Below are 57,671 nucleotides of genomic sequence, written 5' to 3'. Positions count from 1 at the left end.
CAGCACGTGCTCCAGGCGGGCGTCGTCGAACAGTCCCAGCTCGACGGGTTCGGCCGGCGGACAGGAGCGGCGGCCGAGGAACGGCAGGTACACCGGGGACTTCAGCGCGGCGTGCAGCTCGGCGAGCAGCGTGTGCTCGCCTTCGACGGCGGCGACGAAGACGGCGTCCGCGAGGTAGTAACGCTCCGAGAGCGGCATGGACTTGCCGGTGACGGCGTGGTGGGCGGTGTGGAAGTCGCGGATGCGGGTGCCGGGTTGGTCGATGCGGACGCCGAACCGCAGGGCTGCGAGGGGCGCGAGCGCGCGGTCGTCGCCGCGTTCGACGCCTGCCGCGGCCGCGAGCAGGCCGATGACGCCGCTCTTGGTGGGGGCGGATTCGGTGGTGCGGCGGGTGAAGCGGGACGAGGCCCCCCAGGACTGCAGGGGGCCGGCCAGGCGCAGGGCGAGAACGCCGCTCATGCGGGCGTCTCCAGGCGTTCGGCGACGGCGTGGCCGACGGCGGCGACGAGGTCGCCGAGGGTCTCGGACTCGGTTCCCAGGTCGGCGAGTTTGAGGGTGTTGGGGCCGACGCGCAGGACCCAGCTGAGGGTGGATGCGTCGTCGCCGTAGGCGCGTTCGATGTCCGGGACGTAGGCGGCGAGGCGGTCGGACGCCTCCCGGACGTGGCCGCCCTGGTCGCCGCGGACGGGCTCTTCGAAGGCGGCGACGAAGCTGACCGGGCGGGTGGCGCGCAGCTTGACGACGACGGCGTCGGGCAGGGTGTGGTGCCCGAAGGTGTTGATCTTCCCCGTCGGCAGGGAGGCGACGAAGCTGTGCACGAACGCCTCGACAGCACGCCGCACGGGTTCGGTCCTCGGTTCGTCGTCGCGCAGGCCCTGGCCGAGGTTGTCGGCGAGCTTGTGGACGCTCAGGGCGGCGTAGCGGTAGAGGGTGGCGGAGTTGAAGTCGACGGTGCCGATCATCCCGGCGCCGGTCTCCTCCTCGGTGTTCTCGTCGTCGACCGCCGTGTAGTAGTCGGACTCATTCTCCACCCGGTGCACGCTGATGGCGTGGGCGACCTGGACGGCGGCGTCCACGTTGTAGTCGGCTGCGTCGGCGACCATCCGGCCGAAGAGGGCGATGTCGACGGAGTGGCGGCTGTCCGCGATCTCCTTGGCCTTGTCCTTGTTCGCCTTCTCCTTGAGGTACGCGGTGATGTCTGCGGCCCCGTCGACGGCGAGGCGGGCCAGGCCGTCGAGCTGGCGGGAGCTGAGGAAGACCAGGTACTTCGCCTCCGGGGCCGGGGTGTCCCCGGACTCCTTGGCGGCGTCGGCCTTCCGCTTGGGCACTTCGGTCTTCAGCCCCGTTGCCTTGACCGTCTCGTCGGCCAGAGCGAGGGCAGCGGCGCCGTCGATGGACTCGTCCAGCGCGGTGATGCGCTTGGCGAGCAGTTCCACGACCTTCTTGGTCCGTACGCCGAGTTCGCTCGGATCGAGCAGGCGCTCGTCGTCGAAGTAGGTGCGGGTGGCCCGCTTCCAGGCCTGGCTGGAGACGCGGGCGCGCGGCACGCCGCCGTATACGGCCGACTTCGGCGCGTCCGTGTCGTCACGGTTGAGGTTGCTGGGCGGGACGGTCTGCAGGGCGTGCACGTCCAGGAAGATGCGGTTCACGAGGCGTCCTTGTCGCGGTCGTCGGAGCGGGCGGCGGCGCCGTCGGCGCCCTGGGCGGAAGCTGGAGCGGTCGGGTCCTGCCAGGAGTGGAACGAGCGGCCCCACTCGCGGCGGACGGCGTCGGCGCCGCCGGGCCACTGCCAGGCGTAGAGCTGGCCGGCGAGCAGGCCGTAGTCGAGGGGGATGTCGGCACGGCGCAGCAGGACGATCAGGTCGCGCAGCCGCTGGGACAGGGTGGTCAGGCCGGGTGCGGTCCCGGCGCGCACCAGGCGCTTGCGGACGGGCTCGTCGATGCCGTCCGGCGGCATCAGACGCCGCACGGCCGCCCCCAACCCTCCCGGTCCTCCTGGCCGGCCGCGGGTGTGGGGGCGGTGCATGCGGGCGCCGCGGGACTGCTGGTGCACGGCCCACAGCGTGAGAGCCGCGTGCAGGGCGTTCTCCGCCCGCACGAGTTCCTCCTCGCTGAGTGGGCGCACGCCGTCGAGGCGCGCGTGCAGAGGCGAGGTGTCGACGAGCGTCCACAGGTCGGGCAGGTCGGCGGCGTCCCGGCCCGCGCCGCGGCGCAGGCGGGCCAGCGCGGCGACGTCCTTCGGGCTGTCGCGCAGGTAGCCCTCCTGCCACCCGTCGATCTGCACGGCGGCGAGCTCGGCGACCCGGGAGCGGACGCTCGGCGGGGCTGTTGCGGTGGTCATGCGGGCACCTTCGGGTCGGTCGTGAAAGAGCCGGGGTGGGGCTGGCCGGAGTCGTCCGGGGAGTCTGCGGCGGACCGTTGCAGCCCGATCTGCGGCTGTGGGTCCGATCCGGACAGCTCTCCCAGCGCCTTGGCCAGACGGCTGCGGAACCACCGGTCGGCCAGGCCGGCGTTGAGCCACTGCGTGCCGCCTCTGGCGGCGGAGACGGTCCTGCCCTGCCAGGCCGCCTCCCCGGCGTCCTGGATGAGGCGGTCACCGAGGCGGCCGATCAGGCCGTGTGCCTCGCGCTGCCACAGGCGTCGCCGCTCGAACGCCTCTTCGGCGTCCGTGAGGGCTGCGAGCCAGGTGCGGTAGGGATGCTCCAGCGCGGTGAAGCCGAGCTCACGCGCCGCCGATCGCCGCTGCTCCCCTTCCGAGCCGGCCGCGCGGGCCAGGTCGGTGGCCAGATCACCGAGCGCCTGCACCGCCTGATCGGCGTCCTCGGCCGCACCGATCGCCTGCTGGGCGCACGTGCGGTCCTGCCGGTGCAGCAGCACGACCGGCATGACGAGACGGTCGTCGACGACCTCGTCGATCACGGACTGCTGCGTCCCGTACGCGGCGCCGACGAGCCGGGCCCGGATCAAGAAGTGCCGTGGCAGCTCCCTGTCGGTGACCAACCGGGCTACCCACTCCAGGATCCCCGGTCGCAGGTAGGCAGCAGGCTCCGCGCCTTGGGCCGTCACCGGTCGGTCGGCGACCAGCGAGGCGACACCCCGCCAGGCGGCGCGTGCCGGGTCATGGTCTCTGGGCAGGTAGATCAGCGGCTGCCGCAGCTTCTTCTCCTGGAAGGTGCTGCGCCGCCACGCGGTCATCGGCTCCCTGCGCTGCATGTTGCGCGCGGAGAGCGGATCGCCGTAGCCGAGGACGACGCCCGTGACGCCGTCGGCGTCGTGGTGCAGGCGCAGCCGGCGCGACTGCCACGTGTACAGATCGCGCAGCCCCGTCGGGGTGCGCTCGGCGCCGCCAGGCGGGCACGGCTCCCGCCGCCAGGCGGGCCGGTCGTCTGCGGTGAAGTCCAGAGCGTCGGTGTCGGCCGCCACCAGGTTCAGCAGCAGCGTCTCGCGCAGGCTGTCGCCTTCCGCGAAGACCCCGCCGAGGCCGCCCGCCCACCCCGTGCCGAGCGGGTACACCTTGCCGCCTTTGACCCGCTCGTCGCCCACCATGCCGGACTTGATGCCGGAGGTGTCGTAGGCGTGGGCGTGCACAACCCAGCGGGCCGCCTCCGCGAACGACAACCGGTCCACGGTAGGCATCCGCACGGTGAAGAACGCCTCCCCGTTGGGCACGTCGGCCACGATCCGGTTGAGTGAGAAGACCTCGTCCTTCGCCGTCCGCAGCCCAGCGGTCTGGAAGAACGGAGCGGCCGGGTGGAGAAGGTCGAACCGTTCGCGGTGTGTGTCCAGATAGGCGGCGACCGGCGCGAAGCACTGCGGGTCGGCCCACAGCTCGCCCCAGGACTCGACGTCGCCGGGGCCGTCGAGAGCGTCGTGGGCGACGGCCAGCAGCAGGCGCACGAGGGCGAACTCCTGGGTGGGCAGGTCTCCCGTGATGCGGCGTATGCCGCCGGCCTGGGCGAAGACCTGGCGCAGCGACAGCTGCTCCTGCGAGCCGTCCCGCTTCAGGACCTCGATCCATGGCTGGGTGGTCAGGTCGAAGGAGGGGACTGCCGCTGCGATGTGAGGCGGCTCCGTCATGCATCGTCTCCAAACCTACAAGAATTCACGAACGGGATGCCCTCTGCCCTTGGTCGCTCGGCTCGCAACGCCCGCGGGTGCCGCAACGTCAACTGTGTTGCTGACATGAGGGTTTGACAGACCGCAACGCGTCACTCCACAGTGTCTGCGTACGAGGGAAACGATTTAAGGGGAGAGTAGTCAGGCTGTGTCGGGATGGATGCGGTGGGGAACCGTGATCATCGGAGTCGTCGCCATTTTCTGGCTGACTCTCATGCTGGGCAGTTGGCTGCCCTTCGGGGGCCCAGACGACGACGGGGTCAGATGGGGGATCGCGACTGCGCTCGCAGGTGTCGTTTCTGCGGTGGCCGGTTCGCCGATGGCGCGCTGGGCAGAGGCGAAGCCGGCTTTGTCGAAGGATGTGTGACCCTCCAGGTCACGCGAGCTGGCATAGGCCGAGTCGGTTAAGCTCCCACAGCTGATCGCTGCAGCAGCAGGTGGCCGTAGCGACACGCACATCTTGCTCCCCATCAGCGTGGGGATGGTCCCGATTTGAGGGGCGCAGCTCATTGCTCCCCGCGTCAGCGGGGATCTTTGGAACGACGTATGTGCCGAGCTACTCCTGTCGCGTTCAACCACGGGTCACCTCCAAGCCGTCGGATGGGCTGTAGTGGAGCGCATAGCCTGCCAGCAGGGTCTGACAATCCTCATCGAGCGCGAGAATCAGCTGGTCAGCAAGCCACGGGCTGTCCTTGCCCTGCCAAGCGGGCACGTACAGCTGCTCCAGCTCTGCGATGGCTTTGTCGAGGGTCTCGGCGTAGGAGAACTGGATGGGCAGCCGTAGTCCGCAGCTGGCCGCTGTCCGGGCGGCGAACGACGTGGGCGCCTGGTCCTGCGGCAGCTCGAGCCCTGCGCGCGGGCGGCCCTTGTTGTCGGGTTCCAGCCACGGCAGGGTGGCGAGGGTGCCGTCGGCACGCCGCTGCACGACGACGACTTCCAGGCTCTCGCGGCTGTCGCGTACCTGGGCTCGTCCCGCGCGGGTGTCATCGGCATCGCCGACGCCGGCTGCCACCCAGCCGAACAACGGCCTGCCGGCGCGGCCGACTTCGCCGAGACGGAACACCGTCGCCCTCTCGGCCTGGTCGGCCCGGTGCCGCTCGAACCGCCCCCGTGCTTCCTCCAGCACCGGAGCCCAGTGCTCCGGCCCGACGGGAGCCTCGGCGTAGGCGTCCTGGACGAGCGGACTGATGTCAGCGGGCAGCTGCACGGGCCGCTGCGGCCCGCCGTCGAGATGGGGAAGCAGCACCGCCGCCGACCGCAGCAGCGCATACGCCCCGTACACCGCGACCGACCCGCGCACCGGGACCGGCACCTCTCCGGCCCAGTCGGCACCGGTCAGCAGACACCGCGCCCTACGCAGCGGCGCGGGCCGCTCGCTCTGGCCCTCCCCGCGCCGGTGACGGTGCAGCCGGCCCATGCGCTGCAGCAGCAGGTCCACCGGGCACAGGTCGCTGACCAACAGGTCGAAGTCCACGTCCAGGGACTGCTCGGCCACCTGGCTGGCCACCACGACGTGCTGCCCGGAAGGCCGTCCCGTCGCCTTACCGGGCGGACCGAACCGCCGCAGCAGGTCACCGTCCTTGGCCGCCCGGTCGACGTCAACGAAACACGAGTGCGCCACGGTGACGGCCCCGTCGCCGAACCTGGCCCGCAGCACCCGGGCCGTCTCCAGCACCCGCTTGACCGTGTTGCGAACGACGAGCACACACCCGCCGTCCACCAGCTCCCTCTCCAGACGGTCGGCCAGCACATCCAGACCGTCGGCAAGCCGCTCCACCCGGACGTCTGTGCACCGGGCCGAAGCAGCCGGACGGCGAACGACGGGCCTGCCGCCCGGTGCGACGGCGGTGAGCAACGGATACACCCCGTCTGCCGGAGCACTCTCGACGTGTGCGACAGCCACCCCGGAGTACGCCTCGACCAGCTGACGCCGACGCGCAGCAGGCAGAGTCGCCGAGAGCACCACCACCGGAACCCGGTACGCGCCCAGCCAGGCCAGCACCCGGTCCAGATAGACGCTCATGTAGGTGTCGTAGGCGTGCGCCTCGTCGATGACGACGACTTTGCCCGCCACCGCCAGGTGACGAAGGGCCAGGTGCCGGCTCTTCAGCCCAGCGAACAGCAATTGGTCGACAGTGCCCGCCACGAACGACGCCAGCATCGCCCTCTTACGGCCCCGCAGCCAGGTGTGCGCGACCAGCTCGGCTCCCGCCGACCGTGCCGGTTCCCCCAGCCGCCGCGGCAAAGGTGCGGCTGCATCCGTGTCAACCGCCGTCACCCGCCCGCCACGGGCCAGCAGACCGGCGAAGTCCTGGTTCAACGCCGCCTTGGAGTGCGCGAGGTGCACGGAGTGCCGGTAACTCCCGTCATGCGGAAGCCGTTTCAGCCACTCCAGCAGCCGCGGGAACATCGCGTTGCCCGTCGCCATCGTCGGCAACGCGAAGAACACACCGCCCGCACCCGAACGCGCCGCGAAGACCTCCGCCACAGCCAGCGCAGCCTCCGTCTTCCCTTCCCCCATCGGAGCCTCGATGACCATCAGCCCGGGCGTCTCCATCTCCCGAGCCAGCTGCAACGCCGCTTCCTGGACTGGCCGGACCTTTGCCTCCGCCGGAAGCCCGAACCGAGACACGAACAACTCCTGCGCATCCCCGACAGGCATTTCCGCCCGCCACGGCGCCGGGAGGTCCAGCCCCCGCCACGCCGCCGCCAGCCGTTCCTCACTGCTACGGGTGGCGGCCTCCGGGAAGTACGGGAAGAGATCGGGATTACTGGCGATCCAGTCAGAGACGATGACAAGCGCGGTCAGCAGCACCTGCACGGGCTGCGGCAGTTTCACCTCCCGCCACGCCTCCAGCCGATCCGCCACAGTGAAGTGCTCCGCGCACGCGTCGAGCAGTTCCGTCTGCACCCGGTGCCACATCCCGCTGCTGCGGCCAGGAGTACGCAGCAACTCGTCATGGTCGTACAGGGCCTTGATCTGGCCGTTCTCCGGTGGCACCCCGTGATGCCCACCCACCGCGACGGTGAATTGCCCTGTGTGCTTGGGCGGCCATCCGTGCCGCTCCTCCAGCCACTCGCTCAGCAGTAGCTGACCGGCCAACCCGTGCGGCGCCAGGCGCCGATCCGGCCCCATCGCCTGACGGGACCGCATCTCCAGGCCCTTGCCCCGCATGACATCAGCCAGTTGATCGACCTGACAGGCGAACGCCGGCGTCGCCTTACCAATGTCATGCACACCCGCCAGCCACACGACAAGCCTGCGACCATCTGCCTCGCCGTCGGGCAACTCCTCAGCGATCAACCGCCGCACACCGAAAGGCAGCCACTCGTCCCACAGAAGGCCGGCGACGGCGCCGCTGTCTTCCATGTGCCGCCACAACGGCTGCCAACCGTCCGCATCACGATCATGCTTCGCCCACACCGACCGCGCCGCGGTCTCAAGTCGCGACAGCAGGCCAGAGAGGGAATCTTCCGCACTCCTCATGCAATATGCCTACACGCAAACCGGTGCCCAGCAGGCCAAATCGAAGAAACGGGTCTGATCTGTGGTTCAGCCAGCCGTACGACTTCCACCCAGGTGCGCTCGCGTCATATGGTGTCTAGTTCGCTGTCACCGCCCCAAGGATACAAGTCCCTTATGTTCCACTTGTCGGAATTCGTGAAAGTGGGTGAAACCCTGCGCCCCAAGTGAGAGATGCGCAGGTCAGGCAGTCTGCTCCCTGCGCCCGCGGGGATGGTCCCGGACCCTGCGCGACATACGGTCCGGCCGCACCCTGCTCCCTGCGCCCGCGGGGATGGTCCCTCGATGACCAGCTGGCGGCGCAACTCGCCGCCCTGCTCCCTGCGCCCGCGGGGATGGTCCCGACAGACACCCTCGATCCCCTCAGCAGCATGGCTGCTCCCTGCGCCCGCGGGGATGGTCCCCCGCCCACCCTCGGCGAACTCGGCGGCGACTGCTGCTCCCTGCGCCCGCGGGGATGGTCCCCGCCCATCGCGCGGTGAAATCAACGGAAGGCCCTGCTCCCTGCGCCCGCGGGGATGGTCCCGTGACCGAGACCGGCAACGGCCCGGACGTCGACTGCTCCCTGCGCCCGCGGGGATGGTCCCCCCCTGGCCGGCTGCGGCATTCACACCCCGCACTGCTCCCTGCGCCCGCGGGGATGGTCCCGTTCCACCTCCAACTACCTGCCGCTTCGCCCGCTGCTCCCTGCGCCCGCGGGGATGGTCCCTACCTGCCCCATGTACTCCCGTCCGGGAGTCACTGCTCCCTGCGCCCGCGGGGATGGTCCCCCACACCCGCACCAGCCGCGAGGAGCAGTCCACTGCTCCCCGCGCCCGCGGGGATGGTCCCTTGCCCAGTTCCTCCTTGGACTCCGGGCTGGGCTGCTCCCCGCGCCCGCGGGGATGGTCCCCCTGCGGGCAGTTCGAGGGCTTCAGCGATGTACTGCTCCCCGCGCCCGCGGGGATGGTCCCCGCTACACGATCACCGTCACCCCGGACGGACGCTGCTCCCCGCGCCCGCGGGGATGGTCCCTGGGACACGATCCGGTCGGGGCTGTCGACGGCCTGCTCCCCGCGCCCGCGGGGATGGTCCCACGCTGGAGCTGAAGATCTACAAGTTCGTGACCTGCTCCCCGCGCCCGCGGGGATGGTCCCGCACCGCACTGGCCTTCGCCCGCAACGGGTAGCCTGCTCCCCGCGCCCGCGGGGATGGTCCCGCCATATGGGCCGGGGGCGGACCCACCCCAACCTGCTCCCCGCGCCCGCGGGGATGGTCCCCAGCCCGGCATCAAGACCGCTCAGACTTCTTTCTGCTCCCCGCGCCCGCGGGGATGGTCCCGCACGGGTTACGCGCGGACGAGGCCCCTCCCCCTGCTCCCCGCGCCTGCGGGTATGGACCCGAGAAGCGCCTCCCCTCCTCGATGACGGGCAGCTGCTCCCCGCGCTCGCGGGGAGGGTCCCGAGTTCCCGGTCAGCTGGCGCGGCCTGGCCTCCTGCTCCCCGCGTCCGCGGGGATGGTCCCGGCTCGTACATGGCCGCCCTCGGAAGCGTCGACCTGCTCCCCGCGCCCGCGGGGATGGTCCCAAGCAGGCACTGAAGACCGCGCTCCGCGGACTCTGTCACTTCCAGACCACATCGGTGGATCAAGGCCTAAGCTGGCTGTGGGCGCGGGGCCCGGTCGCCTGGAGGGGCACCTGTGAGGCACCCGCGTGAACTGCTCATCGACGCCTGGTCGTGGCTCAACTACAAGCAGACGATGGCCCACCCCAGCCGGCGGGGCCACCACGCGTTCCCAGAGCTGAATACCTCGTGGGTGCCTGCCGAGGATTTGCGCCGCCTGGCCGCCTACAAGTTCTTGGCCGCGTACGACTCCAACCAGGCCGGGCAGCTAGCCTCCGTCACCGGTGACGACCACCGCGGCGTGGAGCGCCGCGAGTTGGGCGACCCGGCCAAGCTGATCGACACCACGCTCAGCTACCTCCTGGGCGCGAAGCAGACCATCGTGGTGCCCGGCGCCGAGCACCACGACCAAGGCGACGAAGGGCTCACCCCGGAAGCCGGGGCTGCGGCCGACCTGCAGGACAAGCTGCGCTCGTGGGCGGACAAGGAGCTGCTGCCGCTGCGCATCCAGCAGGCCGAACGGTGCGCGGTGCGCTGCGGGGACGGCGTCTACACGCTGGCGTGGGAGCCGTCCAAGCGTCGTGTGCTGCTGCGTACCTACGACCCCGGCTGGTACTTCCCCGAGTGGGACGAGGGTGAGCAAGACGCTCAGGAGTACCCGCAGCGTGTGCACTTCGCATGGGAGCTGCCCGCCGACCCAGTGCGCGGCCTCAAGGACCGCGTGCGGCGCATCACCTACGAGCTGGGCCCGATCGGGCCCGCCACAGCGTCCGGCCGGACCAGCGACGGCCGCGCGATCCGTGAGCAGGTGGCCAGAGCGGACGGAGACCCGGTGCTGACCGTCGGCGACACCCTCGATCCGCTCACGGGCACACTGACCCGCACCTACCCGTGGGCGCCGGGCAAGCCGTCGTGGACGACGTGCTACCTGACGGACGCCGAGTGGCTGCTGGAAGACCTCGGCTCCGCACACGACGTGTTCAGCCTGCCCGCCGACAAGGCTGCTTACCGGGTACGTTCCGACGGCCAGGTCCTCGACCGGCTCGACCTCATGGTGGACTTCATCCCGGTCGTGCACGTCCCCAACTCGATCCCGGATGCAGGCGAGCACTGGGGGAAGCCGACGCTGGCGACGGTGCTGCAGCTGCTGGACGAGCTGGCCGCCACCGACACCGACAGCGCCTCCGCCTCGTCGACCACCGGCACGCCCATTGTGGCCCTCGCCGGGGCGCGGCTGCCCATCGACCGCTCAACTGGGCAGCCGCTGCCGGTGCGTGTGGAGGCGGGAACCGTGTGGCAGCTGTCCGACTCGGGCCGCATGGACACCCTCGACACGTCGGCGCAGCTCGCTGAACTGCGCCAGCGCATCGACCACTTACTGGACCGGCTCGCCTCGAACACTCGCCTGACCACGGCCGGGCTCGGCACCCTGGACGTGGCCAAGGTGCCATCCGGGTACGCGCTGCAGCTTGCTCTTGGCCCGCTGGACTCCCTGGTCGGGGCGATGCGCCTGGCCCGCGACCACAAGTACCAGCTGCTGCTGCGCCTGGTGCAGCGCCTGCACCAGGCCGGGCAGGTGTGGCCCGCCGGCGAGTCGCTGCCCGCACGCCTGGTGTGGGGCGCGCACACCCCCACCGACCGCACCACCGTCCTCAACGACGTCACCTCCGGCTACGCGGCTGGCGTGTTCTCCCTGGAGACCGCCGTGCGGATGCTGAAGGAGGCGGGCTACCCCGTCGAGGACGTCGCCGAGGAGATCGAACGCATCCAGAAACGGGCCTTCGACCAGGCCGCCCGACTAGCCGACGCGACCGGCGACAACGCGGCCGTGCGCGAATACCTGGGCCTGCCGGAAGCCGACCCTGTGCCTGCCGTGCCCCTCGTGCAGCCTGGCCGGACCGGTTCCCAGGACGGGCCGCCGACCAGCCCGCCTGCGGCCCAGCCGTTGCCGTCGGGACAACTGCAGCCGCCCGGCGCAACCGGGACCATCGGCGAGGCGGCCGGGCCCGGCCCCCGCTGACTCCGGCCCCTGCACAGGGCCGTGTGCCGCGTGGGGGGAGTGGCTACACTGATCGACGGCGCGGGGGCGCTGGAGACCTGTGGACGGTTCACGCATGACGCGCCCCTCACTCCCCAATCCGCTCGAACCGGTCGGGCACCGCCGTGACGGGCGGCCGATCTATCCGATCCTCCGAGCCTCGCCCGAGGACGACTCCAACAAGCCGGGTGACGAGGGTGATGCCCCGAGCAGCGGTGTCACAAAGGAAGACCTGTCGCGGCTGCTGGCCCGGGAGAAGACTCAGGGTGGCCGGGCGGCCGTGAAGAAGCTGCTCGGTGACCTCGGGTTCGACAGCTCCGAGGCGCTGACCGAGTTCATCACCACCAAGCGCGACGCCGACCAGGCCGCGCTGACCGAGATGGAACGCCGCGAGCGGGCCGCCGAGGAGAAACTGAGGTCAGCCGAGTCGCGCGAGGCGCAGGCCCTGGCCAGGGAGCGTGCTGCCATCCGGCGCGCCACCCTCGGAGGACTCGGCGCGACGGGGGACGACCTTGATGACGCAGTGCTCCTCATCGACCGTGCTCTGCACGACCAGCCCGACGCTGATGAGGCGGCCGTCGAAACTGCAGCTGAGCAACTGAAAGAGCGCCGCCCCGAGTTGTTCGGTCCTGCCCGGGAAACGGTGCCGCCCGCTCCGGGCGGATCTCCCGCCGGCGGCACGCCGAAGCGCGGAGGCATTCCACCCCGGCGCGGAGCGGCCGGGCTCGAAATGGCCCGGCGGCGAGGGCTCATCAGCGACTGACCACGTCAACGACGCATAGCCCTGGGACCACGCCCCTCCAATCGTGGACGCCCTTCCGGAAGCCGGTCGGGCTGATCAGGGACCACGCCCTGGCGCGGCTCGGCCGTGTCATTCCGTTTCGTGGACACCGCCCCTTGCCGCTCGCGCGGGTGCGGGAGGAATCCGATCCGCACCCACGAGGGAGACATCGTGAGCGACTACCAGGTCCTCACCACTGCCACGACGGTCACCGACGACCGGACATGGCTCGCTTCGCTGGACGGCGTCCACGAAGCCCAGACGATCACCGTCGACACCAGCAAGCTGACGGCAGGCACCCACTACACGGCGGGCACGCAGAACCAGCCCCGCCACATCATCAAGTCCGGCATCCCACTGAGCCGGGTCACCGCATCGGGCCTGTACGCGCCCTACAACGCCGCAGCCAGTGACGGCACTCAGATCCTCGCTGGATTCCTCGTTGCCGAGACCGCGTTCACTCCCGGCTCTCCGAGGACCGCGGGCGCACTGTTGTGGCGCGGAGAAGTGTACGCGTCGAAGCTGCCCGTCGCCTTCGCGCCCCCCGCCGCCGCGAACACGACGGCGTTCGTCCACTACCGGTAAGGAGGCAGCCCCATGGCACTTGAGAAGCTTCTTGAGGCGATCGTCCCCGAAGACATCCAGGCGTTCATCAAAGCGATCGACACGCCGGAGGACTACCTCCTCACCCGCGAGGTGTTCGCCGAGCGGAACATCGACAACGTCAAGTTCCGTACCAAGAGCAGCAAGCGGCGCGTCAACGCGGCGAAGTTCCGCGCGTGGGAAGCCGCGCCGATGCTTGCCAGGCGGCGTGCCGAGCAGGTCATCAACGAAGGCATGCTGCCCTGGGTCGGCCAGGAACTGCCCTTCTCCGAACTCCAGATCATCCTGGCCGCCGTCGACCGCGGCCAGGACACCAGCGAGTTCCTCGACCTGCTCTACGACGACCTCGAACAGCACGTGGAGGCCACGCAGGCAGCCATGGAGATCGCCGCCGGCCAGATGCTGTCCACCGGGATCGTGTCCCTGCCTGGAGTCGCCCTCGACGTGGACTGGAAGGTGCCGGCCGCCAACCGGCCGACGGTGGCGGTGCCGTGGTCCCAATCGGCTGCGGCCACCCCAATCACCGACGAGCTGGCGTGGATCCACTACCTGAAGAGCATCGGCGCGCCGCGCCCCGAGCGGGTCATCACCTCGGAGAAGGCGCTGTCGCTGCTCGGGTCCGCGGCGGAGTACCGGGCCGCGTTCCACAACTCGCCTTCCACCGAGCAGATCCCGAGCGGAATGCTCGCTCCGGAGGAGGTCAACCGGGTCCGCGCCAAGTACAACCTGCCGCCCGTCACCGCCTACGACGTGCAGGCGTACGACAGCAGCGACAACCTGGTGCGCACGACCCCGGAGTCGCTGTGGGCGATGATCCCGCCGCGCCGCGAACAGTGGGGCGAGACCCAGTACGGACTGACCGCCGAGGCGATCGAGCTCCGCGGTAAGGGCGTCATCACTGCCGAGGAGGCCCCCGGCATCGTGATCACCACCCATGTGCAGACGCGCACCCCAGTCCAGCTGTCCACGATCTCTGCCGCCGCTGCGATGCCCGTGCTGTACGTGCCGGACATCCACATCGCCGCGACGGTCTTCTAAGAGGGCGGTATGTGAGTGCATCGGTGATTTGTCATCACCTGGACGTGTGGCAGGACGGTATCCCGGCCGGTCGGCGGCCACGGGCGTGCTGGGCTGGACACCGTGAGCGAGCGCAAGCCCTACAAGACCGACTTGTCCGACGAGCAGTGGGCGCTGGTGGAGCCGGTGATCACCGCGTGGAAGGCCGCGCATCCCTCGGTCAGCGGCCATCAGGGCCGGTACGCGATGCGGGAGATCGTCAACGCGCTGCTTTACCAGGGCCGCACCGGATGTCAGTGGGACCTGCTGCCGCACGACTTCCCGCCGCCCGGCGCGGTGAAGTACTACTTCTACACCTGGCGCGACGACGGCACCGACCAGACCATCCACGACCTGCTGCGCTGGCAGGTGCGGGAGAAGGCGGGCCGGAAGGCGGACCCGAGCCTGGTGGTGCTCGACACCCAGAGCGTGCACGTCGCGGCCGGAGTGCCCGCGCAGTCGACGGGACGTGATGCGGCAAAAAAAGTACCGGGCCGCAAGCGCGGCCTGGCCGTTGACGTCCTGGGGCTGGTGATCGCGGTGGTCGTGGCGGCCGCGTCGGTGCACGAGAACGCCGTCGGCATTACGCTGCTGGACAAGGTCGTTGCCGACACCGACACCGTCGAGAAGGCCCTGGTCGACCAGGGCTTCAAGAACGCCGTCGTCGCGCGCGGGCAGAAGGTGGGCATCGAGGTAGAGGTCGTGGAGCGCAACCCCGCCCAGACCGGGTTCGTGCCGATCCCCAAGCGGTGGATCGTGGAGCGCGCCTACGGGATCTTGATACTGCACCGCAGGCTGGTGCGCGACTACGAGCACCTGCCCCGCACCTCCGAGTCGCGGGTGTACTGGGCGATGACCGCGGTGATACTGCGCCGGCTGACCGGGGCGACCGCGCCGGCCTGGCGCACCGTGACCGGCGATCAACTCACCCTCGGCGCGGTGCTGGCACGGCTGGAGGAGCGGGAACGGGAGATCGCCGCGCAGGCCGAGGCGGCCAGGGAGCGGATCGCGGAGCTTTCCGCGCAGCTCGAGGAGTTTCACCGGGCCGCCGAGGAGATCCGCATCACCCGCAAGACGCTGCTGGAGCTGCCCGATCCGCAACCGTCCGCGCCGCCGGCCCCGAAGCTGCCGGACCATCCGGCCTACCAGCAGATCATGGCGGTGTTCGCCGCGGCCGAGGCCCCGCTGCGGGCGCGGCAGGTGTGCGAGGCGATGGACCTGGAGATCGCGCCCAACACCATCAACAACACCCGCCTGAAACTCAAGCGGCTCGCCGAACGCGGGATCCTGGCCGAGACCGAGCAGGGCTTGTTCACCCAGCCGCGGCCGTAAGCCACCCCGCGTCACCGCGACCAGCCCGCTCACCGGATTGACGTCGGCTGAGCATGATGCCGTCGGGGGCGACAGAATCAACATCACGTTGATAAAACTCGACGTTGTGTAGAATCTCTGGGTGAGGGGGCAGTCCAGCTCCTCGCGAGACCTTTCTGGAGGAGCAGTGCAGCAGCAGAAGTGGCTCATCACCGGCGTCAGCACGGGCCTTGGACGTGCCTTCGCCCAAGCCGCCCTGGCCGCCGGGCACACCGTCGTCGGCACGGTCCGCTCCGAGGAGGACCTGCGGGCCTTCGAAGGGCTCAAACCCGGGTACGCTCACGGCCGCATCCTGGATGTGACCGACGACGCCGCCGTCTCGAGTGTGATCACGGAGGTGGAGCAGAGCGTCGGCCCCCTGGATGTCGTCGTCGCCAACGCGGGCTACGGCCTGGAGGGCACCTTCGAGGAGACGCCGCTGGCCGACGTGCGACGGCAGTTCGAGGTCAACGTATTCGGGACAGTGGCCACGCTGCAGGCGGCCCTGCCCCACATGCGCCGGCGCCGCCGCGGACACCTGATGGCCGTCACCTCCATGGGCGGGCTGATGGCCGTGCCCGGCATGTCCGCCTACTGCGGCAGCAAGTTCGCCCTGGAAGGCATCCTTGAGGCACTGGGCAAGGAGGTCGCACAATTCGGGATCCACGTGACGGCGATCGAGCCCGGGTCCTTCCGCACCGACTGGGCCGGACGGTCCATGACACGCACCGCGCGGTCCATCGACGACTACGACGAGCTGTTCACCCCGATCCGTGAAGCGCGGCAGAAGGCCAGCGGGAACCAGCTGGGCAATCCGGCCAAGGCCGGGGACGCCGTCGTGCACATCGCGTCGGTCGACCAGCCGCCGGCCCACCTCGTCCTGGGCTCGGACGCTCTGCGACTGGTCACCGCCGCGCGCACGGCCGTGGACGAGGACATCCGCGGTTGGGAGACGCTCTCCCGTACCACCGACTTCGCCGAGGGCGCTCAGCTCTGATGCCCGGCCACCACCCCGCGCGGAGCCGACGCACCACCGAACGCAAGGGTGACGTCCGGGAGCGGGCCATCCTCGACACCTGCGAAGCTCTGCTGGCGCAACAGGGCTATGACGCAATGACCGTTGGCGACATCGCGCAGGGCGCAGGCATCACACGTGGCGCCCTGTACTTCTACTTCGGCTCCAAGCAAGAAGTGGTCACGGCGCTCGTGGCCCGCACCGTTGAGCACCTGTGGGAGCGGTCCCGGGCCACCGCGCAGACCGACGAGCCACGCCAGGCCATCGCGGCAGCGATGCGGCGCACGGTCGAGCTGTGGAACGAGCACGGTCTGGTCATGCGCACGGCGATCGACCTGTCGTTGACCGTGTCGGAGATCGGCGAGCTGTGGAGCCACACAGCTGACTTGTTCATCACGGCCATCGCCGCCGTCCTCGAACGAGCCGGCGTTGAGGCCGGCACCGAACCAGAGCAAGCGTCGGCGATGGCACGCGCCCTGTGCTGGATGATCGAGCGGACGTTCTACCACGCCTCGCAAGAGTCCCGCGAGGAGTTGCAAAAGGCATCTTCGACCTGCGAACACATCTGGCTGATCAGCGCCGGCCTCATCACCTGATGCATCTGGTGTGGACGGTGAGGCGCGAAACCGAGCCCCGTGTCCGAGGCCCACCGTCCAGGCACTCCGCCAGCGGAAATCCCGCGAGGCACAAATCACCTATGCACTCACATACCACCCTCTAAAAGGAGCTGGTCATGGCGAAGTTGGCGCGCACGGTGTTCGTACGAGACCCCGAGCAGGGCCCCATCCGGCTGGAAGCGGGGGAGGAGGTTCCCGAGCGGCTCGTCCTGCTCATCCCGAACCCGGCCGCCTGGTCAAAGGAGGCTCCTTCTTCGGAGGAGGACACCCCGGATCCGATCGGCGCGGACGGGGAGGCGGGAGCCACGCCCACCGTGTCGGATCCTGCCCCGGAGCCGGCTCCGGCTCCTGCCCCGGAGCCCGCCCGGCGCCGGAGCCGCACGCCGGCCGACGAGCAGTGACCGAGGCTGGTCCGGGCCCGACATCCCTATGCGGTGGGGGTGCCGGGACCGGGCCGCAATACCGAAGGACTTCGCCCATGGATCCCGCTGTCCTCGCCTGGCTCTTGGCGCAGCTCGGCCCCGACACCGACCAGGCCGACCTGCAGACCCGCTACGCGCGGCTCGGCTCGGCCCGGGCTGTGGCCCTGGAAGTGCTGAGCGAGCGGCGTGCCAAGCTGCTCGCCGAGCCCCTGCAGTTGACCGTCAACGGTGTGGCCACCCTCGACCAGTCCAACAACCTCACCGGCCTGGAACGGCAGATCGCCTCTGTGGAGGATGCGACCGCCCCCGACGAGCCGAACGGTGGGGACACCCTCGTCATCGCCCCACTGCAGTCCGCTCGTCGCCGACGCCACCACCGGTGGCGGTAATGGCGTACGAGTTCCCACCGCTGACGCCCGGAGACGCCGAGATCGTGGCTGCGCGCGTCGCCGCGGTGCTGGAGGACGCCTGGCAGCGCCTGGCGGACCAGCAGGCTGCCGTGCTCGCCGCGATCGGCGACAACGCCGGCTCCCGGATGGTCGCCGACCGGCTCGCACAGTTCCAGGCCGCCATCGTCGAGTTCCAGCAGCGCGTCGACGCCGAGGCCCGTGCCTTCGTGGCACGCCAGCTGCCTCACCTGTACGAGGAAGGGGCGCGGGCCGCAGCCGCGACGGTCGGCGGGCACTTCTCCTGGACGCTCATCCACACCGAGGCCCTGCAGTCGCTGGCCTCCGACTCCTACGTCGACTTCCTGCGCCGCTCCGAGGAAGAGCAGCGCATGGCCGCCGTGTTCTATCGGGCCGTACGGGATGCCGCTCGCCGCGAAGTGCCGCTACTGGCCGCCGGCCACACCACCGCCTTGCAGGCAGCGAAAGGCCTCGCTGACCGGCTTGCCGCCGAACATCAACTCGCGTACGTGATCTACCGCAACGGTGCGCGCATGCCGGTGCGCGTGTGGGCTGAGGCCGCGACGCTCGCCAAGTCGGCCGTCGCCTACAACGCTGGCACTCTCAACCGGACCCGCCAGGCCGGGGTGTCCATGGTCGAGGTCTTCGACGGATCAGACTGCGGCTGGACTACACACCAGGACCCTGACAAGGCCAACCACACCATCCGCACGGTCGAGGAAGCTGCGGAGTGGCCGATCTCCCATCCACGCTGTCGGCGGGGGTTCGGGCCGCGACCAGATGCCGTGGACGCTGCCTGAAGGCCGTCAAGATCATCCCGTCGCCTTTCTGCGCTTACTCGGCGATCCGCCTCCATTCGTCTTCGAGCATCGAGTGCACAACCGAGTCACGCCATCTGCCGGCCTTCTCGATGTGGCCGCGGATAGTGCCTTCCTCAACCATGCCCGCTGCCGTCATCGTCTTCGCGGAGGCCTCGTTGAGTGGGGAGCGCGCGCCCCATATGCGGTGTAGGCCGAGGTACTCGAACCCGAGGCCCAGCAGGAGCCGTACGGTCTCAACGCCGTAGCCGACACCCCAGGTGTCTGGGCGCAGCGCGAAGCCGAACGTTGCCGCGCGCTGCTGGTGTGGATCCATGGCAAGTCGGCCGAACCCGATCACTTCGTTCGTGTCCCGCTCCACGACAGCGAGTGCATACTCGCTGCGCGGTTCCGTCACGGCTAGGGCAATGGACCGGGCGACGATCTGGGTGACCTGATCATGGTTGCGCGGCTCGAACGACAGGTGCTCCGTCGCCTCGGGACTGCCATAGACGGCGAGCACCGCGTCGACGTCCTCCATGGAGAGTTCACGGAGACCAAGCCGCGGGCTGGAGCGCGTGACCGGATGCATGCCTCGGACTCTACCCGCGAGGAAGCGCCGGCCGACTGGCTGGGAAGGCTTCGATCTCCGAACGGAGATCGCGGGCGACAACGGCCGTACGAGCGGGACTGCTCATCAGCGAGTGACGAACGCGCAGCGCTGATACGACGATGCCGTTGTTGCGGTGCGAGTTCGGCAGGTCCAGGACAGGGCGCATAGCGGCTGCTGCGCCGTCCACGTCACCGCTGAAGAGACGGATCAACGCGAGGTCGCACCGCGATCCCGCGAGGTCTCCGAACGCCCAGTTTGGGGCGCTGGGATCGCTGAATCCCTGTACGGCCTGTTCCGCCTGCGCGACGAGTTGGGCGTCACCATGGCCGAGGAGCGCCTCTGACTCCACCTCGTAGTAGAGCTGCTTCTCCGGGGCATACGTGAACAGCCCACCGAGCCGGTCCAAGTCGTCGTAGACGACGTGCTCGCGTCGGTCGGTGGCCTCCTGGTTCACGTTGCGCACCGACTCCTCGTCGCCCAGGACCGCGGCAGCACGGGCCTGGAGGCCGAGCAGCCACAGCCCGACGGTTCCGCGCAGGCCAGCGGCAGTTGCTGCCCCCTGACTGGCGTAGTGATAGGCGTCTTCGGGCTTGTCTGCCCAGTAGGCGATGAGTGACTTGAGCCCGTCAGTGAGGGCGATGAGTCCAGGGTGCTCGGCTGTCCTGGCACAGGAGGCAGCGACGCGGGTCATGGTCATGGCCTGGTGCGGGGACTCCATGTCGTTGAAGCCCTTGGCGACGAGGAACGACAGGATGGCGGCCTTGGCGTTCAGGTCACGGAGATGTGACAGCTGGTGGACCCTGCCACCCTCGAGGAGTCGGAAGACCTGATCCTGGGTCTCGAGCAGGTCGTCCCAAATCGTCGACAGGGATTCACGCGGGTACGCAGCGACGAGGCGTCCCACCTCGTCGTCGAGCAGGCCGAGTGTGTCCTCCCCTACCGTCTCGCGGTCCTTTCCCAGGAGGAACTCCTTCGCGCGTCGCACAGCCATCGTGCCCGTCCTTTTCATCTCGCTCAGGTCCCTGCCGGCATCGGCAGGGGAGTCAGTGGGTGACGTGCCGGTCAACGGAGAGCAGTTCGGCGTAGTGCCGTCGGGTACCTCGGTCCACAGGTCATCGATGCTGTGGCCCAGCATTTCGACGATGACGGGGCGAAATGCTCGCTGAGGCCTTCTGCCGTCGTAGAACCATCCCTCAACGGTCTTCGAGGCCGGTTCCGTGTTTGCTAAACCGAGCTTTGCGGCTGCCGCCTTGTAAAGCGGGAGGATGTCCTCCGGGGTTCGTACGCCACGCGATTCGAGGGTGTACCGGAAGAACAACACGGCGCTCGCCTCCCACTCTTACGACCTGGTACGTCACTGCCACAACGGTAGAACGCTGTCCCTATCAAGTTGCCCCAAGCGGACGCTACTTAGCGGTTCCGAGGAGAGTCCGGGGAAGTTGCGAGGGAACCGGTCAACTTTGCGCCAAAACCCGAGGGGGGTCTGGGGGTAGAGCCGTCTGCACGCGGTTGCAACGCTCGTATCAGCCCTTGCTGAGAGTGCTCGGCTGCGCACAATCGTGGATCAGGGAGTTCCCCCATGCCCCCCAGAGTTGCCGGAGCGACGACCGTCGCATGGACGCCTCGTGCGACCCCACACCGTGGCGGGGCCGTACTGCACGAGAGATTCGGCGTCGTATCACGCCGACGTGGCGAACCACCCCGAAGTGTGGACGCAGGCCGAGTAGGGATCATGCGCAGGATCGCGGCCGCGCGGCTCAGATACTGCGGGCTCGAATCGATGACGGACGACGTGATGCTGATCGTCTCGGAGCTGCTTACCAACGCGCTCCTGCACAGCGGCACTACTGAGATCAGCCTGTCGATCGCCGTTGACGGCGGCTCTCTTCGCATCGCGGTCTACGACGGCATGGAGGGAAGCGCCATGTCCAGGCCCGCCGACGACAACGCCGAGTCCGGGCGCGGCCTCGCCCTGGTCGAGGCCCTGGCCAGGGAAAACGGCGGGGAATGGGGCACCAGCGACGCCGGTGCCACGACATGGTGCTGCCTGGCCCTGCCGAAGGAGCAGTCGTGAAGGCCGCGGTCACCACCCCTTGTTGGAGCCACCGTGCCGGTCTCGTGTTACCCCGCTACTTGAAGAGGGCGTGCTGATGCCGCCGACCAGCACGAGCTTGACTCCCCACAGGGCAGGCCGTGATGAACAACTGCGCCTGGCGCTCGAAGATCTCCAACTCGGCCGGTGGCTGTCCACCAAGGAGCTGCTCGACCACACCCTTTGGGCTTCGCGTACGTCCCGGACCCAAGTCCTGGCGGTCGCCGCAGCCCAGAGTGACGCGGTCGACGCCTGGTACGCGGAGGATCCAGGCGATGCCAACGCCGCGATGATGCGGGCCCGGGTGCTGACGCAGCGGGCTCTCGTCACGCATCGTGCGGGAGCCGCTGGCGACGTCCTTCGTCGGATTCGCATGGCGCGCGGTGCTTGTGATGAGGCGGCGGTCCGTTGGCCGGCCGACCCTGTGCCGTGGGTGGACCAGCTTGCACTTGCCCAGCTCGACCTCGATATCAGGGCCGCGCACCGCCCGGAGCACTGGGCGGCGCCGCCCGAGACGATGCTGCCGCGAGGGCCCTGGCCGCTGCTGTGGGAGGTCAGCCGACGCGATCCGGCGAACCGCGAGGCCTACCACCGCATGCTTCAGTGCCTCCAAGCGCGCGGGGACGGAGCCGTGGACTTCACACGATGGGTCGCCTCGCGCGTAAAGCCAGGGTCCGTCCTGCTCACTCTGCCGCTCTACGCGTATGTGGATGAATTCCGGCAGCGCAATGCCGGGGGGCAGATATCCGCCGGGATCGGGTTCTGGCAGAACGAGATGATCCAGTACTACGTCGGCCTGGCGCGGAATTCATGGTTCGCCTACCTGACCCATCCCGGCGAGGCTTCCCTGCTGGACTTGAACTATCTCGCCTACACGCTCACGGCCTCCGGTATGGCCGGTGCGCATTGGGTGTTCGAGGCGATCGGCTCTTTCGCCACTCCCGCACCGTGGCGATACGTCAGCAAGGCGGGCCGGTACTGGGAGGACGACTTCCTGCAAGCGCGCGCCTACGCGTACAGACGGAGGTCCGCTCGCACGTGAGAAGCCGTGCTCCCCCGGCCGCAAGCCAATCCTTTCCCGTTCCGTCTCCCTATCGAATCAGAGGATTCCTTCGGTGTCTGCGAGAAGTACCGGCGCCCACCGGCTGGCCAACGACGACGACGTCCTGGCCGGACTCGGCTACCAGAGCGTGCTGTCCCGCCGTATGGGCCCGTTCGGCAACTTCGCGATCTCCTTCTCCGTCATCAGCGTTCTGTCCGGCTGTATGACGCTGTACGGCTTCGGCCTCAACACCGGCGGCCCCGCCGTCGTCATGTGGGGCTGGGTCGGCGTGGGCCTGATGGTCCTGCTTCTGGGCATGTCGCTGGCGGAGGTCACCTCTGCCTACCCCACCTCCGGCGGCCTGTACTACATGGCGCACCGGCTCGGCGGGCCCCGCTGGGCATGGGTGACCGGCTGGCTCAACCTCCTCGGGCTGCTCGGCGCGATCGCCGGGATCGACTACGGCGCCGCCACGTTCGTCGGAGCGTTCGCCAACTTGCAGTGGGGGTTCGTCCCCAGCCCCGAGAAGACCATGATGATCTTCGCGGGGATTCTGCTGCTGCACGCCCTGCTGAACGTGGCCGGTGTCCGCCTCGTCAGCGTCCTGAACTCCGTCTCCGTCTGGTGGCACCTGATCGGTGTTGCCGTCATCGTCGGAGCCCTGACCCTCGCTCCCGCTCAGCACCGCAGCGCCGAGTTCGTGTTCACGCACTTCAACAACGGCACCGGCATCGGCAACGGCCTGTACGTGACCGCGCTCGGGCTGCTGCTGGCGCAGTACACGTTCTGCGGCTACGACGCGTCCTCGCACCTGTCGGAGGAGACCACCCGGGCCCAGATATCGGCGCCCCGGGGCATCGTCCGCTCCATCTGGGTGTCCTGGATCGTCGGCTTCGTCCTGCTGGCCGGTCTCACCTCCGCCATCCAGGACTACGCCGGCACCCAGGGCAGCGCGACCGGTGTGCCGCCCGCACAGATCTTCCTCGACGTCCTGGGGGCCGACGGAGCGAAAGCGCTGATGCTCATCGTGATCGTCGCTCAACTCTTCTGCGGCAACGCCGAGACCGCGGCCGCCTCACGCATGGTGTTCGCGTTCTCCCGCGACGGCGCCATTCCCTTCGCCGGCACCTGGCGTCGCGTCAGTCCCCGCACCAAGACGCCCGTCGCCGCCGTATGGCTGTCCGTCGGCGCCGCACTCGTACTGGCCGCGCCGTCGCTGTACTCGCCGACCGCGTACGCCGCGGTCACGGCGATCAACGTCATCGGCATCACGCCCGCCTACGCCATCCCGGTCTACTTGCGGCTGCGCGCCGGCAACCGCTTCACCCCGGGGCCGTGGAACCTCGGCCGCTTCAGCGGTCTCATCGGCTGGACGGCCGTGACGTGGGTCGTCTTCGTCACGGTCCTGTTCTGCCTGCCGCAGGTCGCCCCCATCACCGCCACATCCTTCAATTACGCCGGCGTCGCGCTGATCGGGGTACTCCTGCTCGCGTGGGTCCTGTGGATCACGAAGGGCCGTCGCAGCTACCAGATCCCGTCCCTGAGCAGTGCCACCGCCCACAGCGAATTCGAAGGTGTCATCTGATGGACGACCAGACGCCGAAGCCGGCCGGGCGTATCTCCCTCGATGACCTGCGCGCGGCGGTGAAACAGGGGACCATCTCCACGGTCATGGTGGCCGTCCCCGACATGACGGGCCGCCTCATGGGCAAGCGCCTCGCGGGGCACGCCTTCCTCGAACGACTCGACGAGGGCCCCCGCGTGTCGGAAGCCTGCTCCTACGTCCTCGCCACCAACGTCAACATGGACCCCCTGACCGGCTTTGCCCTCACGAGCTGGGACGACGGCTTCCAGGACATGGGCTTCGACGCCGATCCGCAGACGCTGCGCGTGCTGCCCTACCTGTCCCGCACCGCGCTCGTCCACTGCGACGCCGTTCACCCCGACGGCGCACCTGTCGAGGTTGCTCCGCGCCACCTTCTGCGCACCTGGCTCGGCCGCCTGGCGGATCTCGGCTACGAGGTGCGGGCAGGGCTGGAGAGCGAATTCGTCCTGTGCCGTGGCATGGAACCCGTCGTGCCGCACAACCTCGACTACGCCCTCGGCCACCCCCCGCTGTTGGCCGACTTCTTCAGCGACCTGGAACACGTCCTCCACAGCGCTGGCATCCCCGTCGAGGCAGTCAAGACGGAAGGGGCCGCTGGCCAGGCAGAAGTCACTTTCCCCTACGGGCCGGCCATGGAGGCGTGCGACGACTACACGGTCTACAAGCACGCCGTGCGCCACACCGCCGCGCTACGGGGGCTGACGGCCACCTTCATGGCGGCGCCCTTCACCGGCGTGGGCAGCGGGCTGCACGTGCACCTCTCCCTGTGGGAGAACGACGCCCCGGCCTTCGTCACCACGCGCCGACAGCTCCCGACCGACGCCATGCGGCACAGCATCGCCGGACTGCTCTCCGCGCTGCCCCACATGGCCCCGCTGTACGCGCCGCACGTCAACTCCTACAAGCGGTACGCCACCGCGCACTCCTTCGCCCCCCAGTACATGAACTGGGGAAGCGACAACCGCGGGTGCGCCGTCCGCGTCACCGGCCAGGCAGACAGCACACACCTGGAGATCCGTCTCCCGGGTGCCGACGCCAACCCCTATCTCGCCCTCGCCGCATCCATCGCCGCCATCGCGCACGGCCTCACCGACAAACTCGATCCCCCGCCGCCCTGCCTCGGCGACGCCTACACCACCAGGCACGACGTGCCCGTCCCCCGGGAGCTCTCCGACGGCCTCGCCCACTTCCGCGACAGCAGCCTCGCCAACCGCCTCTTCGGCTCTGACGTCGTCCGTCACTACGCCCGCGCAGCAGAGGCCGAAAACGACGAACACCGCAGGCACGTCACCGACATCGAACGCGAACGCGGGTTCGACCGCGCCTGACAGGCGCCGCGGCCGCCGCGCCCTCAGCGACAGCAGCCGATCAGCGAGGGCCCGGACACGGCCGGGCTCCCACCAGGAACGCCCGACGCAATCCACCACCCACAGGCTCGGGCACAGACAGGAAGGCAAGAGGTTGAGCACGACTCAGGCAGCCGCACGCCACGGGAACGGCGCTGCTGCCCCGGCGTCCAACAGCCCATCGCAGCAGACACCTGGCCACGTCGCGGCCGGCGCCGGCCCCCGGTGGCGACAGCCGCTTCAGAAACTCCCCTCCTACCCGCGCGGGGCACGGATCCAGGGCCGCGACCGGGAGCGATACCGCCGCGCAGCAGCCGAGGCCTACCAGGAAGGCGGGACCCTCCGCGAGATCAGCACGTTCATCAAACGCTCGCCCGGGTTCGTCAAGGATCTGCTCCTCGAAGGCCACGTGGTACTGCACCCGACCGGACACCGCCCAGGAGACCGACCCCGCCCACGCATGTCAGCCGCATCGGCACAGGTCGAGAACGCGCTCCGGCGCCGCATGGAAGACGGCAAATACGAGGTCGGCGCCAAGATCCCCACCCCCCAGTCCCTCACGGAGGAATTCGGCCGGTCCAAGAAAGCCGTCGTACGCGCCCTCGCCCGGCTGGAGGCAGCCGGATACCTGCTCGGCGTACAGGGCCGGGGAACAGTGGTGACCGATCCGCGCAACCCCCTGCAGGGGCCGACTCTTCGGGTACGCACCGGACCGGAGCAATGGGAGACCTGGACGGTTCAGCAACCAGGCAGTACCAACGCCGAGCACATCAGGACCGCCGTCACAGCCCGGATAGCAGACGGCACCTATCCCGCCGGCCGCAAAATCCCAAGCCGCTACAAACTCGCCCGGGAGTTCGGCGTCGCCTACCCCACCGTCTACAACGCCCTCAAGCAGCTTCAAGAACGCGGAATTCTGACGGCCAGCGAGGAAAGGTCCGGCGGGCTGATCGCTACCCCGCCGGGGGCGCGCGATGCTGCCATGGGGACGGTGGCTCCATGAAGCGGCGGCAGTGGCGGGGCATGCGCGTGCCGTACATCACCTCGTGGACGGCGGAGTCCGTCCCACAACCGCCCGTCATCCGCATCTTCGGGCGAGGCGGCGAGGGCATCGGCTACGCGGACGAGGAACCCCTCGTCGACCGGCGGCACGAGGCACTGTGGGCGCGCTCCTCCATCGCCCCGGGCCGCGGCGAGCCGGTCTTCCACCGGGTCAACTCGCGGCGGCAGCAACGCGCGATGAGGTACAGCCTGTGCCAAGTGTGCGGTGAGGCAGCTATCGGATGGCGGGCCGACGAGCGCACGCTACACCTGCTGGGCGGCGACACCCCGATCGCCGAAGGGGAGACCACCACGGCACCCCCCGTGCACCCGGCCTGCGCGGTCGAGGCGACGGAGAACTGTCCGCCCCTCAGGCGAGGCCATGCCGCCGCGCTCGTTGAGTTCAGCCCGCTGTGGGGCGTGGCTGGCATAGTCCACGACCCGGTGACGCTGGCTCCGCTCCCCAATTCTGGCCCGCGTCTAAATGAACTCCAACACGTCCATATCGGGGCTAAGCAGATCCGATGGACACTGGCCAGCTTCACCGTGGTCAGCCTCCACGGCGTCACGCGGGTGTTCCCGGACGAGTTGCACGCCATGGCAGCGGAAGCCGCACCTCGAGCAACGACCGATCCCGAGCGGGAGTCGCTTGGTGATCGCCCCCTATATGCCGCGGCGCTGAGGTCTGGCACCGCCCCGACCCCCTCCGCACGCGACGAGGCCAAACCCCTGCCGGCTGGCCGCGCCACTTCGGATAACGGAGCCCTGTCAGCCCCCCGACGTCCTCCGCTGGGCACCCCCGTTGCCGAGCGTGGGACACCAGCCCGGCGCGGGGACGACGGTCCGACGTGTTCTCTCTCCTGTGAGGACACACCACCGCCGCACCGGGTGCCCACCACCGTTTCCCTGACTGCACAAGGAATCGACTCGTGACCGCCATCCTGCCCGCCTTCGTCAACCAGCTACTCGACCAGAGCCAAGACCCCGCGGAGATCCCAAAGATCGAACCGTCGGCCTCCATAGGCTGGCTCGTCCCACTCGCGTCCTGGATCCTCAGCGTCTTCGACACGGGCTCCTACCGGGCAGACGGCTCGTTCCTCGCTCACTGCTACGTGCATCTGCCTCTTTCGCTGCCCGACGGCCCCACCGCCTACCTTCGGGTGACGGCTAAGTCCGGCATGGAGCCCTGGCCGGTGCTCGCCACCTCGGTGGTCCTGACGATCGCAGGCTCGCTGGAGCTGGAGATGTACCAGGAAGTAACCGATTCTCTCGCTCAGCAGCCCCACTACGCGCGCGTATGCGGCCCGGAGGAGGTGTTCGCCATCCATGCGGACACGCTCTGTGCCACCCGCAGTAGTGCTGATGCCCTGCATCTCCTGGTCATGGCGCCGTCGGCCAAGCCGGGCGGGTCACCGCTCAACCCGGACGAGTACACCAAGGCCGCCCACCGGGCGCGCGAGATCCTCGAAAGCGTCTCCCTGACTGCCACGGCAGGTGGTCACCGGTGAAGATCGCAGAGTCCTGGCTGACGCAGGTTCCATGCCTGGACACGCCCGACTTGACCTACGTGCAGCACGTCAGCCGCGGCATCCTGGACCGGATCGCCGCAGACCGAAACTTGCTCACCACACTCGTGGACGAGGTCCTCCAAAACCCCGACCGCCTGGCCGCGAGCCGCGTCACGCTCCTGCTGAACCGGCTGTCTCTGTGGGAGGCCCCAGACCGCAGCTTCGAGCTCCGCCTCAACATGAACCCGCGGCCCGAAAACCAACTCGTGCCGCACGACCACTGCTACGCGTTCGCTACCCACATCCTGGCCGGCGGCTACGTCCACGTGGTCAGGCGCCGCACCGACGGCTGGAAGGGGTCGTTCACCGGGGCGGACCTTCAACCGGCCATCGTGACCGTCGAACGCCCCGGCAGCACGTACGCCCTGGACCACTCGATGGTGCACCAAGCAGTGATGGCGCCAGACACCGTCACCCTCTTCATCCGAGGCCCCCGCCGAAAGCAACGCTCCCACGCTGCCGACGAGCTCATGCCGTCCAGGCAGTCCTGGCCCGAACCAGCCGTCCCTGGGGACGAACCCGCGGAATCCCGCTCCGCCACCCTCGAGGAGTTCCTGATAATGCGCCGCTACCTGCGAGACCGCCGAATCATCAACTGACATCTCCGCATTCCGCAGCTCTCCGGCGTGCCGCTGTCGAAGGCGCGAGAGGCTACGGCGACCCCCCGAACGACTGAGGAGTATCCGATGGCCGGCGTTCTCACGACCGATCACCCTGCCTGGCACAGCTACGACAACGGTGCACGTGCCCGTGCCGTACGGGCCGGCTCGGGGCTGTGGGTCATGTCGCACGACACCTACGGCCTGCGCGTTGACTGTGTGAACGGCAGCGAGGACTTCAAGCCGTCGTTCGTCGTCACCGACCCCGCCGACCTGCCAGCGGCCGCGCCCAGCGCACTGCGGGACGGGCTCGTCGAGCTCGGCGTCTCGCAGCGGCTCGCCAACCCGTGGTTGTGGGACGCGATCACTACCGCGATCCTGCGGCAGGTAGTACGCGCGGACCAAGCCCGCAAGCTCTACCGCACCTGGTGCAAGACGTACGGGACGCCCGTCGACGGCCCCTTCGGGCCGCTCGCGGTCGCACCCACGCACACCCGGGTCCTCGAACTGCCCGACAGCAGCTTCGCCGTCGTCGGCGCGAAGTTCCACCGCACCGCCCTGCGGGCCGCGGCCGAACACTACGAGCGGCATCATGACGCCTGGAGGCATGCGGACGCCGGGGACCTGGTCGTCGCGCTGAGCAACATCCCGCGCATCGGTCCGTGGACAGCCCGCGCGGCCGCCGCCGACTTCACCGGGGACTTCAGCGCGTACCCGCACGACGACCTCGCCGTGCGCACCTGGGCCGCGCAGATCGCACCCGCATACCCCTGGCCCGACAAGAAGGACAAGTCCTTCGGGCCGCTGTGGACCGGCTGGGCCGACGAAGACCGCACCGCCCTGCACACCCTCACTCTCGCCACCCTGACCTGGGGGGCGCATGCCCGATGACCTGGAGGACCCATGCGGCAGTTACCGCTGATCGCGGGCGCCGACAACACCCGCACGATCGACGCCCTGTTCATCAACGCACCGCTGCGTGACTACACCCTGCGGCCCCGCACCAACGACTACACCCTCCCGGTGCTAGGCATGGCGTACATCGCCACCTACGCCCAACAGCAAGGGTTCAACGTCGGCGTACTCGACGCCGAAGCCCACGGCCTGGGCGTAGACGAGACCGCCCGGATCGTCGACGAGGCCGCACCCCGCTGGGCCGCCATGAATCTTCTCGCGCCCACCTACGAGATGTCCGCGCGGATCGCCGCCAGGCTCGACCCCGGCATTGACCTGATGGTCGGCGGCCACCACGCCAAAGCCATGCCTGACCGCGTCCTCAACGACCCCCGCATGAGCAGCTTGCGCGCCCTTGTCCTCGGCGAGGGAGAACTGAGGGTCGCCGCTCTCCTCGATGACGCCCACAACCGGCGCACGCTGCCGGGCGTCCTATGGCGCGACCCCCTGCTCGGCACCCGGGCCGTCGGCATCGCAGATCCCAAGACCAGTGCCGCCATGCTGGGCCCCAACATCGACGCCCTGCCGTACGTCAACCGCGCCTTCCTGCCCCAAGATCCCTACCAGGCTCCGCCAACGGCTACGGACCTCCGTCTGGCCGGAGAACGACCCTGGATCGGTTCCAGGGGCCACTGGGAAGCCAACATCGTCGGCAGCCGCGGCTGCCCCTACAACTGCACGTTCTGCGGCGCGGCCGTCTCCGCGAACCCGGACGTCAGCATCCGCGTGCGATCCCCCCAGAACATCATCGGAGAGCTCGACCAGCTAAACGACGAGTACGGCGTGACCGCCTTCCGCTTCGTCGATGATCTGTTTCTCGGTGTCGGCCGGGTCATCGAGGAGCAGATGGCAACGTTCGCGGAGCACCGGATCGGGGACCGGTATGTCTGGGACGCCACCGGCCGCATCAACGTCCTCAATCGGCTCACCGACGCCGACTTGGACCGCCTCGTCAGCAACGGCCTGCGCGAAGTCGCCCTCGGCATCGAATCCGGCAGTGACCGGATCCTGTCCGCGATGGACAAGCGGATCGACGCCGAGATGACCGAACGCGTCGCACGCCGCCTGGTCGCCCACGGCATCGGGGTCAAGGGCTACTTCATCCTCGGCTTCCCCGGCGAAACCCAAGAGGATCTGGACGCCACCGTCCGGCACATCCACAACCTGTGGGAGATTTCCGACCGGCACGCCGGCGACCTCCGCGCCAGCGTCTTCGAGTTCAGGCCCTACCCGGGCACGCCCGTGTGGGACACCCTGATCAAGGCCGGCTACGAGGCGGACGCCCTGCTGGCCTACGGCGACGTCGACCTGACTGGCGACGGAGCCCACGAGTCCATGCGCCAGCGTGACGAGTTCAACTTCTCCGTCGGCATCCAGTTCGGCGACGTACCGCTGCCACGGATCCGGTCGACGCTCGCCACACTCACCCGGGAGCAGCACGAGCGGAACCAGGGCGGGCAGGTGGCCGCGTGAGAGACGGGCGCAAAGGCTGGTTCGTCAGCATCGACGGGCCCAGCGGCGTGGGCAAGTCCACCACCGTGCAGGCTCTGCACGACCTGCTGGCCGCTCAAGGCCGCCCCGTCAGGCGCACCGTCGAGCCGACCACCACCGCCCTGGGCACCTTCACCCGGGCGAACGCCAACAAGATCCACGGGCTGGCGCTCGCCTGTCTCGTGGCCGCCACCCGCTACGAGCACGTCGAGACGGTAATCGAGCCCGCGCTGCAGGCCGGCGAGCTCATCGTCAGCGACCGCTACCTGCCGTCCACACTGGTCCTGCAGCAGCTCGACGGTGTCCCTGTCGAGTTCCTGATCGACATCAACCAGCACGTCCCCATGCCGGACCTGGCCGTGATCCTCACTGCCGAGCCAGGCCGGATCGCCGCGCGCATCGCCGGACGTGGAATCACCCACCGATGGCACCTCGATCCCACCGGTCCGAGCCGGGAAGTCGATCTTTACCGAGATGCGGCGGCCTACCTCATGAGCAGAGGGGTCCAGGTACTGCTCCTCGACAACGGCGCCTACACCCCATCGGACGTAGCGCGGCGAATCACCGACGCCATACCCGCTCTACCGCTAGCGTCGTTTCCCTCCCCCGCCCCTCCAACCCCCCAAGGAACATGAGCGGACAACCGGCAGCACCCGTCATCGACACCCACGTCATCCTCCGCGACGGCGACAAGGTCCTCCTCTCGCAGCGGGGCGGCCCGTACGGCTACGGCCGCTGGCACATGCCGTCCGGGAAGCTCGACCAAGGCGAGCCCCTCCCTGACGGCGCCGCTCGCGAGCTGTTGGAGGAGACCGGCATCACCGTCGACCCGGCCGACCTTCGGCTCGTTCAGGTCGTGCACCACCGTCAGGACGACAAGGTGGAGCGCATCGGCTTCTTCTTCGAGGCCGTGGAGTGGGAGGGAGAAGCCTTCAACAAGGAGCCGGAGAAGTGCATGGCGCTCACCTGGTTCACCGTGCACGACCTGCCTGACGACATCATCGAGTACCCGCAGGCCGGCCTGATCGGCTACCTCGATGGGACCGGGCCTCTCTCCTCGCACAACTGGCGGTAATCGCGCGGGGTGCTCCCGCCGGGCAGGCGCGGCAGTTGACGTAACGGATTCGCCCGCTGCCGCGTCTCCCTCGCGGAGGAGACTCCGAGCAGATCAGGTTCCGAACTGGCTTACCGGCTCCTCCAGTTACGGAAGAGCTACGGCTGGTCGATAAACGACGTCGAGCGACAGACAGGCTTGAGCCGCCTGGCTCTGTCCATGAGAACGGACAGCAGATGTTCACCACTTCGGGAGGCACCTGCCTCCGGCTCTGTTCGATGTTCATCGCTTGGGGCGGCGCAGAGGACTCGTCGAGATAGTTGTCACCTGGTCGTGGTAACTGTCATCGGTGCCTCCGAGGGCCTGTCGATCCCTGTGACTGTGCACGCCAGTTGGCACTTGAGCACCACAGTTGGCACCGTGAGCGCGATACCTGGCAGACACCCAGGACCGAGAGAGCGGGGGCGGGCGTGGCACTGTGCTTCGAATTGGTGGTGGACTTCGGCGACGACATCGAGGCGGCCCGGGCGGCCGCGCGCGTTGAGCCATGGCCCTACACGCTCCAGGCGGGCACCTTTCGGATCCCCCTGCATCGGCCGATGCTGTCGACTGCGGGGCCGTCCGCGCAGGTCGCCATCGTGCCGGTGGCTGTGGGCCATGGAGTCGCTGCCGATGGCAGCCTGCCTCGCTTCGACCTCACCGAGGCCGAGCTGAAGCAGCTTGGACGCGGCCTCTACGGATTGCTCGCACAGTTCGAGGGCTACCTCACCGCCATGGTCGGCTGGGACCCGGAAGGCTTCCTCGACGTCAACGACCTGGCCACGGACTGGTCGGAGGAACTGGCCGACGGCACCCTGACCGGTCTCGTCCTCGCCGATCACCTCCACAGTCGGCTTTCTCTAGGTCCGGCATGGGTCCCCTTCCGCCCGGGCTACTTGTGGCTGCCCTATGCCCAGCAGTAGTCGCCGTGCATTTCACTCGGCGAGGGGTGCACTCCAGTCAGTGCGGATCCGGCGTAATCGCGCGTCATACCGAAGCGAAATGCGCATGCGGCGTCTGAGGGGCTGAGGGCAGGATCTCGGGCATGTCGACCGATGTCAGCGGAGTGATCGAGTGCCGGCCGGGGGCTCGGCTGTGGGGGCCGGAGGACGAGGACTCTGTATGGGAAGCCGGTATTGATCTCTTTCTGTTCAACGTTGGCAACGCCTACGACGGCTTGGCCTGCCTCTTCGGAATTTGTAACTCCTTCGGCTTCCGCCCTCTGGCCGAGGGGCGCGGCTTCCCGGATGACGCCTCGGATGGGCTGCGCAGGGATTTCTTGGCCTACGGCGGCTCGGACGACGTGTACGGGACCACCTGGCTGACCTGGGCCGAGCTTGAGGTCACTGACTGGCAGGAGACAGACGCCTCCGGTATACGGAGCCGCGCCGCGGCCGCTGGGGCCGGCACCGACTGGGGCCGGGTGTGGCGCGTGATGGCCATCCTCAGCGAGATCCACGGCGCGGAAAATGTACGCCTCGTGGTGTGGTTTCACTGATGCGCGATTGAGCGCTCCAGTTGGCGAGCGGTGCCAACTGGAGCGCTCAGTCACAATCCCTTGCCGGCGGATCCAAACTCACTCGCGTGGCAGCCTGTTGACGGGTGAGACTGGCGCGCAATGAATGAGCAATCGGGTGCTGAGGTGGTCTTTTGGCCAGCGAGGGGCCGTGTGCAGGGCAGAGGGCCCACTAACGGCGTCACTGCGGTGCTCGGCATCCCGTACGCAGCCGCGCCGTTCGGCGCCCGTCGATTCAGGGAGCCGCAGCCAGCGCCGGCCTGGGGTGGGATTCGGGACTGCACGGCCTTCGGACCCATCTCGCCGCAGTCAGCTGAGCTGCCCGGCGCGCCCGTGTGGCGCCCCGGGGACGAAAATGTTCTCACCGTCAACGTCTGGCTGCCGGAGCACACGCATGACGGCGCGCTGCCGGTGTTCTTCTGGATCCACGGCGGCGCCTACACCTTCGGCTCCTCGGCTCAGCCCGACTTCGACGGCGCGGCCCTGGCCCGCGCCGGGCTGGTAGTGGTCAGCTGCAACTACCGGGTGGGCTTCGAGGGCTTCGGCCACGTGCCCGGCTTCTCCGACAACCGCGGTCTTCTGGACCAGGCCGCCGCCCTGCGCTGGGTTCAGGAGAACATCGAGGCCTTTGGCGGCGACCCAGGTAACGTCACCGTCGCCGGGCACTCCTCCGGGGCAGGCTCGGTCGCCTGTCTGATGGCGATGCAGCAGATCAAGGGGCTGTTCCGGCGGGCCATTGCCCACAGCGTGCCCAATGCCTTCTACACGGTCGAGCTCGCAGCGGCGGTCGCCGAGCGGATCGCCGCGGAGGCCGGCGTCGCACCGACGGCGGAGGGGCTGCTGTCCGTACCGCCCCAGGCTCTTGTGGCCGCCTCCGACAAGGTCGCCGCCCAGTGCAGGGCCGTCCCCGTAGCGACGATCCATACCTATGACCCGGTGATCTTTCAACCCGTCGTCGACGGCGAGGTCCTGCCCGCGGACCCGCTCCGCCTGATCGCCTCCGGGGCGGCACGGGACGTGGACCTACTCGCATGCCACACGTTGGAGGAATGCTGGTTCCTCCACGCGGTCGGAGCCGTCCGGGAAGTCACCAGCGAGGCAGAACTGGAAGAATTCGCCGAAGCCCTGCGCCTGCCGGCCAACTTGGTCAACGACTACCGGACGTCCATGCCCGACGCACCGGTGCTCGACCGCTACCTCTCGATGTTCGGCGACGCGAAGTTCGGTGAGTACACCACCCGCCTCGCCGAGCACCACGCGAAGGCTGGCGGCCGGTCCTATCTGGCCCGCTTCGCCCGCAGGCGCGCAGACGCCCGGCCCTGGCACAACGCGGACATCCCCTTCGCGTTCGGCAACCTGGACGCTCTCGGTGCCGAATTCCTCACCGGCGGCCCGCCCGATGAGCTCGACCACGCCCTCTCCCAGCGCATGCTCTGTTCCTGGGCCGACTTCGCCGCCACCGGCGACCCGGGCTGGCCGGCCGTCACCGCCACAACCACGCCGGTCAAGTCTTGGGCACTCCCCCACGACCACCTGACCGATGACGACACGTCCCCCTTCCGCACCCAATGGCGGAACGTCAGATTCGACCTGTTGCACCCCGGGCGAGCGGCAACCGGGCATCGATAGGCAAGGGGGTACCCGAGCCCAGCCAGCGGCCACAAAATCCCGGCCGGTGACAGCAAGCATGGAAATCACGAGGTAGTGACAACACGTCCGGGTCGCACGTCCAAGCTGGTGACAACATTTCGACCGGTCACACGCAGCTCCAGGGTGAGGCGGCCGCGATGGGCTGTCAGTCCCTTCTGCCAGCATGCTGCCGTGACAGACACACGTGATCAGCGTCCCGACGAAGCCACACTCGACTTCCTGCGTTCCGTGTTTCCGCCGGAATGGCGCGAGCTGGCGCTCGGGCATGAAGCCATCGCGGAGTGGGAGCTGGAGAGCGGGGTGGTCCTGCCGGAGCCGTACAGGACCTTCATCGCGGAGGTCAGCAACGGGTCGAGCCTGGGCCCCGCTGGCGATGGAGGTCTTCAGCCGCTCGGCTGGCTGCCCGACACGTGGCCCGACCTCGGCCCGCGGCAGCCAGGGGAACCCTTCCCTCTGGAGGCGGCTTGGGGCTGGGAGGACGATGAGAGTGTCAGCCCCGAGGACCCGCGGATCGGCACCGTGTTCAACAAGGGGTCCATTGTTCTCGGGTCCGAAGACGGGCAGTCGTTCTGGCTTCTGCTGACCACCGGCCCCCGCCGCGGCGAGGTATGGATGGTCGCCGACGTCGGCGCCGTCCCGGCGCCCGGCGACCAGGCATGGGGCTTCGAGGAGTGGGTACGGCGTTGGCACACCGGCGAGGACTGGTGGGACTGATCGCTCCGTCCTGAACAGTCGTAGGCTGCGGACTGTTCGAATCCGTGGTGCTTCCCAAAGTGGTGAACATCTGCTGTCCGTTCTCATGGACAGAGCCAAGCCGCCCCACGCTGTCTCGACTCGAGCGGAACCTGATCGAACCGACGATTTCCGCTGCGGTCCGAGCCCGCCAAGCTTACGGCTACCCGGCCTCACGACTCCTGGCTGAGGGTGAAACTTGCCCTTGGCCTGGGTGCTGTCCTGAGCTCGTACGGCTGGGGTCATCGTCCTGACAGCACCTGCGCCAGCTCACGAACGGGGAACTACTCGGCACCGACGGACAGTTCAGTGGGGTGGGGTGGGCGCGCTCTCAGGAGCCGCTCCCGACAGGATGCCTTGGCCGTCCAGGGCCACTGCAGGAGCTTGCTGCGTAGCCATCACCAGCATGTCGCCGGATTCTTCACGGTTGATCCATATCTTCCTTCAGCTCTTTGGAAAATCTTGAGGGGCCCCCTGGGATCGATTTGCATTCTCATTGCTCTCCGAGTGGCGATATATCGGGATGAAGTGCACAATTCAGCCCTCCGCTTCAAATCGAGGCGGGGGAATGCTTTTCTATTATTTGACTTTCCTTTTTCCTTTACGTGACTGATGTGCCATGCGTTCCCGAAGGAGCCACTGCTGATTGTGAAGATCAGTTCGTTTCTGTTGGCCCCGCATGGGGTGTAAAGGGAGGGAACTGATCATGCGTCACAAACCTGTGGCCCATGGCAGATCACGGACAAGCCGGATACGCCAAGCCCGTCGACTGCGGCAGATAGCCGTCAGCGTGGTGCTGGCCATGGCCGTGGAGACTGCCCTGGTGGCCGAGGACAGCGGCCTGGCCTTCGCTGTGAGCACTGCTGGCACAACGGATTCGGCGTCGTCCGACGTCGCCGAGGCGTCGGGTCCTGCGCAGGCGCAGGACGAGGCGTCGGCCGTGCTGATGGCCCGTCTGCAGGACCGGAAGATCGAGGTGCTGTCGGCTCGGACCGCAGAGGCGACGACGTACGCGCTGCCCAACGGGGCACTGCAGACGGACGCCTTTGCCGGTCCGGTGCGGGTGAAGCAGGACGGTGTGTGGAAGGACATCGACACGTCGCTGTCCGACACCGGTGCCGCCCTGACGCCTGCTGCGGCGGCCGCGGACGTCGCGGTGTCCGACGGTGGAGACACCAATCTGGCGTCGGTGGCCAAGGGCACGGAGTCCTTCGGGCTTGGCTGGCAGAACAGTCTGCCCGCCCCGTCAGTGAACGGCGACACGGCCTCTTACAACCTGGGCGGGGGGCAGACGCTGACCGTGACCGCCCTCGCGCAGGGCTTCTCGGAGAACATCAAGCTCGCCCAGCAGCCGGGCAGCGGCTCGGTGACCTACCGCATCCCGCTGAACCTGGACGGACTGAAGCTGTCCCAGGCCGACTCCGGGCACCTGCTTCTGAAGAACAGCGGCGGAGACCTGGTGGCCGAGGCCCCAGCGCCGATGATGTGGGACGCGAGCAAGGATCCCGCCTCCGGCGAGTCGGCTCATCAGGAGCAGGTGGCGACGAAGGTCGAGACCGCGCCCGACGGCTCGCAGACCCTGGTGCTTACGCCCGATGCAGACTTTCTGGCCACCGCGGCCTATCCGGTGACTGTGGACCCGACCACCACCCTTGCGGTGACCACGGACACCTGGGTGCAGGGTCCGGACTACCCCGACTCACAGGTCTCGTCGCAGGAGCTGAAGTCGGGCACGTACGACTCCGGCAGCGATGTGGCGCACTCGTATCTGAAGTTCGACGTGTCGAAGTTCGCCGGTAAGCACATCACCGCGGCCACGATGTCGCTGTACAACTACTACTCGGCGACCTGCTCCACCTCCGGGGCGGCCACCCAGGCCCGCCGGATCACTTCCAACTGGTCGTCCTCGTCGATCACGTGGAGCGCGCAGCCGTCGACGACCACGACCGGCATGGCCACCAACACTGGTCACTGGGGCTACGACTCGACCTGCCCCGCCAACTGGTCCAACTGGAACCTGCAGTCCATCGTCCAGGCGTGGGCGGACGGCTCCGCCAACTACGGCCTACAGATTCGCGCCGCGACCGAGAGCGACTCGACCACCTGGCGGCGTTTCCGCTCGGCGAACTACACGACCGCCGGCTACGCGCCGAAGCTCGTGGTGACCTACAACTCCTACGCCACCGCCTCCTCGGTCGCGATCTCGCCGTCGCAGGTCAACGCCTACAACGGCAAGCGGTACGTCACCTCGCTGACGCCGAGCCTGTCGGCGAAGATGACGGACGCCGACGGCGGCAACGCCCAGGCACAGTACGAGATCACCGCGGACCCGGCCTACGCCGACACCACCTACTCGTACACCGCCTACGGCAAGACGGTGGCCTCCGGCTCCACCTCCACTCTGACGGTCCCGTCGGCATCCGCCTTCCCTGCCGACAAGCACCTGCGTTACCGCCTGCGGACCTACGACGGCACCGACTACGGTGCCTGGTCGGGCTACACGACGTTCGTGATGAACACCGGCCTGCCCGCCGCGCCGACGATCTCCTGCACCCCCTACACGGCCGACACCTGGACGGCGAAGTCCGGCACCGGCGCGACCTGCACCCTGGACACGTCCTCGTCCGACGGCATGGGCTACCACTGGGGACTGGACGACGCCTCGGTGCCGGGCCGGGTGTATGACACCGTCGACGGCAGCGGCGGCGACCCGTTGACCATCACGATCACGCCGGGCGAGGACTGGCACAAGGTGTATGCCAAGACCGTCGACTCCGGAGGAAACCTTTCTTCGGCTGCCACCGCGTACGCGTTCGGCGTCGGTGACGGCGCGGGTCTGCTCACTCCGGCCGAGGGCGACACCGCCGCCCGCCGGGTCAGCCTGACCTCCACCGGCAAGACCACCTACACCGGCTTCACCTACCAGTACCGGCGCGGCGAGACCGACACCTGGACCAGTGTCCCGACCGCCGACGTCACCAAATCCGCCGACGGCTCCGCGATCTCGGCCTGGCCGGTCGCGGTGTCCAGCGGCTCGCCCGCGGCCCTGACATGGAGCGTCACCAACTCACTGTCGCAGGACGGCCCGCTCGACATCCGGGCGGCCTTCACCGACGGTGCCACCACCGCCTACAGCCAGCCCCACACGATCACCCTAGACCGCAACGCCGGCACCGCGCCCAGCGAGAACGTCGGCCCCGGCTCGGTGAACGCGCTGACCGGCGACTTCACGCTCTCCGGCGCCGACGCCTCCGGTTTCGGCCTGTCGGTGTCGCGTACGGCGTCCTCGCGCCGCCCGGCAGCGGGTTCGGACGCCGAGGGCCAGGCAGCGATCTTCGGGCCGCAGTGGACGTCGGGCACCACGGCGGAGATCACTGATTCTGACTGGACGTACGTCCGCAGGACCTCGGCCACCTCGGTCGCACTGGTGGACGTGGACGGTGACGAGACCGGGTTCACCGCCACCTCCTCGGGCGGCTGGAAGCCGGCGCCGGGCTCGGAGGACCTGACCCTGACCGGGTCGCTGACGGGCTCGTTCACGCTGAAGGACGACGAAGGCACGACCAGCACGTTCACCAAGGTGGACCCGACCGCCACGACCTGGCAGGTGGCCAGCACCTACCTGCCGACCGACAACTCCACCACGAAGGTGGTCTCGGAGAAGGTCACCTCCGGCAGCAGCACCCTGGCCCGCCCGAAGTACGTCATCGCCCCCACCTCGGCGGTTTCGGCATCGACCTGCGAGACGACGCCGTCGACGGCCGGATGCCGGCTGCTCGAGTTCGTTTACGCGACCTCCACCACCGCCACCAGCTCGGCCCTCGGCGACTACACCGGGCAGGTCAGGCAGATCAAGGAGTGGGCGACCGACCCGGGCGCCTCGGCGGCCACGGCGACCGTCGTCGCGCAGTACTCCTACGACGACTCCGGCCGCCTGCGCGAGCAGTGGGATCCCCGGATCAGCCCCGCCCTGAAGACCGCCTACACCTACGACAGCGCGGGCCGCGTCGCCACCCTGACCCCGCCCGGCGAACTGCCCTGGACCTTCACCTACGGCGAGGCGGGCAACGCCTCCACCGCCGGTGCGGGCATGCTGCTGTCGGCATCCCGGCCGAACCTGACCGCAGGCAGCCAGAACATCACCGACGGCACCACGGCCACCACCAGCGTCGTCTACGACGTGGCGCTGTCCGGCACCAGGGCGCCGAACGCCATGGGCGCCTCGAACGTCACGGCCTGGGGCCAAAGCGACGTGCCGACCGACGCCACCGCCGTCTTCCCCGCCGATTCAGTGCCGGCGTCGCACACAGGCGGCGACCTGAACGCCTCCGACTACACACGGGCCGCGATCACCTACACCGACGCCTCCGGACGCGAGGTCAACGCCGCCACCCCAGGCGGCCACATCACCACCACCGAGTATGACCACTTCGGCAACACGGTCCGCGAACTGACGGCTGGAAACCGCGAGACAGCCCTCGCCACCAGCGGCGAGGGTCTGGCACACCAGGTCGCGTTGAGCATCGACCAGTTGACGCCCGCAGACCGGGCCGACCAGCTGTCGACCCGCTCGGTGTACTCGTCCGACGGTCTGCGTCAGACCGACGAGTTCGGTCCGCTGCACCAGGTGACCCTGTCCTCGACGCTCCAGGCGGGCGCCGGCGGCACCGATCTGCCGGCCGGCACCCAGATCCCGGCGCGTCAGCACACCGCCACCACCTACGACGAGGGCCGCCCGACCGACGGCACGGCCACCGTCGCCAACCAGACAACCACCACCAAAGTGGGCGCGTACGTGACCGGCTACCCGTCGGACGCGGACGTGCGCACCACGAAGACGGAGTACGACTGGGCCAAGGGCCTGCCCACGGCTACCATCGCCGACCCGTCCGGCCTGGCGCTGAAGACGACGACGTCGTACGACTCCCAGGGCCGAGTCACCAAGACCGCCCTGCCGAAGTCGTCCGGCGCGGACGCGGGCGCCACGGTCACGACGTACTACGCGGCGGCCGGCACAGGCGCCTGCAACGGGCGTCCGGAGTGGGCTGACCTGGTGTGCTCGACCGGTCCAGCCGCTGCGATCACCAACGGTGGCTCCAACCCGACCGAACTGCCCACCAAGACGATCGAGTACGACCGCTGGGGCAACACCGCCAAGGTCACCGAAGCGGCGAACTCGACGACTCGTACGACCACGAACACCTACGACGCGGCCGGGCGCCCGACGGCGACTTCGGTCAGCGGCGGCGTGGGCACGGCAGTGCCGGATACCACCACCACGTACGACGCGGGCAGTGGCGACGTGGCCACCGTGACCTCCAACGGGCAGACCATCACCCACACCTACGACCGGCTCGGACGGGAGATCTCCTACAACGACGGTGCGGGCAACACCGCGGCCACGACCTACGACGCCCTCGGCCGCGTGGTCAAGGCCACCGACTCCGCCCCGTCAACCACCACCTACGCTTACGACACCACCAAGGACCCGCGCGGTGTGGAGACCTCCCGCACCGACTCGGCCGCTGGCACCTTCGCCGCGAGCTACGACGCGGACGGCGACCTGTTCACCCAGTCCCTGCCCGGCGGCTACACCCTGGCCGTCGCACAGGACGAGACCGGCGCCACAACATCCCGGATCTACACCAAAGACAGCGACGGTACCGTCGTCGCCTCCGACACCACGGACGAGAGCGTCCACGGCCAGGTTGTGAACGACGCGGACACCGCAGGGCAAACCCGCTCCCGCGCATACAGCTACGACGCGGCCGGACGCCTGGCCCGGGCGGACGGCGTCGACCCGGACGGGTCCTGCACCCGCCGCGACTACGCCTTCGACAACAACACAAACCGCACCGCCCTCGCCGTCGCCACCAGCGACGTGGGAGCGGCCTGCACCTCGACCGGGGCGACGACGACGTCGTACGCATACGACAGCGCCGACCGGCTGGTGACCTCCGGCACCGTCTACGACGCTTTCGGCCGCACCACCACCCAAGCCTCCGGCGCCACCATTGGCTACTACGTCAACGACCTCGTCCACCAGCAGACCTCCGACGCCAGCCGGCAGACCTGGAGCCTGGACGCGGCTGGCCGCCTCGCCTCCTGGACCACCGAAACCCAGAGCAGCGGCACGTGGAGTCAGACCGGGTCCAAGACCAACCACTACGGCGCCGACGGTGACAGCCCCGACTGGATCCAGGAGGCCGTCGGCACCCTCACCCGAAGCGTCCAGAGCATCGGCGGGGATCTTGGCGCGGTCACCAGCTCCACCGGCGACATCGTCCTGCAGCTGACCAACATCCACGGAGACGTGACGGTCCAACTGCCGTTGGACACCACCCAGGCCCCGGTCGCGCTCGCCTACGACGAGTACGGCAACCCGGAAGGCGACGCCACCGCCGCCCGTTACGGCTGGCTCGGCGGCAAGCAGCGCTCCAGCGAGACGGCCACAGGCGCCACGCTCATGGGCGTCCGCCTCTACGACCCGACCACTGGACGTTTCCTGTCGATTGACCCAGTCTATCGGGGAGGAGACAACCATTACGGCTACCCCGGCGACCCCATCAGCCAGTTCGACCTTGACGGCAAGCGGTGGAGCTGGAAGTTCTGGCGGTACAAGAAGGTGAGAAGCTACGGAGCCCGGGCACTGGGATACGGCCTCGCAGGTGTGAGTCGCTTCATGGGCTACAAGTGCAGCTACCGCTACGGCATGAGAACATGCGTTGGGGGATGGGGTCTACACGCGCGTGGTGGTACAACACTCGGAACCACCTACTTCACGTCGAATAATTCCCAATACCTCTCAAGGGACCGGATTGCTCACGAGAAGAGACACAGGTCCCAATGGCTGCGCTACGGCCTTGGTTTCGGCATCCGCTACTTGCGAGCAGGCAGTAATCCCTGCCGCAACCGGTGGGAGCGGTTGGCCGACTGGGGGCAGGGAGGATACACGCAGTGCTACCGGTGATCCGTTTCACGTGGCAGCGGGGTGCCTTGTCAGGCCTCCTGACCGTGATCACACTATTGGGAGCATCCGGCTGCGGAATGTTTCCATCGGATCCGGCCGACCCGCCAGTGTTTGGGGCCCGGGTCGACGGCGACACTATCGTCGTCAAGATGCCCATGTGCCCCACGGATGAAATCAGACGCGTTGAAGTCTACGACTTTGACGATGTCAAGCACGAGAATCCCCGAATCGTGTGGTCCGCCTCAGGGCCGACCTCGGAATCGACCCGGAAGGGCCTGGTCACGCTGTGGTCGGGAGAGGGATTCGTAGAGCACTCAAGGAAACCCAGCAATTCCTCCATTCCCCCAAACATCGGAGTGAGCTACACGGATCCGACGGGCGACGGGCGCGACGACGTCTTCGCTCTGCGCACGATCGAGAGCGCGAAACTGGAACCAGGAAAGTATTGGACGCGCGACGGTCCCATGACCGCCAAGCAAATCGACGCGCAGCTCCACTGCGGCGACGGCAACTCATGAGCTGAGCAGCTGCTACCCGGAGTCTCAACACCCTTGAGCCGCTCCAACTGATGGGGTGCCGCACCTTTGTGCGGCACCCCAACTGTTTCTCACCCACGGTCCCCAGTGAGCCGGGAGAAATCGTCCGAGTGGCGGCTCCAGGCGCGGACCACCCCTCCCAGGTCAATGTTCTGTCTGGTCAGCGGACGGGGACCCGAAGACCTTGAAACCCTTTCGGCCAGCCCCCGGTCCGCGCAGGGCCGTGCGTCGCCGACGTCGAACGCTCAGGCGCCGTTAACGGGCTCATAAGGAAACGGCCCCAGTAGCCGTTGAGGCTACGCTCGAACGCATGAGCAGTCCCATCTCGCTGGCCGCCCTGGAGCCGGTTCTCAAGCGGATCCTGGTGGACACCGTTCAGATGTTCCGGCCCGGCCCGCAGGTCTTGAACGAGGACACGGGCGTGTACGAGCCAGGCCCGGACGTCATCGTGTGGGAGGGCCTGGGCGCCGTGTTCGCCGTCGGCGGGCCCGGCATGGTGATGTCCCTGGCCGGACAGGCGTACCAGGACGACACTCGCAACCGGTACCAGCTGCTGACATGGCTGGACGCCCCGGTGGCGTCCAGGGACGACCGCGTGCGGGTCACGGTCGCCTCGGTGGATCAAGGACTGCTGAACAGGGTGTGGCGGGTCCTGGACCTGTCCCAGGCTCAAACCCTCGCGATCGTGCGCACCACGTGGATGGACGAGGTCACTCAGTCCACGCATGCCGCGCAGTCCGGGCCGACCCCGCCGTTCTAGAGATCGAAGCGAGCGCACTTGGAGTCCCGCACCACCTATAAGGCGAGGCCCCCCACGATTGGTGGGTGGCCTCGCACTGTCGGAGCTCCCCGTCGGATTCGAACCGACGACCTCAGCTTGACTGGATCGGCCCCGGTTCGGTGCAGTTCATCTGCGACTTCCCCAGGAACTGCTGTGGTCCGCCGTAGTCGCTACTGGTTGTGGTGTGTGTGGCCGTGATGCTTGTGGGGCCGCTCGTGGCAATGCTTGTTGCGATTGACGACGGTGGCATCGGCGGCGGTGTGAGTCGTGGGGGCACCACCTCCCGTGACGGTGGCGTAATTGATGACGTGGTGATTGGCGCGGCAGGAGGCCTCGACCTTGAGGGTGATGCGTGGGTACGTGGCTCCGGCGGCCAGGATGTCGCTGCGGGTGCAGGTGAGGGTGGCCCGAGTGCAGGTCCACCCGGTGCCGCTGATGCTCCGAGCGGTGAGCCCGGCGGGAAGTGTGTCTCGGACACTGACGGTGGTGCCGTTGGTTGAGCCCGGGCCGGAGTTGCCCACCCTGATGGTGTAGACGCCGGTCCGCCCTTGAGTGAATTCCCTGCCGTGGCTCTTGGCGATGGTCAAGTGGGGCCTGGCGGCAACTGTGCAGTTGGAAAGCCTGAAGGAGGCGATCCTGGTGTGCCAGTTGCCGACCCCAGTGGCCGGCTGGTACTGGTTGGTGTACCAGAAGGTGCAGTCATCCGATGGATCGATGGCCATGGACGTGTAGTCACCCCATCGCGCGGGCCCGCAATTGTTGCCGCAGGGGGTGCCGTTGGTCTGCGATCCGCCACCGGCCTGTGCTGTGGTCTCGCCGAGCGGCAGCGTTCCGAGCGGGTCTCCGGCCAGGCGGCCAGTGAACCGGATCGAGGGGAAGGTGGCATCGGAAGACTGCGAGTACCCGACCGCCATGTCGCCCACGCGGTCCTGGGCCGTGGAGCCCATCCACCGGTGAGTGGCGTCAGGGGCGTACGTCCCCTGCTGATACACCGTCGGATTGCCGCCGACCAACCGAAGCTCGTACCAGCGCACCCCGGTTGAAGCGCCGGCTTGGACAGAGTGGTTGACCACCAGGGACTCATGGTCGCCGAAATTGCGGTAGGCGAGCCGGAACATTGCCCTGTCCCCGAGTGACTCAAGTGTCTGAGCGGTGCCGCCTTGCGGGATGCATTGGTGCCGCACGTAGCCGTTACAAGCGGCGGCGTAGGGAGCCACAGGGAGTGTCGAGGGGCCGGTGAACGTGGAGTTACTGGGCGTAGTCCAGTCGACGCGAAACTTCCAGTACGCCAAGGTGCTGTTCGTGTCGAGCCCGACCAGTGTCTCCGGCTCTCCGGCGGGAGGTGGGGTGGAGCCGTCCAGGTCGGCTCCGAGGAGTCCACCGTGGGCGGCGTCCGTGTCGAAGCACTGCTGAGTAGCCGCTGCTCCGGTCAGCATCCGCGCCCGGTCCCAGGCGCATACCTTCGCACCGAGGAAGGGACCCGTCGCGTTGGTGAACGTGTTGTAGGTGACGTAGTACGCGTCAGGCCACACCGAGAGCTTCGGGTAATCGTTGAAGTTCTGGTAGGCGAAGTCGTACCGATTGAAGGTGCCGGTCGCGTCAGAGCTCGTCGAGACAGCCACACATTCGTAGTACGGGCCTGTTGGTGAGTCGGCATTGGCGAACTGAGTAATGACCCAGCGCCCTGCCAGGGAGTCCCAGCGCACGACCGCGTCCCCGTTGTTGGTCGTCTCGCAGGGTCCGCCGAATCCGGCCCACAGCGTGTTGGTGTTCGTGGGCCCCATGATGGTGGCGCCGGTCTTGGAGTACACGGCGTACGCGAAGTTGACCGTCTCGACGATCTGGGTGGTGCCGACCGAGGCGTTTGGATCCGGTGGCTCGGTCGGCACGTTGTAGTTGTTCGATCCGATTCCGTCGAAGCTGACGTTGACGGGGACCGCGGCGCGCCTCTTGACGCTCTTTTGGATGACCGGGTCTTTCACGGTCCCCGAGGGAGCCGGTACAGGTCGCACCGGGTGCGGGCTCGGCTTGCTCGCCGGGGCTGCGTGGAGGGTGCGTACTGGCGGCGAAGTGTCGTGATGCACCGCAGGGCCAGAGTCGCTGTCAGATCTCTTCTGGGTTCCGTGAACACTGGGGCGCACCACACTTTCCGCCTGCGCTTCTGAGGCGACGGTGAAGCTGGTGAGGACCAGTGAGGCAGCCAGCAGACATCCCAGTTTTGGAATGCGCATGATGTCTCGCAGACATTGAGTTCAGGGTTTCAGGACAGGAGATGTATAAACCAGACATAAAACTTGCATTGCGCGAGACGTGTCATAATTCACGCACAATCACCTACATGGGCGCGAACTCCTGATGGTTCGTTCGACCCGCTGTGACCCACCGACACCAAGTCGCCTGTAAACGGTGATCACGCGGTGGCCGTATCGGTACCGTTCACAGCCGGGCTCGATGCAAGATCGCGAAGTCAGACTTGAACCGGCCGACGGCCTCAACACGCTGTCCTTGGCGGTCCGTAGGCTGATCTGCATGGATGACGAGCTGCACAAGGTGCGGATCACCGCCGAACAGGCCAGCGCCGCGTTGGCCCTCGACGGGCGCGACATCACAGACCAGGTGACCGGCTATCAACTCAGCCAGCGGCCGGGGATGCCGCCGGTGCTGGTCCTGCAACTGTCCCCGCTGGTCAAGAACGACTTCGAGGGCCTGGCGCACGTCGTCGTCGGCGACCCGCCGGACCCCGGCCCCGCCGCAGCGGCGTTCCTCAGCGCAATCGACGCGGGCGAACTGCAACGGCAGGTGCTGAACCGGCACGACCTGATGAACGGCGGCCCCAATGAGCTGACACGGGCCATGCTGCAGCTCCTGCAGGAGTGGGCGCGGGGCGAGTGGACGAGAGAGGTAGCCGATGACGTCTCCCAGTAACCCGCATCCCAACGCCCACTCCAGAGCGGGTGCTTACACGAACGCGGCCGAGGTGGCGGCCCTGTTGGAAGAGCGGGCCGCGCAGGTGCTGCCGCAGGCCCTGGCGCTGGTGCGGCACTACGCGATGCTCCTGGAAACCCAGGTCAAAGCGAACGCGAGCGGACGGCCCGGCCCGAACGCGATCACAGGTGACTACCGCCGCTCGTGGACGCACGAGGTACGCGTGGCCGGCGGCGCTGTGTCCGGGACGGTCGGAACGAACAAGCCGCAGGGGCGCCGCCTGGAGTACGGATACATCGGTCCCGACAGCCTGGGTCGTATCTTCGACCAGCCGCCCTATCCGCATCTGGGGCCTGCGGTGCACACGGTCGAGCCGCAGTTCGTGGAGGCTCTCGGTCGCATCGTTGACGGTGGCACGTCGTGAGCCTGGCGGAGGACCTGCACCAGGCCGTCGCCGGCGTGATGAGCGCGCACGGCTTGGGCGTGGTGTCCCGGCTCGTGTTCGCGGTGGAGCTCGTCGAGGAGGGCACCGGCGAGCTTGGCCTACTGCGGGGATCAACCCCGCCACCATGCCGGTGTGGGACGAGCTTGGCCTGCACCAGTACGCGGTCACGGACATCAAGGCGGTCATCACCGCTGCCAGGGTGGCGGGGGAGGAGGAGTAGATGAGTGTGTCGGGCCGCCAGGTGGCACTGGGAGTACAGGCGATGCTGACCTCGGTGACGGGCCGCTCCTGTGGGTACGGGACCGCGCCCACGGTCGATGACAAGCCGACCGGCAACGTAATCCCGTACAGCGTGCTGTACGAGCTGGGCCAGGTCTCCGGCTTCGGGCCGCCGTTCGGCGACGCGGACGCGGACGCCCGCGTGTACGTGCAGATCTCCTCGGTGGGTACGACGGCCGAGCAGGTGTCGCTGCACGCCGACAAGGTGCGGGCCGCTTTCCTGGCACGCGTGTCAGGTGCCGGCCGGTTCGCCAACCCGATCAACGTCACGGGCGCGAGGGTTATAGACCGTGCCCTGGACCAGGAAGACGGCACAACTGTCACGTCCGGGACCTACACTTACGTGCAGCGTTTCGCCCTGACGGTCTCATCACCGGCTGGCTGACGAACGCCCCTTACCGCGGAGGCCCATCACGCGGACGTCCGGCCATACGGCACGGGCTGACCCCTGGCTCGCTCATGCGACCTGTTGGGGACGGGCCTCCGCCACTCGCGCCGGGGGTCGGGCTCCCCGGAGAGTGAGATACCCGTGAACACGCAGCAGCGGTTCATGCGCCGCGGCGTCACGAAGTTCTTCTTCCTCAAGACAATCGCCGGCATGGACAACGTGCCAGTCCGTACAGAGCTGACGGGGGCGAACGCTACCGAGCTGTCGGGGGCGATCTCCGACATCGCCGGTTGGTCGTTGGCCAACAGCCCCATCGACACCCCCGACATGGGCTCGACGCTCACCACGAACATCCCGGGCGAGGACAAGGCCGACTCCTCCAGCCTCACCTTCTACGAGGACCAGGTCACCGACACCATCGAGACGCTGCTGAAGAAGAGCGTCACCGGGTTCATCGTCATCATGCGCAAGGGCGACATCGAGGCCAGCAGGTCGATGGACGTCTTCCCGGTCCGCGTGGCCAGCCGCGCCCCCTCATACAGCGCCGGTAACGACCCGGCGAAGTTCATGGTGACCTTCGCGATCTCGGGCCAACCGACGCTCGACGCCGCTGTCCCGGCTGCCAGCTGACCTGAAGGGGATGTCGCATGACCACTCGAAGCAAGCCGAAGCCGTCGGCCGCCGCTGTCGCCAAGGACGCGCACTGGGCTGCGAAGATGGAGCGGCTGCGGGCCCGCAAACTGCCCGAGTCCGGTCTGTCGATCTGTGACGACGACGACGCGAAGACGGCCGTCACCGACAAGGCGCTTCAGCTGGCCAAGGCCCGCGCCGCGGCCGTCGCCGAATGCGCCGAGCAGGGCATCCGCGAGGACCAGCGGGACGCCTGGGTGGCATCCAACCCTGAGGTGGTGGCCGCTGACGCGGCCCTCACCCACGCACAGGACGCCCTGGCCGCGGTGACCTTGACCCTCGCCTTCAGGGCGCTGCCGCGGCCGGTGTGGGAGCAGCTGCTGCGTGAGCATGCGCCGACCGAGGCGCAGGCCGACAAGGGCATGGAATACAACGTCGAGACGTTCCCGGCCGCCGTGATCTCCGCATGCCACGTCGAACGAGACGAGGACGGCACCGAGGTGGACGGGATGAGCGTCGCCGACGCGCAGGAGCTGCTGGACTCCTGGCCTGATGCGGAAGCCAAGGCCCTGTTCACGGCGGCGCTGGTCGTCAACCAGACCCTTCGTGCGGACCTGGGAAAAGGCTGATCTCCGATCCAGTGTTTCCGGGCCGAGATGGAGGTGTGCCACACCTATGGAATGTCACACAGCCAGTTCATGGGCGCCGGGGACGGCCGGTGGACGGCGCTGGATCGGGCGAAGGCTCTGGCGTGGCTGGCGTACACGCGGGCGGTGTGCCCGAGCTGCGGCACCAGGGATGACGAGTGGCGGCCGGAGATGGGCGGGGACCGGTTCGCGTACGTCGTCGACAGCCGCACCTGCCCCGGCTGCGAGCTGATCCAGATGGAGCGGGAGACGGTACCGGACGGTCCGGAGGGGCGCGGGGTCAAGATCGGGCTGAAGCCCAGGCGGGAGCTGTAGGTGAGCAGCGCCTACAACCTGTACGTCGACCTGACGGCGCGGACCGGCGGACTGACCGGCGGGCTGCGCCAGTCGGCGAACCAGCTGCGGCAGTTCGACGGGCAGCTGCAGCAGGTCAACCGGACGCTGATGGAGACGGGTTCGGCGACACAGAGGCTGGCCCGTCTGCAGGCGTCTGCCTCGGCTGACGCGGTCCTTGGTCAGGCCCGGGTGACTGCTGCTGTGGAACGCACCGCAGCGGCGCAGCGGGTGGCCGCGGCGGCGGCCGAACGGTCCGGGCGGGCGCAGGCGCTGTCGGCGAGCCTTGCGGCGCGCGCGGAGACGGAGCGGGCGGCGGCGGTCGCGTCCGGCGAGCGGACGCTGCGCGCCCAGGCGGTTGCGCAGACCATGGCGGCCCGCGCCCAGGCCACGGCGGGGCGGGGCGCAGCTGCGGCGCAGGTCACCGCGAACGCTGCCGCGCAGGCGGCGACCAGGGCCGCGCAGGCGCAGACGCTGCAGGAGGAGCGGGCCGCCGCCGCGCAGGCCGTAGCCGCCCGCGCGGCCGGAGTGTCGATCCGTGCAACGCAGGCCCGGGCGGCGGCCGACACGCAAGCCGCGCAGACGCTGGCCGCCCGCAACGAGGCGGAGGCTGCCGCGTCGGCGCGTGCTGCGGCGAATGCTGCCGCAGTCCGGCAGGCGGAGGTGGCAGCCCTCGCGGAGGCCCGCGCCACATCGCAGGCCCGCATCGACGGCTACATGCGCACCGGTGTGGTGCTCTCGGCGATCCTCGCCGCCGGTGTCGTCGGCGCGGTGTCGCTGGAGCGACACATGGCGAACGTCATGACGATCTCCCAGCAGATCGACGCGTCCACGGTCAGCGGGTTCACCGACGAGATCCTGAACCTGTCGAAGGGAATGACGCAGTCGACGAGCCAGCTCGCCGAGGGCCTGTACCAGGTCGTGTCGACCGGCTTCGACGGTGCGGACGCGATGACGATCCTGTCCGTGGCCGCGAAGGGCGCCAGCGCGGGCCTGACGACGACGGAGATCTCCGCGCGGGCCCTGCTGGGCGTGTTGAAGGCGTACGGCATGCCCGCGTCCAAGGCGTCCGACGTCATGGACGTGATGTTCCAGACGGTGAACAAGGGCGTCATCAGCTTCGAGGAGCTGGCCCTGCACCTGGGCGACATCGTGCCGATGGCCGCTGCCGCCGGTATCAGCTTCGACGACCTGGCCTCCGCGTACGCCGCGGTGACCTTGGCGGGTGTTCCCGCTGCGGAGTCCGCGACCGGCCTGAACATGCTGATGACCCGCATGATGCAGCCGACGCAAGAGCTGAGCGACATGATGCGCAAGCTCGGCTACGAGTCGGCGGCCTCGGCGGTGCAGCAGGACGGTCTGTACGTCGTGGTGAACAAGCTGGCCAGAGCCACGCACGGCTCCGCCGAGGAGATCACCACCCTGTTCCACGACGTGCGGGCCTCCCGCGCGATGCTGGCGCTGGCCGCCAACGACGGCAAGAACTACGCCGACACCTACCAGGGCATCGCCAACGAGGTGGAGCGGGCCGGGGCCGCCCACAAGGCGTTCGAGATGCAGATGAACACCACCGCCGGCCAGTGGGAGATGTTCATCAACCGCAGCAAGGCCCTGGGGATCGACCTGGGGCGGGCGCTGCTGCCGGTGCTGCAAACCGTCGGCAACGCCTTGTCGGTGTTCGCCGGGTCGATCGCGGACGCGCCGGGCCCGCTGAAGTCCTTCGGTGCCGGGCTGCTGGCGATATCCGCCTCCGGGGCACTCACCCTCGCTGTGATCACCCGGATCACGGCGCAGTGGCAGGCGTTCCGGGTCGCTCAGGCGGAAGCCCAGGCGGGCGGCTCCGTCATGCCGGCGGTCCTGAAGGGCGCGGGTCTGGCGGTATCGGGTCTGACGGCGCTGCTGGCGGTGGGCGTGCTCGCCTACTCGGCGTACTCGGCTTCCAAGGAGCAGGCCAAGGCGGCCACGGACGACTTGGTGCAGGCCCTGCGCGCCGAGCGGGAGGAAGGCGACCAGGGTGCGGGCCTGCGCGCCCTGACGGAGTCGCTGACCAACTCCGATGACGCGGCCAAGCTGAAGAAGGTCGGCATCGACATGGCGTCCGCGCTGGACGGCATCACCTCTGGCGGCAAGAAGCTCGCCGACCTCAAGAAGGACATCTGGCGCAACGCCTCCTTCGACACGGTGGACCAGTCCGGGCAGGTCAGTTCAACCCTCACCACAGAGGGACAGTCCGCGATGGACCTCCTCGACAAGCAGCACCACATCTGGTCGTCAGCGGTGAAGAAGGAAGCCGAACTCGCCGCCGCGATGGAGATCGTCAACGCCAAGGTGCAGCAGGCGAAGGTCGGCGCAGCCAAGGCGTGGAACCTGGACCTGCTGGTGCCGACCGGCAAGGACGGCCTGCCGCAGTACACCGACGAGATGAAAGCCATGGCGCAGGCCCTGGGCGCGATCGTCGACCCGGCCAAGGCGTGGCAGACCGCCCAGGACAGGGTGGCCAAGTCCAACAAGAACGCCAAGGCCACCTTGGAGGACTATGTGCGGGAGCTGCGCAGCCAGTTGAAGGCGCAGCGCAGCTTCCAGGGCAACCTCTCCAAGCTGGCCACGGCCGGATACGGGGACCTCACCGATCACTTCTCCAAGCTCGGTGTGTCCTCGGCGCCGATCCTGGACGAGCTGGTGAAGCAGCTCGGCAAGGGCAAGACGAAGGTCGCCGACGAGCTGGAGTCGGTCATCACCGAGTCGGCGGCCCGCGCCCAGCCGGCGTTCCGGGCGGGCCTGGCGCAGTTGCCCGCGATCGCCGCCCGCTACGGCAAGCGGATCGCCAAAGATTTCGCGGATGCCGCCGAGACGAATGACGCCCGCAAGTTCGGCCGCGTCATGCAGGCGATGGCCGTCACCGACATGAGCCGCGCTGTTCGCGCCGGCAGCACGGCCGCCCGCACGCAGATGTCGCGCGGCATGAACCTGCTGGCGCGAGTCGCCGCCGAGAAGGGCTCGGATGCGGCGCTGGCCCTGCAGCGGGCCCTGCTGTCGGGTGATGTGACCACTGCGATGGACCAGATCCGGGCTATCTGGGGGGCGGACCCGCCGATCAGCTCCGAGGACCTGCAGAGCGTCGTTTCCGCGTTCCACACGGCCGGCGGCAAGGCCAAGGGCGAGTGGTCGGCGATGCTGGACCTGATCACGCAGGTGTCCAAGGCGAAGGGCACCGAGGCCGCGTCGTCCCTGACCTCTGCTCTGCTGTCGGGGGACATGGCCGCCGTCGAGGCGCAGTTGGACGCGATCGGCGTGAGCGTGCAGGAGATCCCCGGCACGAAAACGATCAGCGTCAGCGTGAACCCGCCCGCGCCGGTATCGGTACAGGTGATCCCTCGCGTCGGGGGCACCGGACCGTGGGCGAACAAACCGCAGTGGGCCGACGGCGGCATTCTGTCGTTCTACGCCGACGGCGGCCTTCACACCGGCGGCCTCGGCCGCCGTGAGAACCACATCGCCGAGATAGCGCCTGCCGGTTCGTGGCGGGTGTGGGCCGAGCCGGAGACGTACCCGGGCGAGGCGTACATTCCGCTGGCGCCGTCCAAGCGGGCCCGCTCCAAGCAGATCCTCGACGAGGTGGCGCACCGGTTCGGGGCGAGTGTCGAGTACCACGCTGAGGGCGGTCTCTCCGGCTGGACGTACTCGCCGGCGGGCGGCATGGACGGCCTTTTCTCGCTGTCGTCGGTCGCATCGGACTCGATGAACAAGAAGGGCACTGCCCTGGACCTGGGCAAGTTCTCCAAGAACCTGCACAAGTCTGTGGTGGAGGCGCAGCGGTGGCGTAAGGACTTGTCGACGGTGGCGCGCCGGGCCGGCCAGGACGTCGCTGACGCTCTGGAGGCGATGGGCGCCGACGGCATCGCGCTGACCCACAAGATGGCCACCGGCAGCTCGAAGTACATCAAGAGCATGGCGGCGGAGCTGAAGAAGCTCGCCGACGCCTCGAAAGCCTCCCTGGCGGACTACATCAGCCAGCTCGGCGGCGCGGCGAAGCAGACGTCCGAGTTCCAGAAGAACTTGGCCAAGCTGGCCGCCGAGGGCTACGGAGATCTCGCGTCACGGCTCGCCGCTCAAGGCGACCAGGCCGCGCAAGCCCTCGCAGTGCAGGCCGTCAAGAGCAAGAAGAACGCCCAGCAGGCCAACGACGCCTCGAAGAAGGCGTCGGCGGCGCTGTCCGAATGGATCGATGCCACCGCTCTGGCCGCCGGCGAGCACCTCCACGCCTCCACCAAGGCCGTGGTCCGCGTCACCGCGGTCCAGCGCTGGACCCAGCCGGCCACAGTGCACAACCTCACCGTCGCCGACATCCACACGTACTATGTGCTGGCGGGCGAAACTCCGATTCTCGTTCACAACTGCAATAGTGGTGCAAGCGATGCCATGAATTCCGCGCAACTGAAGCGCTTCTACTCGCAAGGCGAGAAGTACGGCAAGGGCGGGATAAAGGTGCTTGAGGGTGGGAGGATTCGCTTCTACGGGAATGTCACGCCAGCCCGTAATCCTGGCGAAATGGTCGGCCGCCGCCTTGTACGTGAATGGGACCCCAAGACGGATTCCACTCGGATCTGGCACGAGACGCTTGACACTGCCGGGAACGTGCGAATCGTACGGCCTGACGTCAATGTCACAGGTGGGAGCAAGGTGCACTACTCGTTCGATTCTGAAGGAAACTTCACAGGAACCTTCTGAGGTGTCATGAGCGAAGATCTTCGAGAGCTGGTCGGCGGCCACTTGGCTCAGCTCGCTGAGGGGGTTATTTCTCCCGACGAAGCGGCCGATTGGGCGCTACGCGTCATGGAGGAGGCGAGTGCCGAAACTGTTGAGCCAAAGATCTGGCGCGCTTTGGATCAACTTGCCGGTGCAGACCTGCTCGAATCTCCCGGCAAATATCTTCATGGACGCGAAGATTTTGCCTGTTGGCGGGCTGAATTTGAGGCCGATTTCAGCCATTGAGGCAAACACGATCGGACGCCGACGGCCCCCCGCGACATCTCGTGGGGGGCCGTCGGCGTTCTGCGAGCTGGGTCTTCCTGCGTGCGGCGCGTGCCATGCTGTTCTCGAGGGCCTTGGTAAGGCTGTTGACGGCTTCCTGCTGCAGGCGAAATTTGACGTATGTGTAGACGCCAGCAGTGACCTGAGGGAATTCGACGTAGTTGTGATGCTCATGTAGTGCTGCTCGATTTGTGAATCAGTTGGGCAAATCTGAGGGATCGTCAGGCTATTCCTGGCGGGCCCTCAGCGCGTCTTGACGGCAGTAGCTGACGGCAACTTCAGCGGACGAGTGCGGCACCGTAGGCCGTTCGCCGCCGTCGGAACCGACCGCCTCGGTGGTTTTCGGCTGCCGAGTGCGATTTCGATGGTGTCTCGCTGGAGGCGGAGTCGGACGTGGGCGGAGACGGTGGCGGTCACGCCGATGGGAGCGTGGTCGAGGAGTTTCTTGATCACGACGCGTTCGATGCCCTGTTTCAGGAGCGGCGAGGCAGTTGATTGGCGGAGGTCGCGGAAACGGATGCGGCGGAGACGAGCTTTGCAGAGGAGCAGGACGAAGCTCCGGTTGAGGTTGGTCGGGTCGATCGGTCCGCCCCGTGGAGTGGTGAATATTGCCCGATGACCTGCTGCGTGGCGCCTGAGGGCTCACGCTCGTGCTGCTGCTCGTGGTGGTGCTTCAGCGACCAAAGGCAGCGGGTGGGTGAGGGCTATGCGGCGCTCGGAAACCCGGGTCTTGGCGGATGGCGGCGATGTCCCTTCCAGGCTCAGGTCTTCCCGGCGCAGGGCCGAGGAGTTCGCCTTTGCGGAGTCCGGTGTGCAAGGCGAGTTCGAGCAGGGCCTGCAGCCGGTGACTTTGTGCGGTGGTGAGTTGCGATCGGCGGCAGGAAGCAGGTGGCGAGGTTTAGTTCGGCGAGGCTCGCCCCGACGGCCCAGCCCGGCATGCTCATCGGTCGGCGCTGCCGGGCGGGACGACCCATTCGGTGGGTTGGCCGGTGAGGGAGGCGATCATGTCGAAGTCTCCGTCGTAGTGGAGGACGGTTCGCCGGTTCAGTTCTGCGGTGGCGGCGATGAGGAGGTCGGGGAGGGACAGGGCGCGGTGGATGCCCGCGTTGAGTGCGTGGCGCTGGATCTCCAGCGCGCGGGTGAAGGTGTTGTCGTCGGTGCGGAGGTAGTCGAAGGCGTGGAGCCAGGTGCTGATCCGTGTTGCTTCCGAGCTGTCCCGGGCTGAGTGGATCATCTCGTACTCGGTGGGCTGGCATACGGCGAGGAGGTAGCGCTCGTGCAGAGGCTTGAGCACCTCCTTGACGCTCGGCTTCGTCCAGCGGGCGAGGGCGGACTTGTCGATCAGGTAGCGGTCCTGCATCAGGCGGCCCGGCCTCCGTCGCGGTCGCCGTTGTGCTTGAGAGAGCCGTCCGCGCTGCGGGGGCCGGTGTTCTCGACGATCTCACTGAAGTCGAGTTCGCCGGCGTCCATGGCGTCGAAGCCCTCCTGCCGCAGGTGCCGCTTGACGGCGTCTTCCATGGCGAGGCGGACGGCTTTGGCTTTCGTTTTGGTTCCGAAGATGCGCATGGCCTCGGTGACCATGTCTTCATCGAGGTCGATCACGGTTCTGGCCATGTGGTGGTCCCTTCGTAGATGCTCCCGTCAGTGAAACGATACCATTTATTGACTATGGAAGATATCGTTTTGGTCGGAGGGGTCTCGCCGTGGATGGAGGCTGCGGCGGTAGTGGTGAACCACCGCGTGGTCGCTCCTTGTGGGAAATGGGCAGTCGTCCTCAGCCGGGTTCCGCCCCTGTCAGGGATTTCGTCAGGAGCGATAGGGCGGCGAGAAGCGGCCAGCCAAGAACCCCCACTGGTGGACAGCCGGTGGACAGACGCCTTTGGACAGCACATCACGGGGTGGCAGGGGTCAACCTGCTGCGCATGCTCTGATCAGCCCAAACGTCACTGGGCAGCACGACCGGGCACCACGCAACACGAACGCTCACGGTCTCGTAATGCGTAGGTCTCGGGTTCGAATCCCGAAGGCGGCTCAGAGAAACCCCAGGACTCACTCGCCGTGACCTGGGGTTTCTTGTTTCTGTTGACCTTGGAATCCGGGCCAATCGGGCATGTGTGGTCTGTGTATCGTAATGCGTAGGTCAGAGGTGTGGTTTCTGTGTTGGCGTAGGCGATCTAAGTCTCTGACCTGGCCTTTTGCTTGTTCGGGGCGAGTGGGGTGGGCTCGTGCGAAGGGCCCCGGTGGACAACCGGTGGACAGACGTGCTTGACACTCCATCAGGGGTCTGTCGCTGTCCATGGGACAACGGATGAAATGGACCGATCTCCGACGGGGCGATCGGCGGCGTCGGGACTGTCCGGTCCTGACAGGTCTCACTCCGTCTTGGATCCTTGTCACCCAACGTGGATGCCAGCTGCGGCTCGGACATGGCACTCGGTCTCTCACCACACCAGTCACCTGTGCGGGGAGGCACGCCAGCGACCGGCGGCCTGGCGGGAACGGGTCGCTGAAGGTCTGTCTCATGCTGAATGCACCGGGGAAACGAAAGGCTCCACACCAGTCCGCCGGTCACCTGCCAGAGGGTGAACGTCCGCACCGGCACCCCCAGGGCGCCCGCCATCGGGTTCAGGACCGTGCGCACCACCGGAACGAAGCGGGCCAGCACGATCGCCTTCGCGTAGCCGTAGCGCTCCAGCAGTTCCTCCGCACGTTCCGCGCCCTCGTGCAGGCGGGCCGAGCGGCTGCGGGCGAGCAGGGCGCCGCCCGCTCTTCGGCCCAGGAGATATCCGCACTGTGCGCCGGCCAGCGCCCCGATCGCCGCGGCGACCAGGAGCGGGGCGAGTGACAGCTTCAGGCCGCGGTCGGCGGCGCCGGTGCACAGCAGCCCTGCGGTGAACAACAACGAGTCGCCCGGGAGGAAGAAACCGATCAGCAGCCCGGTCTCGGCGAACAGCACCACACCCACGCCCAGCAGGCCGAACGCGGACCGTTGCCGTCGCGCAGGCCTAATCGCAGGTGTTCGACGCGGAAGAGGGCC

At 68.2% G+C, this 57,671-nt stretch carries 46 protein-coding genes, 4 pseudogenes and 1 CRISPR repeat array (1 of these 51 running past the window's edge); of the genes and pseudogenes, 38 read left to right on the top strand and 12 right to left on the bottom strand.

What is annotated here, in order from left to right:
• The 4 genes in view from cas5e to casA are tightly spaced (each overlapping or abutting the next) and all read right to left on the bottom strand, a layout consistent with a single transcriptional unit that may run on beyond the window.
• Positions 1–459, bottom strand: the 5' portion of a protein-coding gene (gene cas5e / locus ACZ5SK_RS14070) for a type I-E CRISPR-associated protein Cas5/CasD (protein ID WP_334578199.1). It extends 267 nt beyond the left edge of the window; 459 of the gene's 726 nt are visible here — the first part of the coding sequence; it begins with the start codon at positions 457–459; its stop codon lies off the left edge, out of view.
• Positions 456–1,649, bottom strand: a complete 1,194-nt coding sequence (cas7e, locus tag ACZ5SK_RS14065; RefSeq protein ID WP_334578198.1) for a type I-E CRISPR-associated protein Cas7/Cse4/CasC — start codon at positions 1,647–1,649, stop codon at positions 456–458. Before cas7e ends, cas5e begins: the two co-directional genes overlap by 4 nt.
• Entirely contained in the window at positions 1,646–2,341 is a 696-nt protein-coding gene (gene casB / locus ACZ5SK_RS14060; RefSeq protein WP_334578197.1) for a type I-E CRISPR-associated protein Cse2/CasB, read from the bottom strand. The genes cas7e and casB overlap by 4 nt, the downstream gene beginning before the upstream one ends.
• The gene (gene casA, locus ACZ5SK_RS14055) at positions 2,338–4,077 is read right to left on the bottom strand and encodes a type I-E CRISPR-associated protein Cse1/CasA (protein WP_334578196.1); all 1,740 of its coding nucleotides are present in this window, start codon (positions 4,075–4,077) and stop codon (positions 2,338–2,340) included. The genes casB and casA overlap by 4 nt, the downstream gene beginning before the upstream one ends.
• A gap of 214 nt (positions 4,078–4,291) precedes the next feature.
• Here casA and ACZ5SK_RS14050 point away from each other — a divergent pair, with 214 nt between their 5' ends.
• Positions 4,292–4,483, top strand: a complete 192-nt coding sequence (locus ACZ5SK_RS14050) for a hypothetical protein (protein WP_334578195.1) — start codon at positions 4,292–4,294, stop codon at positions 4,481–4,483.
• Between the two features lie 204 nt (positions 4,484–4,687).
• On the opposite strand, the gene cas3 is transcribed toward ACZ5SK_RS14050, so the two are convergent.
• Complete coding sequence (gene cas3 / locus ACZ5SK_RS14045) at positions 4,688–7,540, bottom strand: CRISPR-associated helicase Cas3' (RefSeq protein WP_468576113.1); 2,853 nt, start codon at positions 7,538–7,540, stop codon at positions 4,688–4,690.
• Between the two features lie 291 nt (positions 7,541–7,831).
• Positions 7,832–9,204: direct repeats of the CRISPR family, unit length 29 nt; unit sequence CTGCTCCCTGCGCCCGCGGGGATGGTCCC.
• A 112-nt stretch (positions 9,205–9,316) separates the two neighbouring features.
• Here cas3 and ACZ5SK_RS14040 point away from each other — a divergent pair.
• The 10 genes and pseudogenes from ACZ5SK_RS14040 (at position 9,317) to ACZ5SK_RS13995 (ending at position 18,329) form a co-directional block, all read left to right on the top strand.
• Positions 9,317–11,260 (top strand): hypothetical protein, encoded by a 1,944-nt coding sequence (locus ACZ5SK_RS14040; RefSeq protein ID WP_334578193.1) that lies wholly within the window; start codon positions 9,317–9,319, stop codon positions 11,258–11,260.
• A gap of 79 nt (positions 11,261–11,339) precedes the next feature.
• Complete coding sequence (locus ACZ5SK_RS14035) at positions 11,340–12,041, top strand: hypothetical protein (RefSeq protein WP_457495153.1); 702 nt, start codon at positions 11,340–11,342, stop codon at positions 12,039–12,041.
• Positions 12,042–12,230: 189 nt separating this feature from the next.
• Complete coding sequence (locus ACZ5SK_RS14030; protein WP_334578191.1) at positions 12,231–12,644, top strand: head decoration protein; 414 nt, start codon at positions 12,231–12,233, stop codon at positions 12,642–12,644.
• Positions 12,645–12,656: 12 nt separating this feature from the next.
• On the top strand, positions 12,657–13,700 hold the full coding sequence (locus ACZ5SK_RS14025; RefSeq protein WP_334578190.1) for a major capsid protein: 1,044 nt from the start codon (positions 12,657–12,659) through the stop codon (positions 13,698–13,700).
• A gap of 102 nt (positions 13,701–13,802) precedes the next feature.
• Positions 13,803–14,624: pseudogene (locus tag ACZ5SK_RS14020) on the top strand (IS5 family transposase); the annotation flags it as partial.
• Positions 14,625–15,216: 592 nt separating this feature from the next.
• Entirely contained in the window at positions 15,217–16,065 is an 849-nt protein-coding gene (locus ACZ5SK_RS14015; RefSeq protein ID WP_334578189.1) for an oxidoreductase, read from the top strand.
• Positions 16,065–16,679: a TetR/AcrR family transcriptional regulator gene (locus tag ACZ5SK_RS14010; RefSeq protein ID WP_334578188.1), complete on the top strand. Its 615-nt coding sequence runs from the start codon at positions 16,065–16,067 to the stop codon at positions 16,677–16,679. The genes ACZ5SK_RS14015 and ACZ5SK_RS14010 overlap by 1 nt, the downstream gene beginning before the upstream one ends.
• A 137-nt stretch (positions 16,680–16,816) precedes the next feature.
• The gene (locus ACZ5SK_RS14005) at positions 16,817–17,101 is read left to right on the top strand and encodes a hypothetical protein (RefSeq protein WP_334578187.1); all 285 of its coding nucleotides are present in this window, start codon (positions 16,817–16,819) and stop codon (positions 17,099–17,101) included.
• A gap of 77 nt (positions 17,102–17,178) precedes the next feature.
• Positions 17,179–17,511: a hypothetical protein gene (locus ACZ5SK_RS14000; protein WP_334578186.1), complete on the top strand. Its 333-nt coding sequence runs from the start codon at positions 17,179–17,181 to the stop codon at positions 17,509–17,511.
• Complete coding sequence (locus ACZ5SK_RS13995; RefSeq protein ID WP_334578185.1) at positions 17,511–18,329, top strand: hypothetical protein; 819 nt, start codon at positions 17,511–17,513, stop codon at positions 18,327–18,329. Before ACZ5SK_RS14000 ends, ACZ5SK_RS13995 begins: the two co-directional genes overlap by 1 nt.
• Before the next feature lie 34 nt (positions 18,330–18,363).
• Here ACZ5SK_RS13995 and ACZ5SK_RS13990 read toward each other — a convergent pair whose 3' ends face one another.
• Both ACZ5SK_RS13990 and ACZ5SK_RS13985 read right to left on the bottom strand, forming a co-directional pair.
• Positions 18,364–18,918, bottom strand: a complete 555-nt coding sequence (locus tag ACZ5SK_RS13990) for a GNAT family N-acetyltransferase (protein WP_334578184.1) — start codon at positions 18,916–18,918, stop codon at positions 18,364–18,366.
• Positions 18,919–18,928: 10 nt separating this feature from the next.
• Complete coding sequence (locus tag ACZ5SK_RS13985; protein ID WP_334578183.1) at positions 18,929–20,260, bottom strand: hypothetical protein; 1,332 nt, start codon at positions 20,258–20,260, stop codon at positions 18,929–18,931.
• 258 nt (positions 20,261–20,518) lie between these two features.
• On the opposite strand from ACZ5SK_RS13985, the gene ACZ5SK_RS13980 reads away from it, so the two are divergent.
• The 19 genes and pseudogenes from ACZ5SK_RS13980 (at position 20,519) to ACZ5SK_RS13890 (ending at position 43,935) form a co-directional block, all read left to right on the top strand.
• Positions 20,519–21,013: an ATP-binding protein gene (locus ACZ5SK_RS13980; protein WP_443041250.1), complete on the top strand. Its 495-nt coding sequence runs from the start codon at positions 20,519–20,521 to the stop codon at positions 21,011–21,013.
• A gap of 70 nt (positions 21,014–21,083) precedes the next feature.
• Positions 21,084–22,073 (top strand): hypothetical protein, encoded by a 990-nt coding sequence (locus ACZ5SK_RS13975; RefSeq protein ID WP_443041249.1) that lies wholly within the window; start codon positions 21,084–21,086, stop codon positions 22,071–22,073.
• A 73-nt stretch (positions 22,074–22,146) separates the two neighbouring features.
• A complete protein-coding gene (locus ACZ5SK_RS13970) occupies positions 22,147–23,658 on the top strand; it encodes an amino acid permease (RefSeq protein WP_334578181.1) in 1,512 nt (503 codons plus the stop codon).
• Complete coding sequence (locus ACZ5SK_RS13965) at positions 23,658–25,007, top strand: glutamine synthetase family protein (RefSeq protein ID WP_468576026.1); 1,350 nt, start codon at positions 23,658–23,660, stop codon at positions 25,005–25,007. The genes ACZ5SK_RS13970 and ACZ5SK_RS13965 overlap by 1 nt, the downstream gene beginning before the upstream one ends.
• Before the next feature lie 133 nt (positions 25,008–25,140).
• A pseudogene (locus ACZ5SK_RS13960) lies at positions 25,141–25,443 on the top strand (helix-turn-helix domain-containing protein); the annotation flags it as partial.
• Positions 25,444–25,485: 42 nt separating this feature from the next.
• A complete protein-coding gene (locus ACZ5SK_RS13955) occupies positions 25,486–26,028 on the top strand; it encodes a GntR family transcriptional regulator (RefSeq protein ID WP_361710679.1) in 543 nt (180 codons plus the stop codon).
• 967 nt (positions 26,029–26,995) lie between these two features.
• Positions 26,996–27,574, top strand: a complete 579-nt coding sequence (locus ACZ5SK_RS13950) for a hypothetical protein (RefSeq protein ID WP_334578178.1) — start codon at positions 26,996–26,998, stop codon at positions 27,572–27,574.
• Positions 27,571–28,233, top strand: a complete 663-nt coding sequence (locus ACZ5SK_RS13945) for a hypothetical protein (RefSeq protein ID WP_334578177.1) — start codon at positions 27,571–27,573, stop codon at positions 28,231–28,233. The genes ACZ5SK_RS13950 and ACZ5SK_RS13945 overlap by 4 nt, the downstream gene beginning before the upstream one ends.
• Before the next feature lie 87 nt (positions 28,234–28,320).
• Positions 28,321–29,124, top strand: a complete 804-nt coding sequence (locus ACZ5SK_RS13940; protein WP_334578176.1) for a DNA glycosylase family protein — start codon at positions 28,321–28,323, stop codon at positions 29,122–29,124.
• A 12-nt stretch (positions 29,125–29,136) separates the two neighbouring features.
• On the top strand, positions 29,137–30,660 hold the full coding sequence (locus tag ACZ5SK_RS13935; RefSeq protein WP_361710683.1) for a B12-binding domain-containing radical SAM protein: 1,524 nt from the start codon (positions 29,137–29,139) through the stop codon (positions 30,658–30,660).
• Positions 30,657–31,313 carry a dTMP kinase gene (gene tmk, locus ACZ5SK_RS13930; RefSeq protein ID WP_334578174.1) on the top strand — a complete coding sequence of 219 codons (657 nt, stop codon included), beginning with the start codon at positions 30,657–30,659 and terminating at the stop codon, positions 31,311–31,313. Before ACZ5SK_RS13935 ends, tmk begins: the two co-directional genes overlap by 4 nt.
• Positions 31,310–31,753 (top strand): NUDIX hydrolase, encoded by a 444-nt coding sequence (locus tag ACZ5SK_RS13925; protein WP_334578173.1) that lies wholly within the window; start codon positions 31,310–31,312, stop codon positions 31,751–31,753. The genes tmk and ACZ5SK_RS13925 overlap by 4 nt, the downstream gene beginning before the upstream one ends.
• Before the next feature lie 449 nt (positions 31,754–32,202).
• A complete protein-coding gene (locus ACZ5SK_RS13920; RefSeq protein ID WP_457495155.1) occupies positions 32,203–32,694 on the top strand; it encodes a hypothetical protein in 492 nt (163 codons plus the stop codon).
• Positions 32,695–32,816: 122 nt separating this feature from the next.
• Entirely contained in the window at positions 32,817–33,269 is a 453-nt protein-coding gene (locus tag ACZ5SK_RS13915) for a hypothetical protein (protein ID WP_361710237.1), read from the top strand.
• Between the two features lie 120 nt (positions 33,270–33,389).
• Positions 33,390–34,916: a carboxylesterase/lipase family protein gene (locus tag ACZ5SK_RS13910; protein WP_361710239.1), complete on the top strand. Its 1,527-nt coding sequence runs from the start codon at positions 33,390–33,392 to the stop codon at positions 34,914–34,916.
• Positions 34,917–35,108: 192 nt separating this feature from the next.
• Positions 35,109–35,651, top strand: a complete 543-nt coding sequence (locus ACZ5SK_RS13905) for an SMI1/KNR4 family protein (RefSeq protein ID WP_361710242.1) — start codon at positions 35,109–35,111, stop codon at positions 35,649–35,651.
• Between the two features lie 820 nt (positions 35,652–36,471).
• Complete coding sequence (locus ACZ5SK_RS13900) at positions 36,472–42,639, top strand: DNRLRE domain-containing protein (RefSeq protein WP_361710244.1); 6,168 nt, start codon at positions 36,472–36,474, stop codon at positions 42,637–42,639.
• Complete coding sequence (locus tag ACZ5SK_RS13895) at positions 42,636–43,157, top strand: hypothetical protein (RefSeq protein WP_334578171.1); 522 nt, start codon at positions 42,636–42,638, stop codon at positions 43,155–43,157. Before ACZ5SK_RS13900 ends, ACZ5SK_RS13895 begins: the two co-directional genes overlap by 4 nt.
• A 328-nt stretch (positions 43,158–43,485) precedes the next feature.
• Positions 43,486–43,935: a DUF6093 family protein gene (locus tag ACZ5SK_RS13890; RefSeq protein ID WP_334578170.1), complete on the top strand. Its 450-nt coding sequence runs from the start codon at positions 43,486–43,488 to the stop codon at positions 43,933–43,935.
• A 191-nt stretch (positions 43,936–44,126) separates the two neighbouring features.
• Here the strand turns inward: ACZ5SK_RS13890 and ACZ5SK_RS13885 are convergent, their stop codons facing one another.
• On the bottom strand, positions 44,127–45,938 hold the full coding sequence (locus ACZ5SK_RS13885) for a hypothetical protein (RefSeq protein WP_361710247.1): 1,812 nt from the start codon (positions 45,936–45,938) through the stop codon (positions 44,127–44,129).
• A gap of 547 nt (positions 45,939–46,485) precedes the next feature.
• Here ACZ5SK_RS13885 and ACZ5SK_RS13880 point away from each other — a divergent pair.
• The 8 genes from ACZ5SK_RS13880 to ACZ5SK_RS13845 all read left to right on the top strand — a co-directional run bounded on the left by ACZ5SK_RS13880 (position 46,486) and on the right by ACZ5SK_RS13845 (position 54,595).
• Positions 46,486–46,881, top strand: coding sequence for a hypothetical protein (locus ACZ5SK_RS13880; RefSeq protein ID WP_468576024.1), 396 nt, complete (start codon positions 46,486–46,488; stop codon positions 46,879–46,881).
• Positions 46,865–47,305, top strand: a complete 441-nt coding sequence (locus ACZ5SK_RS13875; protein WP_468576022.1) for an HK97 gp10 family phage protein — start codon at positions 46,865–46,867, stop codon at positions 47,303–47,305. Before ACZ5SK_RS13880 ends, ACZ5SK_RS13875 begins: the two co-directional genes overlap by 17 nt.
• Before the next feature lie 241 nt (positions 47,306–47,546).
• Positions 47,547–47,990 carry a hypothetical protein gene (locus ACZ5SK_RS13870; RefSeq protein WP_361710254.1) on the top strand — a complete coding sequence of 148 codons (444 nt, stop codon included), beginning with the start codon at positions 47,547–47,549 and terminating at the stop codon, positions 47,988–47,990.
• Positions 47,991–48,134: 144 nt separating this feature from the next.
• The gene (locus ACZ5SK_RS13865) at positions 48,135–48,623 is read left to right on the top strand and encodes a phage tail tube protein (protein WP_334578164.1); all 489 of its coding nucleotides are present in this window, start codon (positions 48,135–48,137) and stop codon (positions 48,621–48,623) included.
• A gap of 17 nt (positions 48,624–48,640) precedes the next feature.
• Entirely contained in the window at positions 48,641–49,252 is a 612-nt protein-coding gene (locus tag ACZ5SK_RS13860; RefSeq protein WP_334578163.1) for a hypothetical protein, read from the top strand.
• 51 nt (positions 49,253–49,303) lie between these two features.
• Complete coding sequence (locus ACZ5SK_RS13855) at positions 49,304–49,585, top strand: hypothetical protein (RefSeq protein ID WP_334578162.1); 282 nt, start codon at positions 49,304–49,306, stop codon at positions 49,583–49,585.
• Positions 49,586–54,331, top strand: coding sequence for a phage tail tape measure protein (locus ACZ5SK_RS13850; protein ID WP_457495157.1), 4,746 nt, complete (start codon positions 49,586–49,588; stop codon positions 54,329–54,331). It begins immediately after the preceding gene.
• Between the two features lie 6 nt (positions 54,332–54,337).
• A complete protein-coding gene (locus tag ACZ5SK_RS13845) occupies positions 54,338–54,595 on the top strand; it encodes a DNA-binding protein (protein ID WP_327316901.1) in 258 nt (85 codons plus the stop codon).
• Between the two features lie 282 nt (positions 54,596–54,877).
• Here ACZ5SK_RS13845 and ACZ5SK_RS13840 read toward each other — a convergent pair.
• From ACZ5SK_RS13840 to ACZ5SK_RS13825, 4 genes and pseudogenes are all read right to left on the bottom strand, one after another.
• Positions 54,878–55,508: pseudogene (locus ACZ5SK_RS13840) on the bottom strand (tyrosine-type recombinase/integrase); the annotation flags it as partial.
• Positions 55,509–55,574: 66 nt separating this feature from the next.
• Positions 55,575–55,994, bottom strand: a complete 420-nt coding sequence (locus tag ACZ5SK_RS13835; RefSeq protein ID WP_334578160.1) for a PIN domain nuclease — start codon at positions 55,992–55,994, stop codon at positions 55,575–55,577.
• The gene (locus ACZ5SK_RS13830) at positions 55,994–56,248 is read right to left on the bottom strand and encodes a type II toxin-antitoxin system VapB family antitoxin (protein WP_327316903.1); all 255 of its coding nucleotides are present in this window, start codon (positions 56,246–56,248) and stop codon (positions 55,994–55,996) included. The genes ACZ5SK_RS13835 and ACZ5SK_RS13830 overlap by 1 nt, the downstream gene beginning before the upstream one ends.
• Before the next feature lie 931 nt (positions 56,249–57,179).
• Positions 57,180–57,608, bottom strand: a pseudogene (locus tag ACZ5SK_RS13825) (DedA family protein); the annotation flags it as partial.
• Between the last annotated feature and the right edge of the window lie 63 nt (positions 57,609–57,671).

The organism is Streptomyces sp. NPDC031474 (genome assembly GCF_055581185.1).
Note: the sequence above shows the minus strand (reverse complement) of the source record. Positions and strands in the feature narration are given on the sequence as shown.

Bases quoted from the DNA above. Each gene is read 5' to 3' on its own strand.
- casB (WP_334578197.1), bottom strand. From the start codon at position 2,341: ATGACCACCGCAACAGCCCCGCCGAGCGTCCGCTCCCGGGTCGCCGAG.
- casA (WP_334578196.1), bottom strand. From the start codon at position 4,077: ATGACGGAGCCGCCTCACATCGCAGCGGCAGTCCCCTCCTTCGACCTG.
- ACZ5SK_RS14025 (WP_334578190.1), top strand. From the start codon at position 12,657: ATGGCACTTGAGAAGCTTCTTGAGGCGATCGTCCCCGAAGACATCCAG.
- ACZ5SK_RS14010 (WP_334578188.1), top strand. From the start codon at position 16,065: ATGCCCGGCCACCACCCCGCGCGGAGCCGACGCACCACCGAACGCAAG.
- ACZ5SK_RS14005 (WP_334578187.1), top strand. From the start codon at position 16,817: ATGGCGAAGTTGGCGCGCACGGTGTTCGTACGAGACCCCGAGCAGGGC.
- ACZ5SK_RS14000 (WP_334578186.1), top strand. From the start codon at position 17,179: ATGGATCCCGCTGTCCTCGCCTGGCTCTTGGCGCAGCTCGGCCCCGAC.
- ACZ5SK_RS13995 (WP_334578185.1), top strand. From the start codon at position 17,511: ATGGCGTACGAGTTCCCACCGCTGACGCCCGGAGACGCCGAGATCGTG.
- ACZ5SK_RS13990 (WP_334578184.1), bottom strand. From the start codon at position 18,918: ATGCATCCGGTCACGCGCTCCAGCCCGCGGCTTGGTCTCCGTGAACTC.
- ACZ5SK_RS13980 (WP_443041250.1), top strand. From the start codon at position 20,519: ATGCCCCCCAGAGTTGCCGGAGCGACGACCGTCGCATGGACGCCTCGT.
- ACZ5SK_RS13965 (WP_468576026.1), top strand. From the start codon at position 23,658: ATGGACGACCAGACGCCGAAGCCGGCCGGGCGTATCTCCCTCGATGAC.
- ACZ5SK_RS13955 (WP_361710679.1), top strand. From the start codon at position 25,486: ATGTCAGCCGCATCGGCACAGGTCGAGAACGCGCTCCGGCGCCGCATG.
- ACZ5SK_RS13940 (WP_334578176.1), top strand. From the start codon at position 28,321: ATGGCCGGCGTTCTCACGACCGATCACCCTGCCTGGCACAGCTACGAC.
- ACZ5SK_RS13935 (WP_361710683.1), top strand. From the start codon at position 29,137: ATGCGGCAGTTACCGCTGATCGCGGGCGCCGACAACACCCGCACGATC.
- ACZ5SK_RS13925 (WP_334578173.1), top strand. From the start codon at position 31,310: ATGAGCGGACAACCGGCAGCACCCGTCATCGACACCCACGTCATCCTC.
- ACZ5SK_RS13915 (WP_361710237.1), top strand. From the start codon at position 32,817: ATGTCGACCGATGTCAGCGGAGTGATCGAGTGCCGGCCGGGGGCTCGG.
- ACZ5SK_RS13910 (WP_361710239.1), top strand. From the start codon at position 33,390: ATGAATGAGCAATCGGGTGCTGAGGTGGTCTTTTGGCCAGCGAGGGGC.
- ACZ5SK_RS13900 (WP_361710244.1), top strand. From the start codon at position 36,472: ATGGCCGTGGAGACTGCCCTGGTGGCCGAGGACAGCGGCCTGGCCTTC.
- ACZ5SK_RS13890 (WP_334578170.1), top strand. From the start codon at position 43,486: ATGAGCAGTCCCATCTCGCTGGCCGCCCTGGAGCCGGTTCTCAAGCGG.
- ACZ5SK_RS13880 (WP_468576024.1), top strand. From the start codon at position 46,486: ATGGATGACGAGCTGCACAAGGTGCGGATCACCGCCGAACAGGCCAGC.
- ACZ5SK_RS13875 (WP_468576022.1), top strand. From the start codon at position 46,865: ATGACGTCTCCCAGTAACCCGCATCCCAACGCCCACTCCAGAGCGGGT.
- ACZ5SK_RS13870 (WP_361710254.1), top strand. From the start codon at position 47,547: ATGAGTGTGTCGGGCCGCCAGGTGGCACTGGGAGTACAGGCGATGCTG.
- ACZ5SK_RS13860 (WP_334578163.1), top strand. From the start codon at position 48,641: ATGACCACTCGAAGCAAGCCGAAGCCGTCGGCCGCCGCTGTCGCCAAG.
- ACZ5SK_RS13855 (WP_334578162.1), top strand. From the start codon at position 49,304: ATGTCACACAGCCAGTTCATGGGCGCCGGGGACGGCCGGTGGACGGCG.
- ACZ5SK_RS13845 (WP_327316901.1), top strand. From the start codon at position 54,338: ATGAGCGAAGATCTTCGAGAGCTGGTCGGCGGCCACTTGGCTCAGCTC.
- ACZ5SK_RS13835 (WP_334578160.1), bottom strand. From the start codon at position 55,994: ATGCAGGACCGCTACCTGATCGACAAGTCCGCCCTCGCCCGCTGGACG.
- ACZ5SK_RS13830 (WP_327316903.1), bottom strand. From the start codon at position 56,248: ATGGCCAGAACCGTGATCGACCTCGATGAAGACATGGTCACCGAGGCC.